The sequence below is a fragment of the Bradyrhizobium sp. GW821-FHT12B03 genome (genome assembly GCF_058807535.1).
This window is the reverse complement of the sequence record NZ_JBXAQU010000023.1, coordinates 56,275-113,945: the sequence shown is the minus strand read 5'-3', so window position 1 is coordinate 113,945 and position 57,671 is coordinate 56,275. Positions and strand designations below refer to the sequence as shown.

Sequence of the window (57,671 nt, the reverse complement as noted above, 5' to 3'; positions counted from 1 at the left end):
AGGAGCAAGCTTTCCGCATGGCTCCGCACAGCCGCTGTCTTACGCCGTCGTGCCGTCGATCGAGCGGCGGATCACCCGCTGCACCTCCGCATTCGACAGGAACAGATCGTGGTTGATGATGCCCCAGCCTTCCGCTGACGCATCGACCACGCGCACGCCGAGGCGGGCGATGACGGCTTTCTCGGCGGCGCCGACCCTGGTCATGCCGCCTGCGAGTTGGCCGGATAGCGCGAGTGCGCGATCGTTCGTCGCGGCGATCACGGTGATCTTGCCGGCCAGCGGACCGATGCGCTGGATCGCCGAAGAGAACACGTCCATGTCGATATCGGGCGCGGCAAACACGACGGCGCCGATCTTGCCCGTGACCGTGTCGCCATATCGCGCATAGAGCTGGCGCAGGCTTTCGAGCGTCAGCATGGTTCCCATGCTGTGCGCCACGATGTGGACGCGGCCGGCGCTGGGTGACGACACGAGTGCAGAAAGCACGCGTTCGAAATCGTCGCGGGACCACATCGCGCTGTCGCGGTCATAGGCATAGTCGAACAGTCCTGCCTTGGAGGGCCAGGAGAACGCGATGGTCTGGCCGCGGAACTTGATCGCATCGGAGAGGTGGGCGGCATCCAGCACCGCCGTCTCGAATGTCTGCTTGAAGCCGTGCACATAGATCAGCACGTCTCCTGCGCCGACTTGCGCGGCGAGATCGCCGGTGTTGGCCGACACCGGTTCGAGTCGATCAAGCCGCCAATCGCCAAGTCCGACCGAGGCGAGAGACAGGCGGCTCTCGTCCGGGGCCACCAGCTTGGCCCGTGCGAGCGTCATGGTCGCCCGCTCCGGCCCGAACCAGGGTTTGGTGCGACCTCCGTTCACAGGCTTGCGCGTGGTCGCGACAAGCAACGTAGGATCGGCGGACAGCGACGATGCGTCGAAGCGCGCGCCGGTCGCGCCTAAGCCGGCGCATCCGCCGAGCGCAAGCGCACTCCCCGCCGACGCAAGTCCGCCAAGGAAGGCGCGGCGCGAATTAGAATGACGCGAGTCGCGTTGCAGAGGACGTCGGTTAATCACATGGAACCTTTGGGAACTTTGCCCACCGTAACGCGCCCCGTCTAGCTCCCTGAATGACAATGGGGGCGAGAAGACGGCGAAGCAGCTGCGCGGTCGGCCACACGGGCTCGAGACCGATCCGTCGTTCAGGGCCTGCGTATCTTGATGAGATAACTTGGCGATACGCGGTGCCGGCGAGCCACCGAACGGATCTCAGGACGGGAATTGGCCGAATGGCTCAAGATGATGGAGAACAGCACGGCCGGCGCCGGCGAGCAGAACAGCGCAATGGCCAGCTACAGCTTCGTTTGGCTGTGGGAGGAGCTGGGCCTCGGCAAGCTGAGGCGGTGAACGAAACGGCTATGGCAGAGCGACTGATAAAATCGCGAGCTCGCGCATGATCGAAACGCCGCTTCGACTTTGGGGCTCGCCAATCGGCGCAAGGCTCATGACCGAAGAGCAGCGAATGCCAACTGCCCGCCATCAGCGATCTCCGACGTCGCTCACCTCGAAGAGGCTAATCGTCGAATGTCGCAGCGCCGCCATGTAGGTGCGGACCGACGCAGTCTCCTTCCAGCCGCGCCGTTTCAGATAGTCGTCGATCGCGTTCTCGCCGTCGTCGAATTCGCGGGTCAGGAAGTCCTCGAACGCACAGGTCCACACCGTGCTCATGAACAGGTCTTCGCCGATGGTCGAGACGATCTCATCGATATCGAGGCCGGTTTCGTCGCAGGCGGGCAACACATGCTCTTCGAGGACCTCTTCGAAGCAATCGGCCCAGTATTCGCGCGCCGTCCATTTGATCAGGTCTTCAAGGATGTGTTGCCGGCCATGTTCCCGCCCGCGTCGTGATGGTCATTCGTCGTGTCCCTACAAGGCAGTCTATCAAAAAGGCAGTCTATCAAACCTTCGCTCCCGGTTCGATCCGGGACCGGGGCGCCTGCGAGAATTCAACGGTTTTCACACCAGCCTTCGATCTCACCTGCTGGTCAAATTACGTAGCGCGGGCCTGTTTGCAGCGATCGCCGGCATGATCTTGGTGAACGTCGTCACCGCTGCGCCGGCGTGCCGTGACGCTGGCCATGGGGTCGAATTCGATGTCGATCGGGGGCTGTGGCAGCACGAAATCGTCAAGTCGTCTCGTAAGACGCGATCTTCCTGATCTGGGGAGCGAGCACGTCTTCGGCTGTTTCGAGGTCGAAGCGCGTCTGGATGTTCATCCAGAACGCAGCGCCAGTCTTGAAGAACTTGCCGAGCCGCAGCGCGGTATCGGCTGTCACGGGCTTTTCTTCCCGCGCAATGCGCTCGATCCGGGTGCGCGGCACGTTCAGGGCGGCCGCGACCGCGTAGGGCGTCAGCTTGAGCGGAACGAGAAATTCCTCACGCAGGATTTCGCCGGGATGAATCGGCGGAAGTTTTCTTGCCATCTGCGAACTCCTCTATCGGTGGGCCGCGGGCCGCCGGCCCGATTAGTGACAGTCCACGATTTCGACGTCTTCGGGACCCCCATCGGTCCACCTGAACACGATGCGCCATTGATCGTTGATACGGATCGAGTGCCTTCCCGCCAAACCGCCCTTGAGCGCCTCAAGGCGGTTGCCGGGTGGTGATCTCAGGGCATCGAGGAAGTCGGCTGCGTCCATCATGATGAGCTTGCGGCGCGCGACCTTTGCGAGGTCCGCCGGAAAACCCTTCGGGATCGTGCGGTCACGAAGGATCGGCTCGGTGAACTTCCCCCTGAAGCTCTTGATCATGGCTATACGTATCTCATCGAGATACGTATTTCAAGATTTTCGTATCTCAACGAGATACCATTATGCTGCCCCTGTTTGCGTGGAAAGTCCAAGGGGCGGGCTTCAGCCCGTCGAGACAAAACAGCCCAATCCGCCGTCAACCCCTCTCCGCAAAAATATTCCACTTTACCGAAATTCGGATTTGTCGTATGTGTCGCCCATCCCAGCCCACCAAGGGGCGGTCGTACGTCGTTTCGAGCGCGGGCAGGGATTGCGGTGGACGTGGGCGGCGTTAAAGGCGGGCTTGTAGCGTGCAGGGCGAGATGAACCTCGTGAGCATGCCGCGAACCGCGATCGACGGACGGCGCCCAATGTCTTGCGAAGCCTCGGGCTGACAAGCCCTGGGGTGACGCAGGAAAGCCTGCGTACGGCGAAACCGTGTGGTCCTGGCCGTCGTTGCTACGGTCAAGCCTTTGCGAAGGCGTCATCGCGTCAACCGGCGCGGTACCGTGCATTTCGCGGGGGTGACGGAGGCAAGAAGGAACTCGTCTCCGGGGAGAGCGCGGCATAGGCCGTCAGACCATCGCGCAGGGAAGGCCTGGTCTCGGCTGCCCTGTGTCTCCCCTGTGCATTGCGTGTGCATCTGTTCAGCACGGGGGTCTTATGGGTGCCAGCCGGCGCCCGGTCTTCCCTGCGCCCTTTCTTTCGAGAGGGTGTGAAGCGAGGCATAGCTCGGGCCAATCATGCCGCGAGGACGCGAACGCATGTCGATGGCGCTGGCAAAATGACGCAGCGGTGTCGTGCTGCGGTCCGACCCCTGCTTTGACTGGCCTCCCATGCAAGCATGCCGCATCGGCGTCCGCGGTGGTGGCCGTTCTTCCCAAAATCTGCACTATGCGCCCCGCGCCTCCGGAGTTGCTGTCGGACCTTCGGAGGTTTTGGCCTTTTGCTTTTCGGAGTGACGATATGAGCGGTTTGGTGATCTCTGGCGGCCGGGTGGTGGATCCCGCGAGCGGGATGGATGCCATCGGCGACGTGGCGGTGGTGGACGGCAAGATCGTCGCCGTCGGTACCTCGCTCGGCGGCGCCGAGCGGGTGATCGACGCCGCCGGCCTCGTGGTCGCGCCAGGCTTCATCGATTTGCATGCCCATGGCCAGTCGATCCCGGCGGACCGCATGCAGGCGTTCGACGGGGTGACGACGACGCTCGATCTCGAGGCCGGCGTGCTTCCGGTGGGGTCCTGGTATGAGCGCCAGGCCAGGAAGGGCCGCGTGCTGAACTACGGCGCCGCCACCAACTGGGCCTTTGCGCGGATCGGCGCCATGACGGGCTCGAATGCGGAGAGCTCGCTGGAGGCATTCGGCAACGCCATGCGCGATCGCCGCTGGATGGACAATGTCGCGAGCGATGCGGAGGTCGCCGGCGTTCTCGAACGCCTGGCGCGCGGCCTCAACGAGGGCGGCATCGGCATCGGCATTCTGAACGCCTACGCGCCGGGTGCCGGCGTGCAGGAGCTGACCGCGGTCTGCCAGCTTGCGGCAAAGCAGGACGTGCCGACCTTCACCCACGTCGCCTACATGTCGCGCATCGACCCTGAAAGTGCGGCGGAAGCCTATATCCGCCTGATCGGCTATGCCGGCGCCACCGGCGCGCACATGCACATCTGCCATTTCAACTCGTCGAGCAAGACCGACATCGAGCGCTGCCGCGTGCTGGTCGAGAAGGCGCAGGCGCAGGGCCTGCCGATCACGGTCGAGGCCTACCCGTACGGCACCGGTTCGACCGTGCTGGCCGCCGCCTTCTTCAGCGATCCGGAGTTCGTCGAGCGCAACGGCACCGGCTACGACTCGGTGCAGCGCGTGACCGACGGCTACCGCTTCCACGACCGCGAGGAGCTCTTGAAGGCGCAGGCCGAAGAGCCGTCCTCGCTGGTGCTGTGGCACATCCTCGACACCGAGAACAATGCGCATCACCGCGATCTGCTCGACATGTCGGTGCTGTATCCCGGCGGCGCGATCGCCTCCGACGCGATGCCGTGGACGACGTCGGACGGCAAGACCTACACCGGCGACGCCTGGCCGCTGCCCGATGACGCCACCTCGCATCCGCGCTCGGCCGGCTGCTTCACGAAGTTCATCCGCGAATGGGTGCGCGAGCGCAAGACGGTGTCGCTGCTCGAAGGCGTACGCAAATGCGCACTGATCCCCGCGGAGATTTTGTCGCAGAGCACGCCCGCGATGCGCGCCAAGGGCAGGCTCGCGAAGGACGCGGATGCCGACATCGTCGTGTTCGATTATGAGAAGCTCAGCGACCGCGCGACCTTCACGGCGATGAACCGTCCGTCGGAAGGTGTGCGGCATCTGGTCGTCAGCGGCCAGCCGCTGATCAGCGACGGCGTGCTGGACGTGACTGCGCGGCCGGGCAAACCCGTGCGCCGCGCCGTCGTCGAGAGCTGAGCCATGCCGGTCCCCGTTCTCCTGGTCACGGGCTTTCTGGGGGCGGGCAAGACCACGGTCGTCAACCATCTGCTGGCGCATGCGGAGGGGCGACGCATCGCCGCCGTGGTCAACGATTTCGGTGCGATCAACATCGACGCGGAGCTGATCGCGGGCGCCAGCGACGGCGTGGTCAGCCTTGCCAACGGCTGCATCTGCTGCTCGCTCGAAGGCGATCTGCTCCGCACGCTCTCCACGCTGCTGCGGCGCGATCCGAAGCCGGACACCATCGTCATCGAGACCAGCGGCGTCGCCGATCCCTCCGACATCGTGCGCAATCTGATGGACCCGGTGATCCTGCGCGAGGCGCCGCTTGAAACCGTGCTCTGCGTGATGGATGCGGGAGCGCCGCCGTCCGCCTTCGATGATGCGCTGGTGCGCGCGCAGCTGCGCGTCGCCGATATCGTGGCGCTCAGCAAGCTGGACCTGGCGGACGAGGGCGCAGGCTCCCGGATCCGCGAGGCCATCCGCGCGCTGCGCGTTCCTGCCGTGGTGGTCGACGCGCAGCACGGCGAGATTCCTGCCGCGCTGTTGTTTCCCGCGACCATTGATCGCGCGCCCACGCCGCGCGAGGTGGGGCCGCGACGGCCGGCAGAAGAACGCTTCGAGACGCTGAGCTGGACCTCGGACCACCCGATCTCGCTGCCGCGCCTGCAGCAGGCGATCGGCCAGCTGGCGCCAAAGCTCGCGCGCGCCAAGGGCCTGTTCGAGACCGTCGAGCAGCCGGGACGCCAGATGGTATTTCAATTCGCCGGCGGCCGCGCCACGCTGGCGCCGGGCGAAGCGTCGACGCCAGGCGTGCCGCGGGTGCGGATCGTCTTCATCGCCGAGCTCGGCATGCTCTCACGCGCCGAGCTCGACGGGATCATGGAGGCGTGCGTTGCGAGTCGGTGAGATGAGGCGATAGGATGGATTCCAGTCACAGGGGGCAGCCTGGCATGTCGCCCATAATCGCACCCGCAGACGCCGCTTCGCGCCGCGCCGCCAAGCCGACGATCGTCTATCCGGCCAGCACGATGCCCGGGCCCGATCTGGCCGCGCTCGGGCAAGCTCGCCGCACGATGGTCAAGACGCACGAGCTCACCGTACCGCCGCGCGACGCCAGAACATTTCGCGTGGCGCGCGGCCAGTTTGTCCGCATCGTCAGCATCGAGGGTCCTCAGGTCGGCGATCTCAATCTCTGGAATGCGGGGGATCTCTCCGAGCGCTTCTTCAGCGGCAAGACGCGGGCGCTCCATGGCACGCATGTCGGCGTCGGCGACCGGCTCTGGAGCAATATGCCCTACCTTCGGCCGATGGCGACCATCAGTCACGACACGCTCGGCTGGTACGGCTTCGACGAGGACGGCGCCGGCATTCATGATGTCATCGGCACACGCTGCGATCCCTATACCAATCTCCTGTTGAACGGCACGGCTTACGATTTCTGCTGCCATTCCAACCTGTCGCGCGCGCTTGCCGCTGAGCTGAAGATGGAGCCACGCGCGGTCGAGCATCACGTCCACGACGTGCTCAATGTCTTCATGTGCACCGGCTTCACCAGGGACACGCACCAGTATTTCATGAAGGCAAGTCCCGTCCGTCCCGGCGACTTCATCGAGCTCTTCGCGGAGATCGATCTGCTCGGCGCGTTGTCGGCCTGTCCCGGTGGAGACTGTAGCGCAACCCATTCCAGCGATGCTGCGGCCTGCCATCCGCTCAAGATCGAAATCTTTGAGCCGGATCGAACGACACTGAAGGGCTGGAGCTGGCCGTCGCCAAGCGCGTATCACCGCCACCACGGTGGTCATGCAGGAAGCTGAGTCTCACAGGCAGTTTCCCCGGAATGCGGCCATGTCACTCCCCTTCGGGCTCGGCCGGCTTCTCGGTCGCCTCCTCGGCGTGAACCGGCGGAGCGCCGTGCGCGCCGCGCAGCCGGATCATGGTGTCGATCACGTCGACCTCGATCTTCAGCATGTCGAGATCGCGCGTCATCTCGCGCACCTCCTGGCCCTTGCGCGCCAGTTCCTCGGAGACGTCGACCGCCGTCTTGCGCTCGGTGACGTTGCCTTGCGTGTTGACGAACAGCTTTGCGCGCACCCATTCGAGCCGCGCCCGATGGGTGTCGCGCTCGAATTTCTTCTCGGCGTAGCGACGCCGCGCCTCTGCGTAAGCGCCCACCAGCGCGGTTTCCGGCAGGCTCCACAATTGCTCGACCGACATGGTCATGCGGCTCAGGTCCCGGGTTCGGCTCGGCGGAGGCTTGCTCCGCGCCCTATCAGACCCTTCCGGCCGGCAATTCTCAAGGGGGCCCCGGCAACTCGGCGCCCGGCAAGCTCACGCGAACTGCGCGATTCCGTTCCCGACGGACCAGTTTGCCGCGGGGGAATCGAGCACGTTCACGAACACATCCTCGGGCCGGATGCCCGGGTTGTCGCCGAGCAGCTCCGCGATCCGCCGGTACAGCGCCTTCTTCTGTTCCGCGGTGCGCGTCGCGAACACGGTGATCTGGATCAGCACGGCGTCCTCGCCTCGGTTGACGCCATAGGCGTTGCCGCAGCGGAAGTTCGCGGGTTCATGCTCGGTGATGGTCATGAACTCGTCGCCCTCGGGCACGTTCAGCGCCTCGCGCATGGCGCGATAGAGGCCGTCGAGGATCGCCTGCCGGTAGGCGTCCGGCTTTCCGGCGCGCATCGAGACATGGAGGAGCGGCATGAGCTGGTCCCTTTGCATGCGGGCGCGACCGGCCGAGGCGCGTTCATGCGCCGGTCGTTCGACCCATTGACGAAACGGGCTATCAATCCCAATTAGTTTTTGACACGATGTTTAGAAAGCATGTTCTTGACGTCGTGTCAAATATCTCGGGAGGAGTAGAATTTGAGACCGCGCGAGTTCGATCACGACGACGTCCTGCGCATCGCGTTCGACCAGTTCTGGCGCAAGGGCGTCCGCGGCGCCTCGCTGTCGGACATCGCGCGCGACGCCGGTGTGCAGCGCGGCAGCCTCTACAATGCCTTCGGCAGCAAGGAGGCGTTGTTCCTCCAGGCCTATGAGCGCTATGCGGGCGACTATCTCCTCGGCCTGCAAAAGGCGCTCGGCGCGGGCAGCTTGCGAAAGCGCCTCACCGCGTTCTTCGACCTGACCATCACGAATTTCCGCTCGGGCTCACCGCCGCGCGGATGTCCGACCACGCGCGGCCTGATGGAGCTCGGCGCGGCCGAAGGCGAAGGGCTCGACGAGGAGGCGCGGCAGGCCTTTGCGAACCTCATCTCGCGCATCACCGCTCTGGTTCAGGACAATTTGTCCGCGGGCGCGGAACGCGGCGAGTTCAACGGCAATCCGGCGGCCGCAGCGCTGCACATCATCACGGTGACGCGCGGCCTCGCCGTGCTCGAACGGGCCTTCGGCGACGAGGCGCAACTGCGCAAGATCGCCTCCCACACGATCGATCTCGTGCTCGGCAGGAAGGGCGGCTAGGCGCGGATGCGAGAACGACGACCCCGGCGGTTGACGTCGCCGGGGCCGTCTGGAGGTTTCATGGAGAGCATCGAGCACTGCGTCTCCATGGCGATGTCGATACCGCAGGACGGCTCTCGTTGCGAGTAGAACCCATCAAAGCATCAGCAGAAGGCAAGCGCGTTGACGGCCCGCGTCGTCGCAATTTCGTTCTCGTTGCCGACGAACTGGCAGACGGCCGACTCGAGTTCACCAGGCTGCCTGCGGCGCGCGGCTGCCAGCAGCCGCATCAATTCCGCCTCGTCCTTCGACAGGCGCCGGCACGAGGGCGGCATGAAGCACAGCTCGCATGGCCGGCCGCTGCGCAGGATCCTGACGAGCGCCGCAGCCCGCGCGACCAGCAGCGGACTGTCGTTGATGCCGGGCGCCTCGTCGGCAAAGCGATAGGCCGCCTCCCAGCAATCGGACGCGCCGGTCGCATAGGCAGCTCCGATGAAGCGGAACAGCGAAAGCGCGACGCGAGAAAAGTCATCGTAGCTCTCGACGCTCGGACGGATCGCCAGCGCGGCCTGGAGCGGGCAGAGCCGCGACTGGCCGGTCTCCGCGGACGAGGTCGAGCCGCACACATCCTGGATCATGAACGATCTCGTCAATGCAACGTGGGACTTCCCACCAGCCAGCTCTTCATCGCCATCATCCGATCGTGGTCGGGTGACTGGACGTGCCGGTCAGGCAGGATGAGGCCGGCCATGCGGAAGATCGTCGCAAGTCCCCGGACCGGCGCCAGAGCCCAATCCGCGCCGACCGGCGGCAGCCAGCACTCGAACTGCTCGCGCGCGACGTCGTCGCGCTCCTTCTGCGCCGCGGCGATCGCCCGCAGAATTCCGTGCTCGCTCTCCGACATGCGCGGACAGGTGGGGCAGTGCACTTCGATGGCCGTATGCGCCGTGCAGGCAAAGATCTCGATGATCGATTCCAGCGAAGGCACGGCATCGCCGACGCGAAAGTGGTCATACACCTGCTGGATGTCGGCCGCCGTCGGAACGGCGCCTCCGCTGCGTGCCTTTGCCCGAAAACCCCAGACGAAGAGCCGCTCCGCCGCAGTCAGCGCCGGAAGGTCGAGGGGCTTGGCATATGTCGATTGATGCATTGAGGCTCTGGCCTTTCGCTGCGCGCACGCCGCGACTGATACTGACGATCTGTACCGATGGTTCCGCCAGAGCCTCTCGCAAGTCAACGCGTCGAGGGTCGATATCGAGGTCTTCTAGATTTGAAGAGTTCGGATCTCGGATCCGGTCGGCCCCGCAAACCGGCCTGGTCGCACGCGGCATGCCGGCCGCCGGCCCGCGTGATTTTGCGCGGATTTGGAGAACCCGAATGCTTAAAGCTTTGCTAAGGGATGCGGGATAAATTGGCATATCTGTACCGCCAATTCTTGCGAGCTCCGATGATTTTCTCCCGTATCAGTTTCAAGCTGGTCCTGATTGTCGGCATCAGCCTCCTCGGTATGGTCGCGCTGGCGCCGATCGCGCTTTCGACCCTGCGCACGCAGATGGTCACCGACCGGCAGGCCAAGACGCAGCAGATGGTGGATGTCGGCTACGGCATCCTGGCGCATTATCAGAAGCTCGAGAGCGAAGGAAAATTGTCGCGCGAGCAGGCGCAAGCCGCCGCGATAGCGCAAATCAAGAGCCTGCGTTACGACAAGGTCGAGTATTTCTGGATCAACGACATGACCCCCAAGATGGTCATGCACCCGATCAAGCCTGAGCTCGACGGCAAGGATCTCGCCGGAATGAAGGATCCCGCCGGCAACGCGCTGTTCCAGGGTTTCGTTGACGTCGTCAACAAGCAGGGCGCCGGCTTCTACAGTTACCTCTGGCCGAAGCCCGGCTTCGACCAGCCGGTCGGGAAAATCTCCTATGTGAAGGGTTTTGCCCCCTGGGGCTGGATCATCGGCACCGGCATCTATCTCGATGACGTCGATGCGGTGTTCCGCCAGAACGCGACGACGTTCGCGCTGGTGTGTCTCGTCGTGCTCGTGCTGGTGCTCGGTGCCTCCTTCGTGATCGGCCGCAGCGTCACCAAGCCGCTGGCAACGATTACGGCGCTGACCGAGCGCCTTGCCGCCGGCGACAGCGCGTTCGATGTGCCCTACACCGATCGGCGCGACGAGGTCGGCGGGCTTGCCAAGGCGCTCGCCGTGTTCAAGGACAATGCGTCGGCCGTGGACCGGATGCATGCCGAGCAGCAGGAGGCGAAGCAGAGAGCCGACGGCGAGAAGCGCAAGACGATGGCCGATCTCGCCGGCAAATTCGAGGCGAGTGTGCAGGCCGTGGTCCGCGACGTGTTCGACGAGGCACGCGCGATGCAGCAGGCCGCCCAGGGCATGTCGGAGACCGCAAACAAGGCGACCGATCGTGCCAGCTTCGTTGCGACCGCCTGTCAGCAGGCCTCCAGCAACGTGCAGACGGTGGCCTCCGCCGCCGGTCAGCTGTCGTCCTCGATCACCGAGATCAGCCAGCGCGTCGCGCAGGCCGCGACGGTCGCCGACAAGGCCGCCGCCGACGGCCAGCGCACCAACGACACCGTGCAGGGGCTCGCCGCGGCCGCGCACAAGATCGGCGAGGTCATCGACCTCATCAACCAGATCGCCTCGCAGACCAACCTGCTCGCGCTCAATGCCACCATCGAAGCGGCGCGCGCGGGCGAGGCCGGCAAGGGCTTTGCCGTGGTCGCGAGCGAGGTGAAGTCGCTCGCGAGCCAGACCGCAAAGGCGACCGACGAGATCGGCGCGCAGATCAATGCGATCCAGGCCGAGACCAACCAGGTCGTCGGCAACATCGAGAGCATCCGCGCCACCATCATGGAGGTCAACGAGATCTCCTCGTCGATCGCAGCCGCCGTCGAGGAACAGGGTGCCGCGACGCAAGCCATCGCGCACAGCGTGCAGGAGGCGGCGTCCGGCACGGATCAGGTCTCGCAGAACATCTCCGGCGTGACCGACGCGACCGCCGAGACCGGCCAGGCCGCCGGCCTCGTGCTGCAATCCAGCGGCCGGCTGACGCAGAAGCTGCAATCGCTCCAGGACGAGGTCAGCACCTTCGTTGCCGGCGTACGCGCGGCCTAGTATAGCGGCAGGATGCACCAAAACTCCGATCGGCCCGCCCGCATCCTGCTGATCAATCCGAACAGTCTTGAGGCGACCACTGCGATGATGGTCGCCATCGCGACATCGGCCGCCGCTGACGCTGTCGACATCGTCGGCGCCACGGCGACGCGCGCGCCGTCGATGATCGTGTCGGCGGAGGCGCTCGACGCGGCCGCGCCCGAGGTCGAGGAGATCGCGCGCGCGCATCAATATTCCTGCGACGGCATCATCGTCTCCGCGTTCGGCGATCCCGGTCTCGCCGGAATCAGGGCCGCGATGAAGCTGCCTGCGGTGGGCATCGGCGAGTCGTCGATGCTGGAGGCCACCGAAGGAGGCCGCCGCTTCGGCGTGGCAACCACGACGCCGCTATTGGAAGCGAAGATCGACGCATTGCCGGCCGCGTTGGGATTGCGGTCGCGCTACACCGGCACGCGCTTTGCCGCGGGCGACCCGCACGAGCTGATGCGCGACCCGGCGCGGCTGCGCGCGGCTCTCGCCGGCGCGGTCGAGGCCTGCATCACGCAGGACGGGGCGGAAGCTGTCATCATCGGCGGCGGGCCGCTGGGCGAGGCCGCGCGCGCGCTTCAGCCGATGTTCGCTGTCCCCGTCATCGCGCCGATCCCGTCCGCCGTGCGGCGGATCATTCGCCTCGTCACGGCGTAACGCCTGTTTTTTCCGCGCCGCGGCATCGGCCGTGATATGGAAAACTGTTTTCCTTGACATGACCTCTGCCGTGCTCGACGTGTAACGACGTCGAGTGAGGGCACGCGCGCGTGTCCTCACGAAAAGAAAAGCAGCACGGGAACGACGCCATGAGCGCAGGCCTCAACGAGAAGGACTACCTCGCCACCCTGCGCGGGTTGTGGGACAAGGCTTGGCCGAGCGGCCTGCCGCGCTCGCCGAACTATCTGCATGGCGAAGTTCCCCTGACGGAATATCTGCGCGCCTGGGCGCAACGAAGCCCGGAGCGCCCCGCGGTGATCTTCTACGGGCACGTCACCACGTACGCCGATCTCGATCAGCAGAGCGACCGTTTCGCGGCGCTGTTGCAGGCGAAGGGCGTGCGCAAGGGCGATCGCGTCGCCGTTTTCCTGCCGAACTGTCCGCAATTTCACATCGTGTTCTTCGGTATCTTGAAGCTCGGCGCGGTCCATGTCCCCGTCAGCCCGCTGTCGCGTGCGTTCGAGCTGTCCTACGAGCTCAACGACACACAGGCGGAGGTGATTGTGGCGCTGGACCAGCTCATCCCCGTCGTCGAGCAGGTGAGGGGCGAGGTGCAGTTGCGCGAGATCATCGTCACGAGCTTCGCCGATGTCGTGCCGGCATCGCCCGCATTTCCCGCACCCGACTCGATCCGCACGCCGCGCATCGCGGTCGCAGGAGCGACCGATCTGCTGCCGGCGCTTGCCGCGCTACCCGCACCCACGCCGCTGCCGCCGCCCGGCCTCGACGACGTCGCCGCGCTCAACTACACAGGCGGCACCACGGGCATGCCGAAGGGCTGCGTCCACACCCATCGCGACATGGTGTATACGGCCGCCGCCAATTATGGCATCTCGGTCGTGTCGGACGAGAGCAGCGTGTTCCTGTCGTTCTTCCCGGAGTTTTGGATTGCGGGCGAGAATTTGGGCCTGATCTTCCCGCTGTTCTCCGGCGCGACGCTGGTCCTGCTGGCGCGCTGGGATGCGGTCGGCGCGATGGCCGCGATCGACAAGTACAAGGTCACGATCACGGCGATGCCGGTCGACGGCGCGGTCGAGATGATGGACCATCCGCGCTGGAGCGAGTTCGATCTGTCGTCGTTGAAGCAGGTGCGCGTCGTCTCCTTCGTCAAGAAGCTCAACGCCGATTATCGCAGGCGCTGGAAGGATCTCACCGGCACGATCCTGATGGAGGCGGCCTGGGGCATGACGGAGACCCACACTTCCAACACCTTCACATCAGGCTTCCAGGACGACGATTTCGATCTCAACAACCAGCCGATCTTCGTCGGCCTGCCGGTCCCCGGCGCCGAGTTCAAGATCACCGATTTCGAGACCGGCGCGTTGCTGCCGCTCGGCGCGGAAGGCGAGATCCGCGTACGCACGCCGTCGTTGCTCAAGAGCTACTGGAACAAGCCGGAGGCGACCGCAGAGTCTCTTATTGATGGCTGGCTGCGCACCGGCGATATCGGCAACATCGACAAGGACGGCTTTCTGCACTTCCTTGGTCGCCGCAAGGAGATGCTGAAGGTCAAGGGCATGAGCGTGTTTCCGCCGGAGATCGAGGCGCTGCTCGGGCAGCATCCGAAGGTGCTGGGCTCCGGCGTGGTCGGGCGCGACGATCCCGACAAGGGGCAGGTGCCGGTGGCCTATATCCAGCTCAAGCCGGAGGCGATCGGCACGATCTCGGCCGAGAGCCTGCGCGCCTGGTGCGCCGAGCGCATGGCCGTCTATAAGGTTCCGGAGATCCGCATCATCGAAGCCCTGCCCCTCACGGCGACGGGCAAGGTGAAGAAGCAGGACCTCGATCCAAACCTGCCCGCCGCAGTCTGAGTGAGAGCCATCATGTCGTTCAAAAAGCTCCTGATCGCCAATCGCGGCGAGATCGCCATCCGTATCGCACGCGCGGCAGCCGACGCCGGCATTGCGACGGTCGCGATCCATCCCGCGGACGATGCGCTGTCGCTGCATGTGCGCGTTGCCGATGAGGCGGTCGAAATTCCCGGCCGCGGCGCGCGGGCCTATCTCGACATCGAGGCCGTGGTCAAGGCGGCGAAGACGGCCTCCTGCGATGCCGTGCATCCCGGCTACGGCTTTCTGAGCGAGAACGCGGCGTTCGCGAAAGCCTGCGCCGATGCAGGCATCACATTCGTCGGGCCGAAGGTGACGGCGCTCGAGCTGTTCGGCGACAAGGTTGCGGCACGGCAACTGGCAAAACGCTGCGGCGTGCCGATCATCGCCGGCACCAGCGGGCCGTCGAGCCTTGAGGAGATCACGGCGTTCTTCACGTCGCTCGGCAGCAGTGCGGCGATCGTGATCAAGGCGATGGCCGGCGGCGGCGGCCGCGGCATGCGCGTGGTCGAGCATGCGGCCGATCTGGCGGAAGCCTATGCGCGCTGCCAGTCCGAGGCCAAGGCGGCATTCGGCTTCGACGGCGTCTATGCCGAGCGGCTGATCCGGCAGGCGCGCCATATCGAGGTGCAGATCATCGGCGACCGCCATGGCGCGATCTCCCATCTCTGGGAACGTGAATGCACCATCCAGCGCCGGCATCAGAAGCTGGTCGAGGTGGCGCCGAGCCCGTCGCTGAGCGAGCCCTTGCGTGGTCGCATCATCGAGGCGGCGAGGCAGCTTGCGGCGGCCGCGGCTTACGACAATCTCGGCACGTTCGAATTCCTCGTCGATGGCAGCGCCGATGACACTTTCGCGTTCATCGAGGCCAATCCACGGCTCCAGGTCGAGCACACCGTGACGGAGGAGGTGCTCGGCCTCGACCTCGTCCGCGCCCAGCTTGCGGTCGCCGCGGGCAGCTCGCTGGCTTCGCTCGGCCTTGCGCAAGGCGCGATCCCGAAGCCGCGCGGCTATGCCATGCAGCTCCGCGTCAACATGGAGACGCTGGACGAGACGGGCGCGACGCATCCGACCGGCGGCGTTCTTGCCGTGTTCGAGCCGCCGTCGGGGCCCGGCGTCCGGGTCGATAGTTTTGGCTATGCCGGCTACAAGACCAGCGCGGCCTTCGACTCGCTGCTCGCAAAAGTCATCGTGCATACGCCGGGCGAGGCCTGGCACGACGTGGTCGCCAAGGCATCGCGCGCCCTGCGCGAATTCCGGATCGACGGTGTCGTCACCAACATCGCCTTCCTTCAAGCGGTGCTCGCGCATCCCGACTTCAGGACCAACCGCATCGCGACCGATTTCATCGACCGCAACATAGCCAAGCTGGTCGAGGCCGCCGACGGTGCGGCCAAGCCGCTCTATTTTGCGGCGACCGAGCGAAGCGGCGTTCACGGCATCGAGGTGCAAGTCGCGCAGGTCGTGCCCGAAGGTGCCGTGATGGTCGCCGCGCCCTTGCAGGGAACCATCGTCACCATCCAGGTAAGGGAAGGCGAGATCGTGCGCCCCGGCCAGCAGCTCGCCGTGATCGAGTCCATGAAGATGGAGCATCTCGTCATGGCCGAGCAGGGTGGCCGGGTCATGAAGCTCGTCGCCGGCGACGGCGTCACGTTGATGCATGGCGAGCCGATTCTTTATATCGAGCCGCTCGATGTTGCGGCTGATAGCACCGCGGCGGAGGCTGACATCGATCTCGACCACATCCGCCCTGATCTTGCCGAGCTGATCGCGCGCCAGGCCGATACGCTCGATGCGAACCGCCCGGCCTCGGTCGAGCGCCGTCGCAACACCAATCAGCGCACGGCGCGCGAGAACGTCGCGCAGCTCGTCGATGACGGCTCCTTCATGGAGTATGGCAGCCTCGCGATTGCGGCGCAGCGCCGCCGGCGCAAGCTCGACGACCTCATCAAGAATACGCCGGCCGATGGTCTCGTGATGGGCGTTGCCACCGTCAATGCGGAGCATTTCGGCGGAGAGGACGCACGCTGCATCGTCGTGGCCTATGACTACACCGTGCTCGCGGGCACGCAGGGCCATATGAACCACAAGAAGATCGACCGCATGCTGACGCTTGCGGAAGACTGGCGCGTGCCGCTGGTGTTCTACGGCGAAGGCGGCGGCGGCCGGCCCGGCGACACCGACCGGCTCGGCATGACCGGTCTCGATGGGCCGTCCTTCGTGCAGTTCGCGAGGCTCTCCGGGCTCGTGCCCGTGATCGGCGTCGTGTCCGGCTATTGCTTCGCCGGCAATGCCGCGATGCTCGGCTGCTGCGACGTCATCATCGCCACCAAGAACGCCTCGATCGGGATGGGCGGCCCCGCGATGATCGAGGGCGGCGGGCTCGGCGTCTACCATCCGGCCGAGGTCGGCCCTGTCTTGTTCCAGTCGCCGAACGGTGTCATCGACATCCTCGTCGAGGACGAGGAGGAGGCCACATCCGTCGCGCAAAAATACCTGTCCTATTTCCAGGGCGCGGTGACGCAGTGGCAGGCCGCCGACCAGCGCCTGCTTCGTCGCGCGATCCCCGAGAACCGCCTGCGCGTCTACGACATCCGCAGCGTCATCGATCTCGTCGCCGACAAGGACAGCGTGCTGGAGCTGCGCCGCGACTACGGCGTCGGCATGATCACCGCGCTGATCCGCATCGAGGGCAAGCCGTTCGGCCTGATCGCCAACAATCCGCGTCATCTTGGCGGCGCGATCGATGCCGATGCCGGCGACAAGGCCGCGCGCTTCCTCCAGCTCTGCGACGCCTTCGACCTGCCGATCGTCTCGCTCTGCGACACGCCCGGCTTCATGGTCGGTCCCGAGGCCGAGAAGACCGCGATCGTGCGCCACGTCTCACGCATGTTCGTGACCGGCGCGAGCCTCACCGTGCCGCTGTTCGGCATTGTGCTGCGCAAGGGTTATGGGCTGGGCGCGCAGTCGATGATCGGCGGCGGCTTCCACGCCTCGTTCTTCACCGCGGCCTGGCCGACCGGCGAGTTCGGCGGCATGGGCCTGGAAGGTTATGTCCGCCTCGGCTTCCGCAAGGAGATGGAGGCGATCGCCGACCCCGAAGAGCGCGAGACCTATTATCGCAACAAGGTCGCCGAGCTCTACGCCAACGGCAAGGCGGTCTCGATCGCCTCGGTGTTCGAGATCGACAACGTCATCGACCCCGCGGAGACGCGGCGCTGGATCATGGCGGGCCTGCGTTCGGTGCCGAAGCCGGCGCCGAGGACGGGGAAGAAGCGGCCGTGTATCGATACGTGGTGAGGGCGGTGCAGCAAAACCAGAGTCGCTTGAGGCAATCCGCGTCCACACCGTCATGCCCGGGCCTGTCCCGGGCATCCACGTTCTTTTCGCGTTCGCGGTAACACGTGGATGGCCGGGACAAGCCCGGCCATGACGACGCGGAAGCAGCGTGCCGGGCGTCTGTTCCCGGTTCCCGATTGACATCCCCGCCTGTGGTGCCAGACTTTGCACAATAATACAGGGTGGAGACGTCCGCGATGGCCAGCCTTTCGGCCTCGAACCATGTCGCCCGTGTCTTGTCCGTCGCCAATCATGTGGCCGACGTCGATGCCTCTTCGCGGATTGCCAACTCCTGGCGGCGCTGCCTGATCAGCCACAAGCTCGACCCCGCCCGCCAGGGCCCGCCGCAGACGCTCACCGAGGCCGAGATCCGGCATGTCGCCGAGCCGATGGAGGAGACGATCCGGCTCGCAACGCCCGAACTCGACGATCTCGCCCGCGTGCTGCGCGATGCCGGCTATTGCGTCAATCTCGCTGACGCCAACGCGACCATGCTGTTCAGCCGGCTGCCGGGCGAAGCCGATGCAAGGATGTTCCTGGACTGGAAGATCTACACCGGCTCGAACTTCGCCGAGACGTTCGAGGGCACCAACGGGCTCGGCACCGCGCTCGCCGAGCAGAAGCCGATCCTGGTGCATCGCGACGAGCATTTTCGTGCGCAATGGCACATGTTCTCCTGCGCCGTGGCGCCGCTGTTCGATCAGGCCGGCCGGCTCGCCGGCGCCGTCAACATCACCTCCTGCCGGGAGGATCTCGAGCGCGCCGCGCATCAGCTTGCACTTTCGGTGACGATGGAGGCGACGCGGCGGATGGAGGGGGCGATCTTCCGCGGCCATTTCCACAACGCCTGGATCGCCACGGTGCCGGGTGACGGCGGCAGCGGCCTGCTCGCCTATGACGACGACCGCCGCATCGTCGGCGCCTGCCGTTCCGCGCGTGCGCTGCTCGGCCTCACCGACGGCATGATCGCATCCGGCATCGATCTGTCGCGCTACGTCAAGTTCGATCATCGCGCCGCGCGCGGTGCTGACGATGTCGTCGAGTTGCGCCGCGCCGATGGCAGTCCGCTCGGCCAGGGGCATGTTGCGCCGCCGCTGCGGACAAGGCCGTCCACGCAGCGTCGTGACGTCCCTGTTGACCGTTTCGATGCCCTGCATCGGCTCGCCGGCCGCGATCCCGGCCTGATCAAAAGCGTGAAGCGTTTGAGAAGCATCGGCGATCACAATCTGCCGGTGTTGCTGCACGGCGAGACCGGCGTCGGCAAGGACGTGTTCGCCCGCGCCATTCACGCCGCGAGCAACCGTGCGCGCAACAGCTACGTCGCGCTGAACTGCGCGGCGATGCCGGAGAGCCTGATCGATGCCGAGCTGTTCGGCTACGAGGCCGGTGCCTTCACCGGCGCGCGGCGCGACGGCTCGAAGGGTCTGATCGTGCAGGCCGACGGCGGCACGCTGTTCCTAGACGAGATCGGCGACATGCCGATCGCGCTGCAGACGCGGCTGTTGCGCGTGCTGGAGAACCGCGAGGTCTGGCCGCTCGGCGCGCTCAAGCCCGTGCCGGTTGATATCCGCCTGATCAGCGCCACCCATCGCGATCTCGGCCGCATGGCCGAAGAGGGCGCCTTCCGCGCCGATCTCTACTTTCGCCTGCGCGGCATGGAGGTGCGTTTGCCGGCCCTGCGTGAACGCGCCGACCGCGACGACATCATTCGCCAGATCGCGCGCGAGGAGGCGCCGGATTGCCGCCTGTCCGATGAGGCCTGGGTGTTGCTCGCGGCCTATCCGTATCCCGGCAACATGCGCCAGCTCCGCCACGTGCTGCGGCTCGCCGGCTGCACGGCGGAGGATGGGGTGATCAGCGATGCCGATCTCGATCTGCCGCCGTTTGGTGGACGTGCCGCGGAGCCCGATCTCGCCGCGGCCGAGCGCGCGACGATCGTCGAGGCGCTGCGCAAGCACGGCGGCCGGGTGACCGAGGCGGCGCGTGCGTTGAAGCTGAGCCGTGCAACGCTGTATCGCAAGATCAAGCAGCTGAAGATCGAGACGGGATTGTCCTAGACGCGGGCCCGGGTATCCTCCTGCTGAAACAAGCTGGTATTCTGCGCGCAGGCCGCATCTTCGGGCGCGATGCGCAACATCCGATTTCCCAATAGCGAGCAAAGGAGAGGATTCGATGGAGGAGATCGAAGTCCTTCTGGCTGTCATCGAAACCGGCAGTCAGACCGCAGCCGCGCGACGGTTGGGACGATCGCTGCAGTCTGTCAATCGGCTCCTTTCCACGCTGGAACGCAGTGTCGGTATTGAGCTGGTGCGACGAACCACCCGGCAGTCGCTGGCGACCGAAGCGGGGCTGGCGTTCTATCGTCGTGTCAAGCCAGCCTATACGGAGATCAGCGAGGCGCGGCTCGAAGCCGCAAATCGACGGGTCGAGCCGTCGGGTCTGTTGAGGATAGCCGCGCCCGTCCTTTTCGGATCGACCTATGTTGTGCCAACCATCGCCGATTTCATGGCGCGCTATCCGCAGATCGAGGCTGATCTGCATGCCTCCGATCGACCCATCGACGTCATCGGAGACGGGTTCGACCTTGCCGTGCGGATAAGGGAGTTGCCGGACTCGTCGCTGAAGGTCCGGCGGCTCGGCGAATTGCGCACCGTCGTTTACGGGGCGCCCGCCTATTTCGTTCGTCACGGTCGTCCGCGTCATCCCAACGATCTGGCCGGCCACCAATGCATCATTCGCAAGTCCGATCACGGCGAGACCGACACATGGCGGTTCCGGATCGGCGGCGACATCAAGATGGTGCAAGTCAGCGGCCGCTTTCGAACGGACCACACGACGGCCCTGCATCGAGCCGCCTGCGATGGCATCGGTGTCGGATATGGCCCTTTCTGGCAGATCCGCGATCTTGTCGACCACGGTGCACTGGAGATCGTGCTGAAGAATTTCGAGGCGCCGCGCATGCCGGTGCAGGCCGTATTTCCACCGAGCGCGATACCGCCGGCCAAGACGCGCCTCTTCGTGGATCTGCTCGCAAAGAGGTTGAAGCGCGAGCGTCTGTGAGGCGCGCGCTTCGCGTGGTTCCGGCAGACACCTCCTCACGACTCTTCCGGTTTGCGGGAATGTCTATCTCGGGGCGCGCCGGTTGTCTGCGAGCGCGCTCGGCGGCAGCTTGGGAGCACGGGCACTTGGCCCGCTTCGGCGCGAAGGATTGTACCATGACTCCCAATCGACGGACTTTATTGCATGCGGGCATTCGTTTCTCGGCAGGTCTGGCGTCTGCGGGCTTTGCCGGACAGTCGTCAGGCCTGTGCGAGGGATCGCCGGCCGGTGCCGTGTCAACCTGTGATGCGGGCAGCCGCGCAGCCGCTGCGAAGGATTTCGGCCATATCATTTGCCGCAGGCCGCGAGCCGTGTTCAAGCCGACAACGCGTGCAGAGATCGCGGACCTGTTGCAATGGGCGAGGCAGCAAGGACTGCCGGTCGCAGCGCGCGGGCAGGGGCATGCAACCTTCGGCCGTGCCATGGCCGAGGACGGCATCGTGATCGATCTGACGGCGATGGCTGCTGTTCATCGGATCGAGCCGGACCGTATTGTGGTCGATGCCGGCGCGACCTGGCAGACGGTTCTGGAAGCGGCCTTGACCGAAGGACTCGTTCCGCCGGTGCTCACCAACTATCTCGGATTGTCTGTCGGCGGCACCCTCGCCGTCGGGGGGATCGGCGGATCATCGTCGCGTCACGGAATGCAGACGGACCACGTCCTGGAACTCGATGTCGTTACCGGCGGGGGGCGACTGGTGACGTGTTCGCCAACAACCAACCCGGATCTGTTCGATGCTGTCCGGGCGGGGCTTGCCCAATGTGCCCTCATCACGAGAACGACGCTTCGCCTGATGCGTGCTCCCGAACGGGTTCGCCGCTATCAACTCTTCTATCCGGATTTGCCTTCGTTGACGGCTGACCAATTGCGTCTGCTGGCTGCGGAACGCTTCGATCAGTTGCAGGGGGCCATCGTGCCCGGCGCCGGCGGCTGGCGATACCTGTTGGAAGGAGGAGTGTTCTACGACGGCGATTCTCTCCCCGACGACAGGGCGCTTCTGCCAGGCCTGTTGGATCACCGCGAGAGCGCCGTCGTCACCGACCTGACCTTTCGCGACGACGCCAATGCGTTTGCAAAGCTCGAGACGGTTCTGAGGTCGAACGGCCAATGGTTCAATCCGCATCCCTGGCTTCTCACCTTTCTGCGCGGCAGCAACGCGATGGAGGTCGTGAGTGAGATCGTAGCCGGGATGAGCAGTGAAGATATCGGCCCATTCGGACGCATGACCTACTATCCCATGGTCTCGGATGCATGCCGCACGCCCCTGGTCCGATTGCCTGATGAAAAGATCGTGTTTCCGTTCAATCTCATCCGGATCCCGGTATCGTCCGACAAGACAAACGCGGAAAGACTGGTTGCGCGAAACCGCGAGCTTTACGAGCGCATTCGCGGCGCAGGCGGTGTCTTGTATCCGGTGAGCGCGTTTCCGATGTCGCCCGGAGATTGGGCGGATCATTTCGGCGCGCGATGGCCGCTGCTGCGCGAAGCCAGGGGATTGCATGACCCCGGCAACCTTCTCACTCCAGGCTATGAGCTGTTCTAGATGGCCGCAGTCCGGCGTAAGGGCAGTCTCGTCAGGAAAAATCGCTCCAGCTCAGATGCCGCGAATCGAGGTCGCCGACTGTCACGGTGCCGCGGATTTCGCGAGGAACGTGGAAGCTGCTGCGCAGATACACCAGCGGCGCGGCTCCGTCGGAATGCGACACGCCACGCACCTCGCCGATGAAGATCGAATGCGTCTTCGTTTCGAACTCCTGCGCCAGTTCGCAGTCGAACGCGGCGACCGCATCGGTCAGCACCGGTGCGCCGGTTGCGCCGCGCGTCCATTGCCCGAAGGCAAAACGGTCGTCGCCATTGACGCCCTTCTGACCGCTGAAGGTCAGCGCCAGCGCCGCGTGATCCTCGTGCAAAAAGTTGATCGCAAACGCGCCTTCCTCGCGGATGCGCGCATGGGCACTGGCGTTGCGGTTGACGCAGACGATCAGCGACGGTGGATTGTCCGACAATGAGCAGGCCGAGGTCACCGTGAGCCCCGTGCGCTTGCCGTGCTCGGCGCCGACCGTCACCAGCGCGACGGCGCCGGCGCATTGGCGCATCGCCTGCTTGAAATTGCTGGCGTCGAAAGGATTGGCGTCCACGCTCACGCGGAAATCTCCGAAACAGGTGCGGATGCGGCACGTTTGCGCCGCATCCGCGTCGGGTCAAGCTGCCTTCTTCGCGGAGCCGAGATGCTTCAGGCGCGGCATCACCTCGTTGCTGAGCAGCGAGAGCGAGTGGTGCCAGGCCTCGGCCTTGTGCTTGTAGTCGAAGCCGAACACCAAAAGCACGCCGAAGCCGCCGACCTCGTCGTAGATCTTCTCGATCTTCTCGGCGACGGTCGCGGGCGAGCCGACGATCCAGTTCCGCTTGGCGCAATATTCGACGGTGACGTCGCTGTCGGGTACGTCGGGTGCGTGCTTCAGATAGTCCTTGAAGCCGAAATGGCCGAGCAGGGGCAGGAAGTACTCGCTCATCATCCGGCCCATCATGTCGCCGGTCGAGAGCTTCCAGGCCTCCGCGTCGGTGTCGGCGACGAACACCTCGCGCACCAGCCGCCAGTCCTGGCGGTTCGGTTTGCGGCCGGTCTTGGCGGCACCGATCTCGACCGAATCCCAATGGCTGCCGACATAGGCCGGATTGAGATTGAGGCTCATCGGGATGAAGCCGCGCTCGCCGGCAAGCTTGAGCGTGTCGGAGTTCTTCGACAGCCCCGCGACGCCGATCGGCGGATGCGGCGCCTGCAACGGCTTGATGTGCGGCTTGAGGAAGTCGAACATCGTGTCTGGCTTGGTCACCGTCCAGAACTTGCCCTTGTAGGTCCAGGGCGCGGGATCGGTCCACATCTTCAGGATGATCTCCAGCGCCTCGCGGGTCATGTCGCGGTTCTGTCCGCTCATGCCGTCGACGTTGAACATCGCCCAGTCGCTCGGCAGGCCGCTCGCCGCGACGCCGAAATTGAGCCGACCCTCGGACAGATGGTCGAGCATGGCGACGCGGTTGGCGAGTTCGGCCGGATGGTGATAGGGCAGCAGGAATCCGCCGGGTCCGATCCGCAACCGCTTGGTCTGCATCAAGGCTTGCGCGATCAGAAGGTCCGGCGTGGGATTGGGTTCCCACGGCGCGGTGTGGTGCTCGCCGACCCAGGCCTCCTGATAGCCGAGCTCGTCGAGCCAGCGCATGACTTGCAGGTCCCAGTCGTGTCCTTCCTTCAGGCCGCACTCCGGCGGGTGCGAAGGCATCGTGAAATAGCCGATTTCCATGGGTGTCCTCTCCACAATTGACGCGTCTTGTTGCGCGGTTCACGGATGTGAGTGCGGACACATGAGCAAGCGATGTGCCAGCGCCTCTCGGCCGTATCCTGGGGAATTGAGACGTTCTGGCGCGCGAATTTCGCCGAAATCGGGGAACTTCGGCCGGAACGGCGTCTCACTGTCGCAAGACACGGTCTCGTTGCTGAAACACGGACTTTGCCCGGATGCGCATCGTCGCTTGCGTGCTCGCGTGATGGTTGCACCCATTGCAGCGCGGGATGTCACGGCGGTTGCTGTTCCCGCCATCGCGCGGAACGGAATGAGCCTTTGAAGCAACACTGTCGACCCGGGTTGCGCCATTCGGCAATACGCGCACAGAGCGCGTCTTGCCAAAGTAGCAATCGTCTGATCTGCTACCGCTCGGTTTGACGCTGCCTTTGGGGGGCGGCTTATGTTTAGATTATTGGTTCTCGTGCTCGCCTTGTGGGTGGGCGGTTGTAGCATTGTGCGTCAGGAGTTGGATAATCGCGGCGGATACGTCGATTATCTGGCGGATAAATATTGGTGGAAGGCCGACTCCAAGAAGATGCGCGCGCTGCGCGCTTACGCGTTGCACGCGGCGATCGCGCGCATCGCGATGATCAGCCCGAAGGGTGCAGTCGAGCGAAACCAGCTTGCATATCAGGTCGGAATCGCGGGCGCCTACGCGCAGCAGCTCGTCAAGTGCGCCTATGATAGCCCGGGCGAGCCGTGTTTCTACTTCGACAGCATCATGGTCGACTACGTCAACGCGCTCTATACGGCTGCCGTTGCCGCGTTGCCGCTTGAGGATGCGCAGAAGCTCATCAGCAACATCACCGGCGGCATCGTGGGCACGGCCGGCGCCGTCGATATTCTTCATGCGCTGATCCAGCTCGGCGCCGACGCGGTGCGCTATGGTACCGTCACGGCGGCATTGTATCGCGACTCCCTCGAGCTCGAAGTGCAGGTCTGGATCAATTCGCCCAACGAGCCCGGCAGCATGGTGGGCCCGCAGGACGTCGCGGAGCTGGCGGCGATCTATGCGACGGGGCGAGATAATATCCCGGCATGGAAGGCCCAGATCGAGGCGCTGCTCGCCAGGGGATTGGAGCCGACGCCGAACCGCCGCTATCTGGCGCGGCTGTTCCAGCTCTTGTCCTACGCGTGCAACCAGATCACGACGGACGAGACGTTCCGGAGCAAGTGTATCGTCAATCCGGGTGTCACTGCGGCCCAATTGGCCGACAATGGGCCGGTTATCGTGCCGTCGTCGAGCGGGGGGGCTCGAAGCTCATCGGGCAGGAAGACCGGCGGGGAGAGCACTGGAGATGTCAAGGTCGATCCGGCAAAGGCAACTGCGATCGCCGAGGCGAAGAAGGATTGGCAAGACAAGCTGGCAGAGGCCGTCAAGGCTGAGAAAAATCGTCTGAAAGTTCAGAGCGAAGTTGACGAATTTGACAAGGCCAAGGAGCCAAACCCGGCGCCGGAGAAGGTCCAGAAGATAGAAGGTCTCAGGGCCCAGCTCGCGACTTTGAAGATGTTGAGCGACAACGCAAAGGCCGAGTCCAAGGCCGCGAAGGACAAGTACGATGCGGCGAAGAAGCCGTAGCTCTGAATATTTGCCTTGAACTGTTGTTTTGAATTTTTGGCTCAACACGCGCCTTTGACGATCAGTTGGGGAGAAGCACAGTGAGCGATGTACAGAATTCCGCGAGCCCACCCCAGGAAGAAGACACGGCCGTTGTGGCTCGAACGGACAGCCCGTTCAGCGCCATCACCCCGCTTGCCGCCGGCTGGTTCAGTGCGGGGCTGATCGTCCTCGCCCTCGCCTGTTTTGCTTTCGTCAACGCGAATACATCGTCGTCCTCGCTCGGCTCGGCGGCGCTTGCCGGCACGGCGATCCTGGCGATCGGGCTCGTCGCGCTCATCGTGCTCTCGCGCGCCGTCGGCATTGTCGCTCCCGCGGCCGCGCTCGGATTGCCTCCAGGATCAATCCGGGCCTTGCTGGCGCTCGGACTTGCGATCGTGTTCGTCTCGGTGGCGTCCTGGGTGCTCGGTGGATTGTTCGATCCCATGGGCCGCGTCATCACGGAGGTCCAGGTCTCCAAGACCGATGTCGACACCTACCGCAAGAATTACCCCGACAAGGACTACATCGTAGGCGAGACCACCGTTCCGGGCGCCCCGGCCGGGTCTTCCGATGTGATCGTGAAGGTCTATTTGAAGAAGGGAATACAGGATCCCGGCCTCCTCGATATGGCAAAGCAGATCCTGACCATTTCGGCGACGGTGCTGGTCACCGTGGTCGGCTTCTACTTCGGCAGCAACTCTTCGTCGGAAGCCCTGAAATCCGCATTGGCCGGGTTCCAGGGCGGAGCGGGTCCGGCGACACCCGAGGCGGTCCTCGGCATCGCGCGTGAGATTGCCGGGACTTCCACCGACGTCGGAAAGAAGATGACGGGGCTCGGTTCCGATCCTATGGGACAGCTCGCGGCGGCAGTGAAGGCTGCGAGCCCCGATGTCCAGACCAGCATGGCAAGACCGCTCGTCGACGCGCAGCAGAACTTCGACAGTCTGAAAGCGGCTCAAGCCGATCTCATCGCCAAGGCCGATCGCGCCAAGGAGGTGGCCGCGACGGTGAAGGCGGATTCCCTGAGTGCTGATCTCATGCAGACCCGGGATCAGCTGGTTGCCCTGCGTACCGGAGTCAGCGAGGCCAGCCGGAAGTTCGAGCAGAGCCTGGCCGCTTTCATCGCCGCTCGGGACGCGATCCTGCAGGGCTCGGCCAAAGGATAGATCAAGGAAAGACACCCTCGGTTACCTCGATCAGGCATGGACGACGCGACATGACAACCGGCATCGTGACGACCGGCAACCTCACGCTTCGAAAGACACCCGATCCGGGCGGGATAGCGATGGGCATCCTGCAAAAGGGTGCGGTATTCGACGCCATCGTCGACGCGCGGGTCAGCAATGTGCGCTGGTGGCTGGTCGCGGCCAAGTTCGACACCGAGACCCGCGTCGGCTGGCTCCAGGCCGAGTTCGTCCAGTTCGACGAGCCGGTGGTGGGCCAGCTCGACTGGAGCAAGACGCCGCAGCTCGGCTCTTCCGGTTTTCACAACTTCCAGGGCGGCCAGAGCTGGAAGTACGATGGCAACGGCGTCTATCTCGAGGACAATCCGGACAAGCCGCGCCGATCGGGCGGCGAGCCGACGACCTGCGCGGCCATTCTGGACATCTACGAACAGCAGATTTTCGATGCCTCGATGAAGCACGGCATCCCGCCGGAGCTGATCGTGATGACGATCGCGACCGAAAGCGGGGCCGATCGCAAGGCGAAGTTCACGGGAGCTCGGACCTTTCGCTGGGAATCGGCGCACACGACTTATAGCGCCGGACCGATGCAGACTCTTGCGACGACGGCGCAAGAGGTCATCACGCTGCTGCAGCTCAACTACAACAAGAACGAAGTTGCGCCGGCCTTCGCGACCAAGCCGGTTCCGACGCCCGACGATCTCAAACTGTATGATGGCGCGATCAACATCGACATCGGCACCGGCGAGATCAAGCTCAACAACAAGCGCCACAGCACCGGCTTCGACCCGATCAAGGTCGCTGCCTGCTACAATGCCGGAAGTCTTCGCCCGACCGACGCGAATCCGTGGAGGCTCTTCACCTTCGGCGACCACCTCAATCGGTCTGCGGAGTGGTTCGGGGATGCTTGCTTCCTGCTGAACAAGCTGCGCGCCGGCGGCCTGCTCGATCCGCAGGTCGCGAGGTCCGACCCGCAGAACGTCGTCAATGACAACGATCCGGACAACTTCCAGATCACCGGCTTGTTGAGTGACGCCGCCGACGAGGAGGTCGCGTACTTCCGCGACGCCGGCGCCGAGGCACAAAAGCTCCAGACGCCCGACGGCTTTTTCAGCGTCCTGGTCCGCTTCCCCAAGGACCTGACCACGCCGGCCGCGCCGCCGGCGCAGCAGGCCGATCTTCCTCCCGTTGCGTTCGCCGATCCGACCGACACCAAGAACTACGTGCTCTGCATCGACCGGATCCGGACCGAGAAGAGGACAGGGATGGGTTATGCCAGGACCGTCGGCTTTTATCAGGCTTATTTCCAGGGCAAGAAGATTCCGGAAATCTCAGGCATGGTCTGCGAGCGCCAGGGGCCGGGCGACAATACGACGGTCGGCCAGACCCAGCATCAGCGCCTCAAGGCGGGCACCTACCGGCTGTTCACGCATGCCGGTGCAAGCGGAAAATACAGCACGCACCACTACACCAGCTCGACCGTTCCCGGTGCTACCGCGCGGCCGTGCTTGCGCGTCGCCGACACGGGTATCCGGGAAGGCGTTCTGATTCATCCGGCCCAGGGATATCTGTGGAGTATCGGTTGCCTCAACCTGACCGCGCCGCTGAGCAACGCGCAGGACAATATCAACTACGCCGAGAGCCGGCGGCGGGTGATCGCGCTGATCGACAACATTTCCAAGACCGTGCCCGATTTTCCGAGTTCGAGTAACCGGGACACCGGGGCCATCCTCTTGATCCGCGATCACGACGCCTGATTTGCGGAGCCCGCGCCCGTCCCAAAGGGTGGTCCCGTCGCCGATCGACGTGCTAATGAGCAGGCGATCGCAAGCGAAGTTCGGGAACATCGATGGATACGGGTGAGGCCGCCTATGTGGCCGTGGATTGGGGCACCAGCAGCTTTCGGCTCTGGCTCGTTGATCGCGCCGGTCGCGTGGTCGGCGAACGCCGCAGCGGCGAGGGCATGACGGTCGCGGCGAAGACCGGCTTTGCGCCAGTTTTGCAATCGCATCTGGACGCTGTCGGCGCCGACCACGCTTTGCCAGTCCTGATCTGCGGCATGGCCGGCGCCAAAACCGGCTGGGTCGAGGCCGGCTATGTCGACACGCCGGCGCCGCTCGCCGCCATTCTGCAGCAGGCCGTGCGCGTGCCGGGCGAGGCGCGCGACATCCGCATCCTGCCCGGTATTGCGCAACGCGACGCGGGCGCGCCGGACGTGATGCGCGGCGAGGAGACGCAATTGCTCGGTGCGCTCGGCCTCGAGGCCGCCGGCGAGGCGCTGGTCTGCATGCCCGGCACGCATTCGAAATGGGTGCGGGTGAAAGACGGCACGGTCGCGCATTTCTCCACCTTCATGACCGGCGAGCTTTTCAGCGTCGTGTCGCGCGAGACGATCCTGTCGCTCGCGGTCGCCGGCGCCGATGACGCCGAGGATGTCGCGAGCTTCAAGACGGCGGTGAAGGCCGCGTTCGAGGCGCCGGCTTTTGCAGCCAATCTCCTGTTCGGTGCGCGATCGCGGCAATTGCTGTTCGGCGGTACGCCGGCTGCGGCGCGCGAGACGCTGTCGGGCACCTTGATCGGTGTCGAGCTGGCGGCTGGTCTCTCCGGCGCGGTGCCGAAAGCCGGCATCACGCTGATTGCCTCGGGGCGGCTCGCGATGCTGTACAGGCTCGCCTTCGACGCGCTGTCGGTGACCGTGAAGCCGATCGATGCGGATGAAGCCGTCCGCCGTGGCCTGTCGATGGCGGCCGCGGCCATCTGGACGAGTTGAGAAGGATTTTTGAGATGAGCGTTCCCTTTCCGCCGATGCAGCGGCCGTTGGTCGCGATCCTCCGTGGCGTAAAGCCTGAGGAGGCCGAGGCCGTCGTCGGCGTGCTGATCGAAGCCGGCATGACCGCGATCGAGATCCCCTTGAACTCGCCCGACCCGTTTCGCTCGATCGCCACCGCCGCGAAGCTTGCGCCGGCCGGCGTGCTGATCGGTGCCGGCACGGTGCTGACCGCCGCGGATGTCGATCGTCTCAATGACGTCGGCGGCAAGCTGATGGTCTCGCCGAATGTCGACACGCAGGTGCTCGCGCGTGCGCATCAGTATGCCATGGTGACGATGCCCGGCGTGTTCTCGCCGACCGAGGCGCTGCTTGCGGCGCGCTCCGGCGCATCGAGCCTGAAATTCTTTCCGGCGAGCGTGCTCGGTGCATCCGGCATCGCCGCGATTCGCGCGGTGCTGCCGGCCGGCGTGATGATTGCGGCCGTCGGCGGCGTCTCCGACCAGAATTTCGCGGAGTATATCAAGGGCGGCGTGACCGCGTTCGGGCTCGGCTCCAGCCTTTACAAGCCCGGCATGAATGCGGCGGATGTCGCAGCTCGCGCAAAGGTGACGATCGCGGCCTACGATCGGGCGATTGCGAAAGACTGACGCGGCAATAAACAAGCCGTGATCACGTCACGGCCGTGCGTTATCCTATCTTTCTGCACAAGCGAGATCAGGAGACCGACATGGCGATCAACAACGTGGCCGATTTGTTCGTGGCAACGCTCGAACAGGCCGGCGTCAAGCGGATCTACGGCATCGTCGGCGACAGCCTGAACGCTTTTACGGAGGCGCTGCGCCGCCGCGGCACCATCGAATGGATTCATGTCCGGCATGAGGAGGTTGCGGCGTTCGCGGCCGCCGGCGAAGCCGAGATGACCGGCAGCCTTGCGGTCTGCGCGGGTTCCTGCGGGCCGGGCAATCTGCATCTGATCAACGGCCTGTTCGACGCGCACCGCAGCCGGGTTCCGGTGCTTGCGATCGCGGCGCAGATCCCCTCGGCCGAAATCGGCGGCGGCTATTTTCAGGAAACCCATCCGCAAAACCTGTTCCGGGAATGTAGCCATTATTGCGAGCTGGTCTCGGATGCGAGCCAGCTTCCTTTCGTGATCGAGAACGCGATCCGCGCGGCCGTGGGCCTGCGCGGTGTTGCCGTCGTCGCGATGCCCGGCGACGTCGCCTTCCGCAGCCCGCCGAAGCGCGCGCTGTCGACGGTGCGCGGGCTCGCGCTGTCGGCGCCGAAGGTTGTGCCGCAAGCCGATGAGCTGAAGGCGCTGGCGGACCTCCTCAACGGGGCCGAGCGTATCACCCTGTTCTGCGGCCGTGGCTGCGCCGGCGCGCATGCGCCGCTGATGCAGCTTGCCGAGGCCTTGAAGAGCCCGATCGTGCACGCGCTCGGCGGCAAGGAGCATGTCGAATACGACAATCCCTACGACGTCGGCATGACCGGCTTTATCGGCTTCTCCTCGGGCTATGCCGCCATGCATGCCTGCGACGCGCTGGTGATGCTGGGGACCGACTTTCCCTACAAGCAGTTCTTCCCGACCGACTGCCAGGTCGCGCAGATCGACATCCGTCCGGAAAATCTGGGACGGCGCTGCAGGATCGATCTCGGCCTCGTCGGCGACGTCAAGCTGACCATCGAGGCGCTTCTGCCGCTGCTCAAGACGAAGACGCAGCGCAAGCATCTCGACGAGGCGATGGCGCATTACAAGAAGGCGCGCGAGGGACTGGATTCGCTGGCCAGGGGCACCCCCGGCAGCAGACCGATCCATCCGCAATATCTGGCAAAGGTCATCAGCGACCACGCCTCCGACGACGCCGTGTTCACCGCCGATGTAGGCACGCCGACGGTGTGGGCCGCGCGCTATCTCCAGATGAACGGCCGCCGCCGGCTGATCGGCTCCTTCGTGCACGGCTCGATGGCCAACGCCATGCCGCAGGCGATCGGCGCGCAGGCCGCCCAGCCCGGCCGCCAGATCATCTCGCTGTCGGGCGACGGCGGCTTCACCATGCTGATGGGCGATCTGATCACGCTGACGCAGATGAAGCTGCCGGTGAAGGTCATCGTCTTCAACAATGGCGTGCTCGGCTTCGTCGCGCTGGAGATGAAGGCGGCCGGTTTCGTCGACACCAATGTCGACCTGCAAAACCCCGATTTCGCCGCGATGGCGCGCGCGATGGGGATCTTTGCGAAGCGCGTCGAGGACCCCGGCGAGCTTCCCGGCGCGGTGAAGGAGATGCTGGTCCATAACGGCCCCGCGCTGCTCGACGTCGTCACCGCCAAGCAGGAGCTGTCGATGCCGCCGACCATCACGACCGAGCAGGTCAAGGGTTTCAGTCTCTGGGTCTTGCGCGCGGTGATGAATGGCCGCGGCGACGAGGTGCTCGATCTCGCGAAGACGAACCTGCTGCCGCGCTGACTTCGCCGACGGTTCGCTTCACCTCTCCCGAAGGGAGAGGTCGGATCGCATTGAAAATGCGATCCGGGTGAGGGGTTACATTCTCACCGTATGCAGCGGCCCCTCACCCGGATTGCTTTGCAATCCCACCTCTCCCCGTTGGGGAGAGGTGGGCACCGTCCGCCTTAGCCGCGCTTCGCCGATGGCACCGGCAGCCGCTCGTGGCGGCGCTGGAAGCGCTGCCAGTGCAGCACGACGCCGATCAGCAGGGCGGGCAGGAAGCCGAGCGCGATCAGCCAGTGCGGCAGCTGCTTCGGCGAGATGAAGGCGATGGCGATGTCGGAGATCAGCCAGAGGGCGGCAAACATCACCGCGAAATCGGTGCGTGGGCAGCGCAGGTAATAGAAGATCGCGGTGATGATGATGGCAGGCCCGATCGCAATGCCGATCATCACCGCCGTCAGCTCCTTGGGCGTCACCGCATCGAGCACCATTGCCGCCAACAGCCAGATGGCGGCGAACATGGCGACGATGTCGATCGGATGCCGCAACCCAATACCTCTCGCGGAGAACGCGCTATCGTTGTGACCCGCCCCCCGGCCGTCAAGTCAAATCGGCCTATTCCTCGTCGTTTCCGGGCGTCGGCCGCAGCATGAAATGGCCGAAGGCGGTGGCGATCGGCTTGTCCGCATCGTCCTGCCAGGCCCGCGCCTCGAAGGCAACGATGCGGCGGCCCTGCTTCACGATCGAGACGTTGGCAAAGGTATCGAGCGCGCGTCCGGAGCGTAGGTAGTTGACAGTGAGTCCGATCGGTTTCGGCGGCGCGGCGGCGCCGAGCTCGCGCGCCACCCCGATGATCGCCGTGGTCTCGAGGAACGCGCCGGTCATGCCGCCATGGATCGCGGGCAGGATCGGATTGCCGACGATCTTCGGCGAGAACGGCATCGTCAGCGTGCCGTCGTCATTGACGCGGATGCCGAGCGCGCGCGCGAACGGGCTGTTCGCGAACGGGCCATCCGGATCCTCCGGCGCTTCCAGGGTCGGGATGCTGCGCGAATCCATCCTGCGGTCGGCGAGCATGTTGGTGCGGTTGGCGCCGATCATGAAACAGGCGGTCGCGGTTGCGACCGGATCGTCCTCGGACTCCTGATAGGCGGTGGAGCGCACGAAGGCGATCGAGCGCGTGGTGCGATAGCAGACCGAATGCGCCTTGATGTCGAGGCCCGGCGTCGCCGGCTTCTGATAGTCGATCCGCAGGTCGAGGGTCGCGATCGCGCGCGTGCCGTCGAGCGCGAGTTGCACCGCCATGCCGCAGCTTTCGTCCAGCATCGCGGTGACGACGCCGCCATGCAGCACCCCGGTCTCGGTGTCGCCGACGAAGACGGGACGGTAGGGCAGGCTGGACCAGGCCTCGGCGGGTGCGAAGCGGTCGAGCTGGAGCCCGCTGATATGGCCGTAGTCGGAACGGCGGCCCTTGATGGCCTCGGCGAGTTCCTCGAACGGGAGCGTGGCAGGAAGGCTGGACGTCGATGAGCTGGACATGACGATGTTCTAGACCAGTGCCGGGCGCCGCGCAAAACCCGAATACGCGTCGCACGGCGGTTGGGCCTCGACAGGGCGGGCCGAAGCGCCGATGGTGGGCGCTTCGTTCGTTCGTTCGACTAGCCGCAAGGAGCGCTCATGGCCGACCCCGAAACGCCCGGCACCAATCAGGGGCCCGTCACCATTTCGAGCTCCAGCTCCGAGCGGGCGCCGATCATCTATTTCGACGGCGCATCCTGCTTCGGCCACCACAACGGCGCGATCCAGATCGAGCTCGCGGCGAACCTCCTGATGCCGGTCGGCGCCGCCGTCAGGGTCGACGTGGTCCAGACCGCGCACTTGCGTTGCAGCGTGGCCGCGGCACTGGCCTTGCGCGAAGCGCTCGACAAGGCGCTGGCGATGTACCAGCAGGGGCAGCAGCAGCCCGTGGAGGTGATCCCGACGGTGAAGAATTGAGATCGCAATTGACAGCCAACCGTCTTTGCGCCAATTTTTGCGCAGGTTGATACGACCTGCCGGTTGCCCCCTCCGTGGAATGGTGAACGTATCGAGCCCTTGATCGGCCCCCTTTGCCCGAGCGACCGGGTCAGCAACGCAACCAACTGACACACCTGGATCGCTCATGCAGAGGACGAACCGATGCGCGATTTTCGCGATGCCAAGGCTATGGCGCAGACGCTGCGCCAAACTCTGACCACCAAGGATGTCACCATCAGTCACAGCGAGAGCCTCGAACTGGTGTCGAGGATGCTCGGCGTTGCCGACTGGAACACGTTGTCGGCGATGCTTCACGCCGAGCGGCGTGACACGGCCGCGCCGATTGCGAAGCTCAAGACGACAACAGCGCTTTATCCCGCCGTTCCGCTCCGCGATCTCGTTCCGTTTCCAAATGCGATATACCCGATGTTTGTGGGCCGGGAGAGTTCCTTCCAGGCCTTGAACCAGGCATTTGAGGGCGCACGCCAGGTCGTGCTGGCGGTCCAGCGGGAGGCGGGCGTCGATGATCCCCGATTTGCCGATGTCTACGAAATCGGCATCGTGGCCCAGCTGCTCGAACTCGAACCGCTCGCCGATGGCACGTTCAGGGTGCTGACGCGAGGACTACGGCGTGTCGAGCTACACAGCTTCGCTACCGAATCGGCCGCCTATTGGGCTGAGGCGGTCGACGTCAGCGAGGGAGTTGCCCGCAATGCAAGGGATCTCATCCGAAGGATCTATCAGCGCTTCCAGGATTACACGGCGGTTCACGGAATTATAGTGCCCGATATCTGGCTGTTCTTCGATCAAACCCGTGATCCCGGGCAGATCGCCGATACCGTCGCGACGCGGATGAGGTTGCCGATCAAGGACAAGTACGAGCTGTTGGCAACACTCGATCCCGTGAAGCGGCTCGAGCGCATCGAGGCACTGCTTGACCTGCCGCAGCGCCCGGTTTCAGCACATTACGCGGCCACGCGACGGAAGGCGCTCAATCACGCCGACCGCCGTCACCATCAATACGCGACGCTTGAGCATTTGCTACTCGCGCTGATCGATGATGCAGAAGCATCCGCCGTGATGCGGGCCTGCGACGCCGATCTCGCCGGCCTGAGGCAGGGACTCGTGCAATATCTCGACGACGATCTCAAACATATCGTGACAGAGGTCGGGAGCGCCGAGCCCACGGCGGCATTCAATCGCGTCGATCAGCGCGCCGCACTCCACGCCCAGGAGATGGGTTACGCTGCCGTGACCGGCGCCAACGCCCTAATTGCCCTGTTTCCGGAAACGCGAAGTCCCGCCGCGCGCCTGCTTGCAGAGCACGGTGTCTCGCGCGGGCGTGTCGACAAGGCGATCGCGCGAGGTGTTGGCAGGGAGACGGGCTAAGCAATCCCTGGCGACAGCTTACGCCTTCGCGACATGCACCTTCGCGGTCTTCCCGCCGTTCCACTTGCCATCGAGCGCGCGCTCGATCTGGGCGGCGAGTTGCAGCAGCAGGCCGTCATTGGCCTGCTTGGCGATCGCCTGGATGCCGAGCGGCAGGCCGTGATCCTGCGCTGCCATCGGCATCGAGATCGCCGGCATGCCGCAGAGATTGGCGAGCGGCGTGAAGGCGAAGAAGCGCCAGAGATTGCCGAACCAGTCGAGCACATCAGGGTTGTCGGAGATGGTGAGATATTCCTTCGTGCCGACCTTGGGGGTCGGCAGCGCGGTGATCGGCGTCAGGATCACGTCCCACTGCTCGAAGAACGCGCCGAAGCCGCGTGACGTCGTGTTGAACACGCCTTGCATCTTCGCACGCTCGGCAAAAGTCGTGTGCCGGCCGGCTTCCCAGATCCTGATGTTCATGGGCTCGATGAGATCTTCCGGCGGCTTTTCCAGTCCGCGCGCGGCGAGCATGTTCGAGATCACCACGGCAAAATTGCTGATGTAGCAGGTGGTCTGCGCCGCGAACGCCGCACGGAAGTCGAGCTCGGGCAGCGCATAGTCGACGTGGTGACCGAGCCCTTCGAGGAAACGGCCGGTCTTCGCCAGCTCGGCGGCGATCTCGGGCGTCGCGGTGTAATCGCCCCATGTGTGCGACAGCGCGATGCGAAGCTTGCCCGGATCGCGCTTGATCATCTCCGAATACGGCTGCGCCGTGGTCCAGAACGGCATGAACTCGCCGGGCGCAGGCCCGCGGGCGTGGTCGACGAAGGCGGCGGTATCGCGCACCGAGCGCGACTGGCAGCCCTGGATCGACACGAGCCCGGTGAGGTCGGACATGTGCGGGGCCAGCGAGAACACGCCACGCGAGACCTTCAGCCCGATATTGCCGTTGACGCCTGCGGGAATGCGGATCGAGCCGCCGCCGTCGGTCGCATGCGCGATCGGCACCACGCCGGCGGCGACCATCGCGGCGCTGCCTGCCGACGAGCCGCAGGTGGTGTAATCGGTGTTCCACGGATTGCGGGTGACATAGACGGCGGGATTGTCGGCCGAGCTGCACACGCCGAACTCCGGCGTCGTGGTGCGCCCGATCAGGTTGAGCCCCGCCTGGCGGAATTTACCGGTCAGGAACGTGTCGGCGGCAGCGCGATTGCCGCGCATCAGCAGCGAGCCCATCTCCTGGAGCCGGCCCTTCATGGTCGGTCCCAGGTCTTTCATCAGGAACGGCAGGCCGGCGAAGGGACCTGCGAGGTTGGCGCCGTCCTTGGCCGGATCGGCGATCACGTCCTCGAACAGCTCGACCACACCCGACAGCGCCGGATTGACCTTGGCGACGGCAGCAGCGGCCTGGCGAGCCAATTCCTTGGGCGTCAGCTCACCCTTGCGGACGCGCGCCGCGAGGCCCACGCCATCGTGCTGCGCCCATTCGTTCCAGCTCATCGGCAAAGTCATGAAGTCAAAATCCCCTTGGGTAGCGGCGTCACCTTTTTCGCAAGGGCGCGCGTGAATCAACTGAGCCGGCGCGAGGGGCAGGGTTGCGCCGGGCGGAGAGGTCGCAAGACCTGGGATGCCGGCCTTATCAATCCGACAGTCGCGCGATCACCGCAACCGGTCCGCCGCCGGCCGGGCCCTGATGCTCGGCGCCGCCGGAGACGTAGACCGCGCCGGTGCCGGCAAGGCCCGCGATCAGGCCGCCGACCGCGGCGCGGGCGTGCCGGGTGGCGCTGATGTCGGTATCTTCGAGCATGGTGTGACGAAAGCCGCGCACGCTGCCGTCAGGCGAGGCCTCCGCCTTGGCGAAGATGTTGACGAGCGCGCGGCCCTTGGTTGCCTGCGGTGCGACGCCAAGCCCGACACTCTGCAGCGCCGACGTCACGGCGGTGGCGTCGATGGCATCGTTCATCACGGCGTGGCCGATCTCGAACTCGCTGGCCGACGATGCCGAATTGCCGAGCACGATGACGACGTTGTGCATCAGCTCGATTCCGGCCGAGGTGGATGCCACTTTCGAGAACAGATCGTAGCGGCGCAGCACGTCCTCGTCGTCGATGTCGGAGCCGATCTCGCCGAGCGCGACTGCAACGCCGAGTGCGGAGGCGCCGCGCGAATAGGCCATCGAGCTGTACGAGCTTGTCGTCGCCGTCTTGTTGCCCCGTGCGCTTGCCGCCTCGACGCGATCGCTGGTGAGCAGCGGGCACTTGATCTGCACGAAATGGACGTCGGCGGGGTCGGTGATGCCGGCATCCGCCATCGCGGCCTTCACGGCCGCGGCCGTCTCCGTGATCTGCGCGACGCGCCCGAGCTCCTCGGGCAGGAAGTCCCGCGTGTGCGTCATGCCGATGCTCAGGCGCTTGCCCGCCAGGCCCGCTGGCTGCCGCTCGACCTCGCGCCGCGTGAACACGGTGATGTGCGGGCTGAGCACGCCTTCGGTGCCGCCGGACATCACGAAGGCGATGCGCTGTTCGACCTGCTCCGGCGACAGCCCGAGCTTTGGCGCCAGCGCCATGCACAACGCGGCGACGGCATATTCCCGGGTGAAGTCGTTGACGCCGCCATTGCCCTCGGTCTTGCCGAGGATCGCCAGGATCTGCTTCGGATCGACCGCGCCCGAGCCGATCATGGCCATGAGGCCGGAGACGTCGCCGGGGCCCTTGGTGGCGATCCTGACGACTCCGACCGATGAGGTACGCATTTCAATCCCCGCTTGTCTCCGCGCGCTCAAGCCGTCCGTGACGATCCAGGCTCATCATCGTCCGATCCGGGAAAGTGCGGAGATTCGCCGCGTCCGCGCACGGTATTCGGCAACGCATTGATCTGGATCAATTACACCGACCGTACTCGTCCGGGTTCCAATGTTCAAGGCGGGTTAAGCCAGCACAAGGGATAGTCCGGCGCGCAGGCGCAGCGCGATTTCAAGGGCATCCATATGCGGAAGAATCTTCCCGTCACCGACAAGGAATACGAGATCGACGATAACGTCTTCATCGTCTCGAAGACCGACGTCAAGGGACGACTGACCTATTTCAATGATGAATTCGTAGCCGCCTCCGGCTTCACCGAGGACGAGCTGAGGATGCAGCCGCACAATATCGTGCGCCATCCCGACATGCCGCCCGAGGCCTTCGAGGATCTCTGGAGCACCATCAAGGAGGGAAAGCCGTGGGCCGGCGCGGTGAAGAACCGCCGCAAGAACGGCGACTATTACTGGGTCATGGCGAGTGCGACGCCGATCTGGGAAGACGGCAAGATCAACGGCTACATGTCGATCCGCTCCAGGCTTCCGGTCGAGCAGCGCCGGGCGGCCGAGCAGATCTATGCCCTGTACCGGGCGGGCAAGGCGCAGGGCTATCGTCTTCAAGCCGGCGTTGCCCGGCGTCGCTCGGTGTTCGACGTCTTCAAGGTCTTCAGCGGCACGCTGAAGGCACGCCTCGCGAGCCTCGTCGCCCTGCAATCGGTCTTCCTGGTCGTCATGGGCCTGGTCGGCCTGATGACGGCCTATGACAGCAACAAGCGGCTGACGACCATTTACGAGGATCGGGCCGTGCCGCTCGCCCAGCTGTTCGAGATCAACGACCGCATGAAGGAAGCGTCCATCATGCTGTATCAGGCCGCCGTCGACGGCCGCGCGGGCAGGCCGGTGGGCGAGGTCGAGAGCAGAATCCGCAAGAATTCCGATGCGATCAACAAGGTATGGGCCGACTACATGGCGACCTACCTGACGCCGGAGGAGCAGCGCGCCGCACAGGCCTTCACCGAAAGGCGCAAGGATTATCGTGACGCCGGCATCGATGCCGGCTTGCCGTTGCTCGCAGCCGGAAAGTTCGACGAGTTGGCGACCCTCCAGGCCGGAAAGACCAGCGAGCTGTTCGCGCGCGCCAAGGTCGAGCTGGACAAGCTGGTCGCGATTCAGATCGACGTGGCGAAGTCCGAGTATGAGGCCGCCGAACGCGGCTATCACCTGATGCTCGGGGTGGCGCTCGGTCTCGTCGTGCTGGCGCTGGTCGTCTGCGCCTGGGTCGGCCTGCGCGCGATGCGGGCGATTACCGTGCCGCTGAAGCAGCTCAACGCGACCATGGACGGCATCGCGCAGGGCAAGTTCCTCAATCGTATCGAGATCGAGAGCGACGACGAGCTCGGCGCCGCGCTGCGCAACGTCCAGGCGATGCAGGCCAAGCTCGGCTTCGAGCTCGTGGAGCGGATCGACCGGGCGAGGCTCGCCGACCAGGAGAAGTTCGCCGCCCTCAACGACATGGCCAATACGGTGGAGCGCGAGACGCTGGTGGCCGTCGACGCGGTGTCGAGCCAGATGGAGAAAATGTCCGAAAACGCCGCGCTCATGAACGAAAGCGCGAACACGGTCGGGTCCAACAGCAGCAACGTCGCCGCGGCGGCCGAGCAGTCGCTCGCCAATGCGCAGACATTGAGCCACGCTGCCTCGCAGTTGAACGGCTCGATCGCCGAGATCGCCAAGCAGATCAGTTCGTCCCGCAAGCTGACGACGGACGCGGTCGAGAGCTCGGCGAAGGCCCAGACGCTGGTCGGAGCGCTGTCGGATGCCGCCAACCGGGTCGGGTCCGTCACCAGCCTGATCAGCGAAATCGCGGAGCAGACCAATCTGCTCGCGCTCAATGCCACGATCGAGGCGGCGCGGGCCGGGGAGGCCGGCCGAGGCTTTGCCGTCGTCGCCTCGGAGGTGAAGTCGCTCGCCGAGCAGACCACCAAGGCGACCAGCGAGATCGCGCAGCAGATCAGCGAGATCCAGAACGTGACGCGCGATTCCGCCGACTCCATCGCCGCAATCGGCGAGGTGATCCGGGGCGTCGATGCCGTTTCCGCCGAGATATCGCTGTCCATGGACAAGCAGAGCCAGATGACCGCAGAGATCTCGCGCACCGTGGCGGAGTCCTCGGAGGCCGCGCGTGAAGTGGCCTCGCAGATCGTGGGCGTCTCCAGCGAGGCGGTGGAAACGGGGCGCAGGGCGGCGGAGATTTCGCAGGGATCGCACGACATCGCCAGCAAGGTGAATGATCTGCGGGAAACGCTGGTGCGCGTCGTCCGGACCTCGACGTCCGAGGTCAACCGCAGAATTGCCGCGCGTGCGCCCATTGACCGCAGCGGCACCGTCGAAGCGGGCGGGCATGTGCACCGGATCCATGTCCGCGATCTCTCCGAGAACGGCGCCATTCTCGTCGAGGACATCGCCGGCATCGACCTGCATCAGAACGTCGTCGTCGCCATCGAGGGCCTTTCCGCGCGGCTGAAGGGAGTCGTGGTCCGCAAGAACGGCCGCGGCACGCTGGTGCGGTTCGAGCTCGACGAAGCCGCCCACGAGCTGATCCGAACGCTGATGAGCGCAAAGCGCGCCGCGGCTTGAGGGATCGCGGGAAATGTGGACTGCATGGAGGGGGCTCGCTCCTTGCTCCGTCAACGCGAGCGTAGCGACGCAAATCCCGAGTCTTTCCGCGCAGGGGGGCCGGATTGCTTCGCTGCGCTCGCAATGATGGTGTTGAAGCAGCGAATTCTCACCTCTGACCGTCACCCTGAGGTGCGCGCGCCGCGGCGCGACGGCGCCACAGCGCAAGCCTCGAAGGGCGACGGCCCGGCTGTATCCGGGCCGTGCATCCTTCGAGGCTCTCCATGCGGCGCGTTGCGCCCATGGTTCGCACCTCAGGATGACGGGGTCAGTATCCCGGTTGGGGCAAGAGATCGTCTTCATCCCCACGATTGTGGCGAGAACGCATCGGTTCGCCAAAAAAATCCTCTGTCGACGGTTGCGCGCCGCACCTTGATGAATCAACCTCGGTTGGTCCATAAGCGGCGTCCCGCTACCGGTGGTTCGCCGCCGCGTCGCGTGCTTGGATAGAGGGATTCTCGCGTGGCAAATATCAACCAGAAAATTGCGCAGGAGCTTGGGGTTCGGGCCGAGCAAGTCGAGGCCACGGTGGCGCTGCTCGACGGCGGTGCCACGGTTCCCTTCATCGCCCGCTACCGCAAGGAAGCGACCGGTGCGCTCGACGACGCGCAATTGCGCACCCTGGAGGAGCGCCTGGGCTATCTGCGCGAGCTCGAAGACCGCCGCAAGGCCATCCTCGAATCGGTCCGCGAGCAGGGCAAGCTCGACGCCGCACTGGAAGCCACGATCATGGCTGCCGACAGCAAGGCGCGCCTGGAAGACATCTATCTGCCGTTCAAGCCGAAGCGCCGCACCAAGGCCGAGATCGCCAAGGAAGCCGGCCTCGAGCCGCTCGCCAATCAGTTGATGGCAGAACCCGGCAGCGATCCGAAGGTCGTGGCGGAAGGCTTCATCAACGCCGAGAAGGGGGTGGCGGATGCCGCCGCCGCGCTCGACGGCGCCCGCGCCATCCTGGTCGAACGCTTCGACGAGGACGCCGACCTGATCGGCGCGCTGCGCGAGGAGATGTGGACCAATGCGCGCATGGCTTCCAAGGTGCGCGACGGCAAGAAGACCGAGGGCGAAAAGTTCGCCGACTATTTCGATTTCTCGGAGCCGCTGACCAGGCTGCCGTCGCATAGAATCTTGGCGATGTTCCGCGGCGAGAAGGAAGAAATCCTCGACCTCCAGATTCAGGCAGAAGCCGAAGCACCGCCGCCGGGCGTGCCCAGCGCCTACGAACTGAAGATCATGAAGCGGTTCGGCATCGCCGACCTCAAGCGCGCCGGCGACCGCTGGCTGATCGACACGGTGCGCTGGGCCTGGCGCACCAAGATCCAGGTGCATCTCAACATCGATCTGCGCATGCGGTTGTGGAATGCGGCCGAGACTGAGGCCGTGCGCGTGTTCGCCTCCAATCTGCGCGACTTGCTGCTGGCCGCACCCGCCGGCACCCGTGTCACCATGGGGCTCGATCCCGGCTACCGCACCGGCGTCAAGGTCGCCGTCACCGATGCGACCGGCAAGGTCGTCGATACCGCCGTGATCTATCCGCACGAGCCGCAGCGGCAGTGGAACGAGTCGCTGGCGATCCTCGGCAAGCTTGCGCTGAAGCACCGTGTCGAGCTGATCGCGATCGGCAACGGCACGGCCTCACGCGAGACCGACAAGCTCGCAGGCGATCTCGTCAAGGGCCTGGCCGAGCTGAAGATGAACAAGATCGTGGTGTCGGAAGCCGGCGCGTCGGTCTATTCGGCCTCGGCCTTTGCCTCGGAGGAGCTGCCCGGTCTCGACGTCACCCTGCGCGGCGCGGTCTCGATCGCGCGGCGGCTCCAGGATCCGCTCGCCGAACTCGTCAAGATCGAGCCGAAGGCGATCGGCGTCGGCCAATATCAGCACGACCTCGGCCAGGCCAAGCTCGCCAAGTCGCTCGATGCGGTGGTCGAAGACTGCGTGAACGCCGTCGGCGTGGACGTCAACACCGCCTCGGCGCCGCTCCTCGCGCGCGTGTCGGGCGTCGGCTCGGGCCTTGCGCAGAGCATCGTGGCGCATCGTGACGCCAACGGCCCGTTCAAGTCACGCAAGGCGCTCAAGGATGTGCCGCGGCTTGGGCCGAAGGCGTTCGAGCAGTGCGCGGGCTTCTTGCGCATCCTCGGCGGCGAAGATCCGCTCGATGCTTCCGGCGTGCATCCGGAAGCCTATCCCGTGGTGCGCCGGATTCTCGAGGCCACCAAGAGCGACATCAAGGCGCTGATCGGCAGCAGCGAGATCGTGCGCACGCTGAAGCCGAAGGACTTCGTCGACGAGACCTTCGGTCTGCCGACCGTCACCGACATTCTGCGCGAATTGGAAAAGCCCGGCCGCGACCCGCGCCCGGCGTTCAAGGCCGCGGTGTTCAAGGAAGGCGTCGAGGAGATCAAGGACCTCAAGAAGGGCATGATCCTCGAGGGGACCGTGACCAACGTCGCCGCCTTCGGCGCCTTCGTGGACATCGGCGTGCACCAGGACGGCCTCGTGCACATCTCGGCGATGTCGAAGACCTTCATCAAGGACCCGCGCGAGGTGGTGAAGCCCGGCGACATCGTGAAGGTGAAGGTGCTGGACTTCGAGGTCGCCCGCAAGCGCATCTCGCTGACGCTGCGCCTCGATGACGAGGTCGGCGCCAAGAAAGACGCCCCCGGCATGCAGCGCGACAACAGCCAGCGCAATGCCAGTCGCATGACCTCGTCGGCGCCGCGCAAGCAGGAGTCTTCAGGTGGCGGCGCTCTCGCAGAAGCCATGCGCCGCGCGGCCGAGAAGAACAACGGCAAGCGGGCGTGAGTTCTAAACCTCTCCCCCGCTCCTAACCTCTCCCCCGCTCTTTGGCGGGGAGAGGTCGGAATTCGCGCGTAGCGCGGATTCCGGGTGAGGGGCAGGGCTTCCGCGGATCGCGCTGGTTGATGCATGGAGAGCTCCATCCACGTCATTGCGAGCGCAGCGAAGCAATCCAGACTGCCTCCACCGAGACAGTCTGGATTGCTTCGTCGCAAGGGCTCCTCGCAATGACGAGGAGAGAGCAGTGCCCTCCCTGACACCCGCGTCAGAATCTGGCGCGTTTGTAAGTTGAAGGGGCCGATCCCTTGCTTTCATCTGATCGTCCTCGTGCGGCGCGGAGACCGCCGCACTGCAAGGAGGATGGTTCGATGAACAGCAGGCTTCTCAAAGGCCTCGCCGCGGCGACGCTCGCTGCGACGATGGCGTTCGCTTCACCAGTGCTCGCCCGTGGCGGCGGCGGCCATGGCGGTGGCGGCGGGCATTTCAGCGGCGGCATGCATGCGGGTGGCTTCGGCGGCATGCGTGCTGGCGGCATGGGCGGCGCGCGTTTCGCCCATGTCGGCGGGCCGGCCCTCGGCGGCGCACGATTCGCGCATGCGGCGATCGGGCCGCGCTTCGCCGGCCCCGGCTGGCACGGCCACCACGGCGTCTTCCGCCACCATCATTTCCGTCGTTTCGCCGTCTTCGGCGCGCCCTATTACTACGCCGGCTACAACGACGGCTGCTGGCGAAGGAGCTGGACGCCCTATGGGTGGCAATGGGTCAATGTGTGCGGAGACTATTGGTAGTCGCATCGCCGTACCGCACCATTGTCGCGATCGCCACCGGGCGGTTCCGCTCAGCCCCGGAACGGGATAGTCTGGTGGCGATCGTCGCGCGGAGTTTTGCATGACCGGAGGTCACCGCCGTATCCTGGTCGTCGAGGACGATCCGGAGACCGCAGGCCAGCTCGTCGAAGAGTTGACGACCTCTGGCTATGAGGTCGATCTTGCCGCCACGGGGCGCGAAGCCCTGAGCCATGGCGCCGCGCGCGACTATGCCGTGATCACCATCGACCGCATGCTGCCCGACATCGACGGCATCGCCGTGATGCGGCAATTGCGCGACGACGGCGTCGCTGCGCCCTTCCTGATCATCTCGGCGCTCGGCGAGGTCGACGACCGCGTCCGGGGCCTGCGCGCCGGCGGGGACGACTATCTCGTCAAGCCGTTCTCCTTCGTCGAACTGCTTGCGCGGCTCGAGGCGCTCGGCCGCCGCAGCGAGACCATCGCCAAGGAGACGCTGCTGCGCGTCGGCGATCTCGCGATCGACCTGATCGCGCGCAACGCCAGCCGCCGCGGCCGCAAAATTCCGCTGCTGCCGCGCGAGTTCCAGCTGCTCGAATATCTCGTGCGCAACGAGGGCCGCGTGGTCTCACGTGCGATGCTGCTCCAGCACGTCTGGGACCTGCATTTCGATCCCTCCACCAACATCATCGACGTCTATGTCGGGCGCGTCCGGCGCAAGGTCGACGATGCCCAGGCCTATCCGCTGATCCACACCATTCGCGGCATCGGATATTGCCTCCGTGCTCCTGGTTAAGACGCTCCGCTCCTCGACCTTTCGCCTGGCGCTGATCGCGATCGCGGCATTCGGGCTGATCGTCGCGGCGATCATGGCCTATGTCTATTTCGGCACGCTCGCCTATGTCGAGAGCCGGCTCGGCACCGCCGGCGATCACGACGGCTTCACCGGCACGATCGAACTCGCCATGATCGCGGTCGCCGTGCTGCTCCTGGTGCTCGCCGGACTCGCTGCCGTGCTGGTGACCCGGCGCACGGTGGGACGCATCGAGGAGATCAACGCCATCAGCCGTGCCATCATGCTGTCCGGTCTCGACCGCCGCATTCCCCTGCGCGGCAGCCACGACGAGTGGGACCGCGTCGCCGAAAACCTCAACCAGATGCTCGATCGCATCGAGACCCTGATGGGCGAGGTCAAGCAGGTCAGCGACAACGTCGCCCATGATCTGCGCACGCCGCTGACGCGCATGCGCGGCCGGCTGGAGAAAGCCTATCACCACGAGCGCAATGGCGAGGCCGATGCGGCGCTGATCGGCGACACCATCGCCGATCTCGACGCCGTGCTCGGCATGTTCGCCTCCATCACGCGCATCTCGGAGATCGAGACCCGCGCCCGCAGGAGCGCCTTCCGCGCACTCGACCTCGCCGAGATCGCCGGCGAGGTCGTCGAGCTCTACGACGCCGCCGCCGAGCAGGTTTCAACTCGCCTCAGCCTCGGCGGCGACCGAGAGGTCGCGATCACGGGCGACCGCGACCTGCTGTTCGACGCCGTCGCCAATCTCGTCGACAACGCGATCAAGCACGGCTGCAAGGGCGGGCAGGTGACGGTGACCTGCCGCAGCGCCGATGGCGGCGCGATGATCGCGATCGCCGACGATGGTCCGGGCATTCCCACTGAGGCGCGCGATCACGTCTTCAAGCGGTTCTACCGGCTCGAACAGAGCCGCTACACACCGGGCAACGGTCTCGGTCTCAGCCTCGTCGCCGCGGTCGCGCGCCTTCATGGCGCCGAGATTGCGCTGCATGACAATGTTCCGGGCCTGACGGTCCAGCTCCGGTTTCCGCCGCCTGCGCAGCCCGGCACCCAAATTGCATGATCTTGCGCGTACCGAGTGGAAGTCCTGCAATGTCCCGCCTGCCAGACCTCGTCATCACCAACGCACGCACGCGTAGCCGCGAGATCGTCGACATAGGGATCACTGATGGCGTGATCACCGCGATCGGCAACCGGCTCGATCCCGGTGCACAGGCCTTTGTCGATGCCGAAGGCGGTCTGGTGACGCCGGCCTTTGTCAATCCGCACCTGCATCTCTGCAAGGTCTGGACCCTGCCGATGATGTCGGAGGCAGCGCTAGAGGCCTATCAGGGCGGCGGCATGAGCGAGGCGGCCAAGGCGGTCGATCTCGCCGCAGCCGTGAAGAGCAATTACGACGCGTCCTGGATCATTCCGAACGCGCGGCGCGCGGTGGCGCTCGCCGCGCTCCACGGCAATCTCCACATCCGCGCCTTCGCCGACGTCGACACCAAGGCCCGGCTGGAGGGTGTCAAGGCGCTGCTCGCGATCCGCGAGGAGTTTCGCGGCATCGTCGACATCCAGGTCGTGGCGTTCCCGCAGGACGGCCTGTTTCGCGAGCCCGGCGCCGACGGCCTGATGCGCAAGGCGATGGCGCTCGGGGCCGACGTCGTCGGCGGCATTCCCTGGATCGAAGCCGATGAAGAGGACATGCGCCGCCATGTCGCGTTCTGCTTCGACCTCGCGGCCGAGCACGGCGCCGAAATCTCGATGCTGCTGGACGACGTCGGCGACGCCAACATGCGCACGCTCGACATGATGGCGCGCGCGGTGATCGCGCGCGGCGTCGAGGGCCGGGCGCTCGCCCATCATTGCCGGGCGATGGCGCTCTATCCCGAGAACTATCTCCGCGAGCTGATGGTGCTGCTCGGAAAGGCCCGTATCAGCGTCGTCAGCAATCCGCACAACGGTCCGCTGCACGCGCGGGTGAAGGAGCTGCTCGCGGCCGGCATCAATGTCTGCCTCGGCCAGGACGACATTTCCGACGCCTATTATCCGTTCGGCCGCAACAACATGCTGGAGGTGGCGTTCCTCGCCTCGCATCTGCTGTGGATGACGAAGAAAAGCGAGTTCGAGACGCTCTACGACATGATCACCACGCGCGCAGCTACGGCGATGAACCTGGAGCGCTACGGCCTCGGGCTCGGCTGCGCGGCGAATCTCGTCATCCTCGACCAGGCCGATGTCACCGAAGCCCTGCGCTTTCACACTCCGCCGAGGATCGTCATCAGCCATGGCCGCGTCGTCGATACCGATCGCATGCGCGAGCTGGCGCAGACCGCAATCGGCAGTTGATCCGCGCCGTCTCGAGCGTTTTCGAGCGAAGTGGACACCGGTTCGCGTCAGGAAAACGCGTCAAAACAAGAATCTAGAGCCCCGTTCCGATCTCATCGGAACGGAAATGGCTCTAGAGCTCGATCACGCCGCGGCGCGCCGCATGCGCCACCGCATCGGTGCGGCCGGTCGCATCGAGCTTGTCGAGCAGCGAGCCGACATGGAATTTCACCGTGTGCACGGAAATGCCGAGCCGGCGCGCGATCATCTTGTTCGAGGCGCCCTCGGCCATCAGGGCGAGCACGTCGAGCTCGCGCTGCGTCAGTGCGATGTCGTCGGGCATGCTGCGCGGATCGCGAGCGACGATCGTCGCGGCGGCCGGCTCGCCGGGTCCGGCAAGGCGCAGCCCGGCGACATTGCCGAGCAGCGCCGCCAGGCGATCGGCGAGGGCGGGTTCGTCGATCTCCAGGGACAGCACGATCTCGGCCGTCTTGTCCTCGCTCACGCCTCCGGCCTCTCGCCGACCGTGACCTTGAAGCTGACCGGCTCGCCGCCGCGGCGCGCCGCGACATCGACCACAGCGCCGACGCTCGCCGGCCCCAACGTTCGCGACAGCGCGCGCACGCCGGAGAGTTTCTGGTCGTTGACCGCGACGATCACGTCGCCCTGGCGAATCCCGGCCGCCGCCGCAGGCCCGGCCCTGTCGAGATTCATCACCATCGCGCCGACACCGTCGTCGAGCCGCACCGGCTGGAGCCCGAGCCCGAGATACCCGCGCGCGATGCGGCCGTGCGCCTCTAACAGCGGCGCGATGCGCTCGATCGTCGCCGTCGGGATCACCAGCACGCGCCGCGGTCCGAGCACCGCCATGCCGAAGGCCTCGCCCGACGCATCCAGCGCAAGGCCGCCTTCCTGGCTGGGACGCAGGCGCACGTCGAGCTCGATCCGCGCATCGATGTCGCCGCCGCGCAAGGAGCGCCAGCTCTGGCCGGACGCCGATACCATCCCGAGCGCCGCGCTCGGCGTCTCCCGATTGGTGGCGACCACCACCGACAACGCGCCGAGGGGAGGGACCGCAGCGGTCAGCTTGACCGGCGCGACCGCGGCATCCGTACGCAGCAGCGCGATGTCGGTGGTGTGGTCGCGACCGGCGATCGTGGCGGCCACCTGGCTGCCGTCGGGAAGGCCGATCTCCACCTCGCCCTCGTCGGCCAGCGCCTCGTCGGCGGTGACGATCAGGCCGGGCTTCCAGGCGAACCCGGTTGAGCGAGAGCGATGCGAATGCACGGAGACGACGGACAGCGCGGCGCGCGCCACGACATCCGCAAGCGCGGACGACAGTGAAGACAGAGGAGTTGGGGCGGTCATGGCGGTCTCCTGTAAGCTGTCCCCAATCTGGGATGTCGCGGGCGATTGCGAAACTGGCCGGGTGGCCAGGACAGAGCCGGCGCCAGCCGACGAACATGTGATTGGGAGCCGCTCACGGGAACGTGTAGCAACAGCGAAATTGCGCCGTACGGCCTTAAACGTTTCCAGCGAGCCCTGACCGATGACCATTGATCTCACCCGCCGCACCCTGCTTCAACTCGCCGGTGCCACCTCGCTCGCGATGGCGGCCGCGGCCGCTGCGCGCGCCGAGGGCAATCCGCAAGGTGGCGGTCCGACCTATGCCAGCCGCACGCCGATGCGGGTCGGCATGGTGACGCTCCGGGTCAAGAACCTCGACAAGGTTGCAGACTACTACCGCGACGTGATCGGGCTGACCGTGATGGAGCGCTCCGCCAGCGCTGCGAAGCTCGGCACATCAGGCATCACGCTGCTCGTGCTCGAGGCGCGCCCCGATGCCGCGATCGAGCCGCGCAACGCCGCCGGCCTCTACCACACCGCCTTCCTGATGCCGACGCGAAAAGACCTCGCGCGCTGGCTGGTCGCAGCCGCCTCGCACCGCGTGAAGCTGTCGGGCTTTGCCGATCACCTCGTCAGCGAATCCGTCTATCTCGACGATCCCGAAGGCAACGGCATCGAGGTCTATGCCGACCGCGATCCCTCGCAATGGCAGTGGAGCGAGGGCAGCGTGAAGATGGCGACCGACGAGCTCAACATCCCCGACCTGCTGTCGCTGACCAACACGCGCGTGCCCGACTATGCCAAGGCGCCGGACGGACTGCGCATCGGCCACATGCATTTGCGCGTCGGCGATCTCGCGCAGGCGGAAAGCTTCTACCACGGCACGGTCGGCCTCGACCCGACCCGCAAGCGCAATGGTGCCGCGTTCCTGTCGTCGGGCCGCTATCACCATCACCTCGGCATGAATGTCTGGCAGAGCCAGGGCGCCGGCCAGCGTGACGATCAGACCACGGGTCTTGCGTGGTTCTCGCTGGTGATGGCGAAGCCGGACGTTCTCGCCGCCCAGGTGGAGCGCCTGCGCAAGGGCGGCACGCAGGTCACGGCGCTCGCGGACGGCGTGGAGGCGGTCGACCCCTGGGGCACGCGGGTGCGGTTGCTCAGGGTTTGATCGCCGGGGCGGGCATTGCTAATACCTCCGGGGTGCCAGCTTGCGGAGCCCCCGACATGTCCGAATTCCACGGCGTCTTCCCCTATCTCGTCTCGCCCGTCGATGCCGCTGGTGCGGTACGCACCAACGTGCTCGCAAAGCTCTGCGACGACCTGATCGGCGCCGGCGTGCATGGGCTGACGCCGCTCGGCTCGACCGGCGAATTCGCCTATCTCAACGCCGCGCAGCGGATGGCGGTCGTGCAGACCACCATCGAGGCGGCGAAGGGCCGCGTGCCCGTGGTGGCCGGCGTGGCCTCCACCTCCACCGCGGATGCGGTGGCGCAGGCGAAGGCCTATCAGAAGTGTGGGGCCAACGGCATTCTGGCGATCCTGGAGGCCTATTTCCCGCTCGCGGATGCTCAGGTCGAATCCTATTTCCGCGCCATCGCGGATGCCGTGGACATTCCCGTCGTCATCTACACCAATCCGCAATTCCAGCGCTCCGACCTCACCCTCGACGTCATCGCGCGCCTCGCCGAGCATCCGCGCATCGGCTACATCAAGGATGCCTCGACCAACACCGGCCGGCTGCTCTCGATCATGAACCGCTGCGGCGATTCCTTGCGGGTGTTCTCGGCCTCGGCCCATATCCCGGCCGCGGTGATGCTGATCGGCGGGTTCGGCTGGATGGCGGGGCCGGCCTGCATCATCCCGCGCCAGAGTGTCGCGCTCTATGAGCTCTGCAAGGCCGGCCGCTGGGACGAGGCCATGGCGCTCCAGCGCCGGATGTGGCGCATCAACGAGGCCTTCGCCCGCTTCAATCTCGCCGTCTGCATCAAGGCCGGCCTTTCGATCCAGGGCTACGACGTTGGCGACCCCATCCCGCCGCAGGCGGCGCTGACCGCCGAGGCCCGCAAGGTCGTGGAAGCGGCGCTGCGGGAGCTGGCCTAGCTGTCCCCTCTGTCGTCATGGCCGGGCTTGACCCGGCCATCCACGCGCCTCCACACGAAGAGAACGTGGATGCCCGGGTCAAGCCCGGGCATGACGAAATTGGGGGGATCGCCGCCCAAAACCGCGGCTGGTATGCCTCCGGTCGATCCGCTAAAAGGCTGCCCGCAGTTTCGAAAAGACCCTGAGGACCCAGCGGAATGAACATTCTTCCCGGCAATTTGCGTTTCGGAGCGGGCCAGCCCGTCAAGCGTTTGGAAGACCAGCGGCTGCTGACCGGGAAGGGGCAATTCATCGACGACAAGCCGCAGGACGGCGCGCTGTGGTTGCACGTGCTGCGCTCGCCGCATGCGCACGCCAGGATAGTCTCGATCGACACCAGCGCAGCGGCTGGCATGCCCGGCGTCACCGCGATCTACACCGGTGCTGACCTCGTCAAGGACGACATCGGCACCATCCCGACCTTGAGCATCTTCAAGCGTCCCGACGGCAAGCCGATGACGGTGCCGCCGCGCCGGCTGCTCGCCCATGAGATCGTGCGTTACACCGGCGAGGCGGTCGCGGCGGTGGTCGCGTCCTCGCGCGCAGAGGCCCAGAGCGCGGCCGAGGCGATCATCGTCGAATACGACGTGCAGCCCGCAGTGGTCGATCCCGTCGAGGCGGTGAAGCCCGGCGCGCCCGTGGTCTGGCCGGAGGCGCCGGACAATATCGTCGGCGCGATGAGTTATGGCGACGCGGCCAAGGTGGACGAGGCTTTTGCAAAGGCCGCGCACACGGTCGAGCTCGACATCGTCAGCCAGCGCCTGGTGCCCTCCGCGATGGAGCCGCGCTCGACCATTGCCGAGATCGACAAGGCCACCGGCCGTCTTCTGCTGCATGTGCAGTCGCAGACCCCGGCCTCGACCCGCGACGTGCTGGCCGAAGCCGTGCTGAAGCGTCCCAAGGACAGCGTGCGCGTGCTGGTCGGCGACATCGGCGGCGGCTTTGGCCAGAAGACCAACCTCTACCCGGAAGACGGCATCGTCGCCTATGCCGCGACCAAGCTGAACAAGAAGATCCGCTGGCGCGGCGACCGCACCGACGAATTCGTCGGCGGCACCCACGGCCGCGATCTCACCTCGACGGCGTCCTTCGCGCTGGATGAGAAAGGCAAGGTGCTGGCCTATCGCGTCACCTCGATCGGCTGCACCGGCGCTTACTCTTCGGGCGCGGCGAACATCATTCCGCTGGTGCTCGGGCCGTTCGTGCAGACCGGCGTCTACGACCTGCCGCTGGTGCATTTCGAGGTGAAGTCGGTGATGACCCACACCGCGCCGGTCGGTGCCTATCGCGGCGCGGGTCGCCCGGAGGCGGTCTTCATCGTGGAGCGCCTGTTCGACGCTGCTGCGCGAAAAATCGGCATGGACCCGCGTGCGATCCGGAAAGCGAACTACATCAAGCCGGCACAGCTGCCCTACACCAACGCTGCGGGTCAGGTGTACGATTCCGGCGCCTTCGCGCACATGCTCGATCGCGCCGTGAAGCTCGCCGATTGGGACGGTTTTGCCGCGCGCAAGAAGGCGGCGAAGAAGAAGGGCCTGCTCTACGGCCGCGGGCTCACCTCCTACATCGAATGGACCGGCGGCCGCGCCCACACCGAGAAGGTCAGCCTGCACGCGACCTCGCAGGGCCGCGTCGTCCTGCATTCCGGCACCATGGCGATGGGGCAGGGGCTGCAGACCACCTACACCCAGATGATCTCCGACACGCTCGGCATTGCCATGGACAAGATCGATGTCGTCCAGGGCGACACCGATCTCGCCATGGGTTTTGGCAGCGTCGGCTCGCGCTCGCTGTTCGTCGGCGGCACGGCGGTGGCGGTGTCCTCCAACGATTTGATTCAGAAGGCGCGCGAGAAGGCGGCGAACGTGCTGGAGACCTCGATCGAGGACATCGAATATCAGGGCGGCATGCTCACGGTGGTCGGCACCGACCGTCGCATCAGCCTGTTTGATCTCGCCGAGAAGGAAGGCGGCGCAAAACTCAGCGTCGATTCCGAAGGCGAGGTCGACGGTCCGAGCTGGCCGAACGGCACGCATATCTGCGAGGTCGAGATCGATCCGGAGACCGGCGTGTCCAAGGTCGTGCGCTACACCACGGTTGACGACGTCGGCGTTGCCGTGAACCCGATGCTGGTGACGGGGCAGATTCATGGCGGCGTCGCGCAGGGTATCGGCCAGGCGCTCTATGAGGGCGTCTCCTACGATGCCGACGGCCAGCTCCTCACCGCGAGCTACCAGGATTACTGCATCCCGCGCGCCGACGACGTGCCACCGATCGTGGTCACGCTGGACGATTCCGCGCCCTGCCGCACCAATCCGCTCGGCGCCAAGGGCTGCGGCGAATCCGGCGCCATCGGCGGCCCGCCCTGCGTCACCAACGGCGTGATGGACGCGCTCGCCGAGCTCGGCATCACCCAACTGAATACGCCGCTGACGCCGCAGAAGATCTGGCAGGCGATCAGGGACGCGAAGGTGGGTTAGGCCCGCGTCGTCGCGGCAATCTCAACTGTCGTCCCGGCGAAGGCCGGGACCCATAACCACCGAGTCCAGTTTGGCGAAGGCTGGCAGTTACCAGTCTCGCAGTACAGCTCCTCTCCGGAGTATGGGTCCCGGCCTTCGCCGGGACGACAGCGGCATTTGCCGCGCCATTGCGGGCTACACGCCCTCAAATCCCCAGCATCATCTTCGCGATGATGTCGCGCTGGATCTCGGAGGTGCCGCCGAAGATCGTGTAGGCGCGGCCGTTGAGATATTCCGGTACCACCGTCAGCATCTCCTCGGGTGTTACCGGCTCGCGGTTGAGCTTGTAGAGCGGGCGCATCGGCTCGACGGCGAGGGCGTCGTGGCCGATCACGTCGGCGCCGAGCCGCGTCACGGCCTGGCGGATCTCGCTGTTGCGCAGCTTCAGGATCGACGACACCGCACCGGGATTCTGCCCGGTCTGGAGCGCTGAGAGCACGCGCAGCTCGGTCATCTCCAGCGCGTCGATGTCGACTTCGACCTCCGAGAGGCGCGCGGCGATATCAGGACTGTCGATCGCGCGTCCGGTCAGGTCCGATTCGGCGAGGTCCGCGATCGCCTTCAGCCCCTCGCGCAGCTTGGCTGACGCGATGCCCGAGCCGCGCTCGAATTCGAGCAGGTACTTGCCGTAGGTCCAGCCCTTGCCCTCCTCGCCGACGCGATTGGCCACAGGCACCCGCACGTCGTCGAAGAACACCTGGTTGACCTCGTGGTCGCCGCCGATGGTGAGAATGGGCCGCGTCGTGATGCCCGGCGTCTTCATATCGATCAGGATGAAGCTGATGCCGTCCTGCTGCCGCGGTCCGTCGCTGGTGCGCACCAGCGCAAACATGCGGTTGGCGTGGTGGGCATGTGTGGTCCAGATCTTGGTGCCGTTGATGATGTAGTCGTCGCCGTCGCGTACCGCGCGCGTCTTCAGCGAGGACAGGTCGGAGCCCGAGCCCGGCTCGGAGTAACCCTGGCACCAATAATCCTCGCCGGAGAGAATCTGCGGCAGGTAAAAGTTCTTCTGCTCCGCCGAGCCAAAGCCGATGATGACGGGCCCGACCATCTTCACGCCCATCACGTTGACGTTCGGCACCCCGGCCCGAGCAGACTCGGTCTCGAAAATCCAGCGCTGCGCCGGCGTCCAGTCCGGCCCGCCATATTCGACCGGCCAGCCCGGCGCGCCCCAGCCCTGCTTGTGCAGCGCGCGCTGCCAGGCCATGCCGATATCGGGGTCGGAGAACACCGACGGCGTCAGCGCGGTCGCACGCTTCATCTCCTCGGTGAGGTTTTTGGCGATGAAGCCACGCACCTCGTCCTGGAAGGCGCGCTCCTCGGCATTGAACGACAGGTCCATGATGCGCTCCCTTCGGTTCAGGCCGGCACGCCGGCGCGGCCAAGCCGGGCGTGGCGGGCATAGTGGTGCGCGCTGCCGCCGAACAGCGTGTCGAAGGCGACGAGCCGCTTGAAATAGGCGCCGACCTCGAGCTCTTCGGTGACGCCCATGCCGCCATGGAGCTGGATCGACTGCTCGCCGACGAAGCGCGCGCATTTGCCGATCTTCGCCTTTGCCCCGGATGCGGCTCGCGCGCGCTCGACCGGCGCGGCATCGACTTTGAGCGCGGCGCGCAGCGCGATCGAGCGCGCCTCGTCGACCTGCATCGCCATGTCGGCGAGGCGATGGCGGATTACCTGGTTGGCGGACAACGGCCGGCCGAACTGCTTCCGGATCCTGGTGTATTCGAGCGTGGTCTCCAGCAGCGTCTGCATGATGCCAACGGCCTCGGCGCCGAGCGCAGCCATGGCGCGATCGATCGCCCATTCGATCGCCGGGAGCGCGTCGTGGCCGTCGCCGAGCAGGGCGTCGTCAGGAAGATGCACGTCGCAGAATTCGATATTGCAGGCGCGGCCGCCGCCGAGCCGCGGATAGTCGGAGATCGAGAGGCCTGGCGCCGTGGCCGGCACCAGGAACAGGCCGATTCGCCCCGATGGTCCCCGATGATCGTGAATATGAGCGGACACGATGATCTCGTCGGCGGCGTGGCCGTCGAGCACGGTGATCTTGCTGCCGGCAAGGCGCCAGCCCTGCGCGGTCTTGTTGGCGGCGGTTGCGACCTGTGCGAGATCGAACCGCGCTGCGCGTTCGGAATGCGCAAGCGCCAGCTTCAACGATCCGTCGGCGATCTTTGGCAAGCTCGCCTGCTTCTGCGCGGTGCTGCCGCATCTGTCGATCAGGGCGGCTCCGAGCACGATGGTCGCGACATAGGGCTCCGACACCAGCCCGCGGCCAAACGCTTCCATCAGGATGCCGATCTCGACCGCACCACCGCCGAGCCCATCAAACTCCTCCGGGATCGGCAGCGCCAGCCAGCCGAGCTCGGCAAACTGCGTCCACACCGCAGGGCTGAAGCCGAGCGGATCGTTCGCCATCTTGCGGCGATGATCGGCATTGTAGCTTTCGGCCACGAAGCGTTCCGCGCTCTCGCGCAGCAGCCGTTGCTCGTCGCTCGGGTTGAGGTCCATGTCGTTACTCCGCAGCCGCCGGCGGCTTGCGCACCGAGGGATGCAGGCCGGATGGATCGACGATCATGCCGAACTCCTGGAGGTTATGGGCGTGACAGAGCTGATGCAGCGCAAAAGCCTGGTCGATCGCGGCGGGCTGGCCCATCACGTCGACGGAGCGATTCACCGCCTCCTTGGTCAGCTTCAGTGCGAAGGCTGGCTTTGCCGCGATCCGGCGCGCCAGCTCCATCACGGACGCCGAGAGTTCGGCGCGCGGCACGACCCGGTTGACCATACCGAGCTGATGCGCCTCTTGCGCGCTCCAGCTGTCAGCGGTGAACAGAAACTCCTTGGCCTTGCGCGGCCCAAGCTCCCAGGGATGCACGAACCATTCGACGCCGCAGACGCCCATGGTGACCACGGGGTCGCAGAATTGCGCGTCGTCGCTGGCGACGATGAGGTCGCAGGCCCAGGCCAGCATCAGGCCGCCGGCGATACATCTGCCGTGCACCTCGGCAATGGTTGGCTTGGCGAGATTGCGCCAGCGCCGCGTGATCTGGAGATATATTTCCTGCTCGCGTGCGAAGCGGCCATGCGCGTTTGCCTCCGCAAAGCCGCCCCAATTTCCGATTGGCGGGAAATCAACGCCCGCGACATTCTTGCCGCCGGGACGGAGATCATGGCCCGAAGAGAAATGCGGCCCGTTGCCGGCGAGGATGATCACCTTGACCGCGTCGTCCTGCACCGCTTCGTCGAAGGCGGCGTTGAGATCGTAGGTCATTTGCAGGTTCTGCGCGTTGCGCGCCTCGGGCCGGTTCATCACGATCCGGACAATCGCCGGCTCCGGCCTCTCCACGAGGATGGTCTCGAACGAGGACATCGCGTTCCCCCTGGCGTTTCCGTTTGGTCTTGTTGTTTCGTTGAGTTGACTATGTTGGCCAGTGATAGGCAAGGGGCTTGCGTCAATCGGCTGCTTTTCGCGCCGCCGGCACAAGATCTCTGGCACCGCGCGCGTTCATTCTGGTAGTTTGCACCCGATTCCACCGGGAGAAATTTGATGCGCAAGATCCTGACCGTGCTGGCGGCGCTGGCCTCGCTCAGCCTCACCAATTGCGGCTACAACGCGATCCAGAGCGAAGACGAGCAGATTAAGGCCAACTGGTCCGAAGTCGTGAACCAGTATCAGCGCCGTGCCGATCTCGTGCCCAATCTGGTCAACTCGGTGAAAGGCTTTGCCCAGCAGGAGAAGGACGTGCTGCTCGGCGTGACCAATGCGCGCGCCAAGGTCGGCAGCATCCAGGCGACGCCGGAGGTGCTGAACGACCCCGCCGCCTTCCAGAAGTTCCAGGCCGCCCAGGGCGAGCTCTCGAGCGCGCTGTCGCGGCTGCTGGTCGTCACCGAAAACTATCCGCAGCTCAAATCGGACGCG

49 protein-coding genes (1 of these 49 running past the window's edge) are annotated in these 57,671 nt (G+C 65.4%); 30 read left to right on the top strand and 19 right to left on the bottom strand.

Translation table 11 applies throughout. The annotated features are described in order from the left end of the window. Positions 1-39 precede the first annotated feature (39 nt). Positions 40-1,062, bottom strand: coding sequence for an alpha/beta hydrolase (locus tag AC1RUR_RS32940; RefSeq protein ID WP_492851850.1), 1,023 nt, complete (start codon positions 1,060-1,062; stop codon positions 40-42). Between the two features lie 204 nt (positions 1,063-1,266). Between AC1RUR_RS32940 and AC1RUR_RS32935 the strand changes: the two genes are divergently transcribed. Continuing rightward, positions 1,267-1,392 carry a hypothetical protein gene (locus tag AC1RUR_RS32935; RefSeq protein ID WP_492851848.1) on the top strand — a complete coding sequence of 42 codons (126 nt, stop codon included), beginning with the start codon at positions 1,267-1,269 and terminating at the stop codon, positions 1,390-1,392. 132 nt (positions 1,393-1,524) lie between these two features. Here AC1RUR_RS32935 and AC1RUR_RS32930 read toward each other — a convergent pair whose 3' ends face one another. From AC1RUR_RS32930 to AC1RUR_RS32920, 3 genes are all read right to left on the bottom strand, one after another. Continuing rightward, positions 1,525-1,782, bottom strand: a complete 258-nt coding sequence (locus AC1RUR_RS32930) for a hypothetical protein (RefSeq protein ID WP_492851846.1) — start codon at positions 1,780-1,782, stop codon at positions 1,525-1,527. 389 nt (positions 1,783-2,171) lie between these two features. Further along, positions 2,172-2,468, bottom strand: a complete 297-nt coding sequence (locus AC1RUR_RS32925) for a HigA family addiction module antitoxin (RefSeq protein WP_492851844.1) — start codon at positions 2,466-2,468, stop codon at positions 2,172-2,174. Between the two features lie 42 nt (positions 2,469-2,510). Then, a complete protein-coding gene (locus AC1RUR_RS32920) occupies positions 2,511-2,795 on the bottom strand; it encodes a type II toxin-antitoxin system RelE/ParE family toxin (protein ID WP_492851842.1) in 285 nt (94 codons plus the stop codon). An 873-nt stretch (positions 2,796-3,668) separates the two neighbouring features. Here AC1RUR_RS32920 and AC1RUR_RS32915 point away from each other — a divergent pair. From AC1RUR_RS32915 to AC1RUR_RS32905, 3 genes are read left to right on the top strand one after another with little or no spacing between them, the layout of a single operon-like run. Further along, the gene (locus AC1RUR_RS32915; protein ID WP_492851840.1) at positions 3,669-5,231 is read left to right on the top strand and encodes an amidohydrolase family protein; all 1,563 of its coding nucleotides are present in this window, start codon (positions 3,669-3,671) and stop codon (positions 5,229-5,231) included. Between the two features lie 3 nt (positions 5,232-5,234). Next, a complete protein-coding gene (locus tag AC1RUR_RS32910) occupies positions 5,235-6,164 on the top strand; it encodes a CobW family GTP-binding protein (protein ID WP_492851838.1) in 930 nt (309 codons plus the stop codon). A 44-nt stretch (positions 6,165-6,208) separates the two neighbouring features. Further along, positions 6,209-7,072, top strand: a complete 864-nt coding sequence (locus AC1RUR_RS32905) for an urea carboxylase-associated family protein (protein ID WP_492851836.1) — start codon at positions 6,209-6,211, stop codon at positions 7,070-7,072. A 34-nt stretch (positions 7,073-7,106) separates the two neighbouring features. Here AC1RUR_RS32905 and AC1RUR_RS32900 read toward each other — a convergent pair whose 3' ends face one another. Together AC1RUR_RS32900 and AC1RUR_RS32895 are read right to left on the bottom strand one after the other, a co-directional pair. Next, positions 7,107-7,478: a hypothetical protein gene (locus AC1RUR_RS32900; RefSeq protein ID WP_492851834.1), complete on the bottom strand. Its 372-nt coding sequence runs from the start codon at positions 7,476-7,478 to the stop codon at positions 7,107-7,109. Positions 7,479-7,586: 108 nt separating this feature from the next. Next, on the bottom strand, positions 7,587-7,964 hold the full coding sequence (locus tag AC1RUR_RS32895; protein ID WP_492851833.1) for a tautomerase family protein: 378 nt from the start codon (positions 7,962-7,964) through the stop codon (positions 7,587-7,589). Between the two features lie 162 nt (positions 7,965-8,126). On the opposite strand from AC1RUR_RS32895, the gene AC1RUR_RS32890 reads away from it, so the two are divergent. Further along, complete coding sequence (locus tag AC1RUR_RS32890) at positions 8,127-8,726, top strand: TetR/AcrR family transcriptional regulator (RefSeq protein WP_492851831.1); 600 nt, start codon at positions 8,127-8,129, stop codon at positions 8,724-8,726. A gap of 143 nt (positions 8,727-8,869) precedes the next feature. On the opposite strand, the gene AC1RUR_RS32885 is transcribed toward AC1RUR_RS32890, so the two are convergent. Next, positions 8,870-9,343 carry a hypothetical protein gene (locus tag AC1RUR_RS32885; protein WP_492851829.1) on the bottom strand — a complete coding sequence of 158 codons (474 nt, stop codon included), beginning with the start codon at positions 9,341-9,343 and terminating at the stop codon, positions 8,870-8,872. Positions 9,344-9,354: 11 nt separating this feature from the next. Further along, positions 9,355-9,855 carry a hypothetical protein gene (locus AC1RUR_RS32880; protein ID WP_492851827.1) on the bottom strand — a complete coding sequence of 167 codons (501 nt, stop codon included), beginning with the start codon at positions 9,853-9,855 and terminating at the stop codon, positions 9,355-9,357. A gap of 297 nt (positions 9,856-10,152) precedes the next feature. Here AC1RUR_RS32880 and AC1RUR_RS32875 point away from each other — a divergent pair, with 297 nt between their 5' ends. From AC1RUR_RS32875 to AC1RUR_RS32845, 7 genes are all read left to right on the top strand, one after another. Then, on the top strand, positions 10,153-11,835 hold the full coding sequence (locus AC1RUR_RS32875) for a methyl-accepting chemotaxis protein (protein ID WP_492851825.1): 1,683 nt from the start codon (positions 10,153-10,155) through the stop codon (positions 11,833-11,835). Between the two features lie 12 nt (positions 11,836-11,847). Then, on the top strand, positions 11,848-12,519 hold the full coding sequence (locus AC1RUR_RS32870; RefSeq protein WP_492851823.1) for an aspartate/glutamate racemase family protein: 672 nt from the start codon (positions 11,848-11,850) through the stop codon (positions 12,517-12,519). Between the two features lie 149 nt (positions 12,520-12,668). Beyond that, entirely contained in the window at positions 12,669-14,390 is a 1,722-nt protein-coding gene (locus tag AC1RUR_RS32865; protein ID WP_492851821.1) for an AMP-binding protein, read from the top strand. Positions 14,391-14,402: 12 nt separating this feature from the next. After that, positions 14,403-17,708: an acetyl-CoA carboxylase family protein gene (locus tag AC1RUR_RS32860; RefSeq protein WP_492851819.1), complete on the top strand. Its 3,306-nt coding sequence runs from the start codon at positions 14,403-14,405 to the stop codon at positions 17,706-17,708. 236 nt (positions 17,709-17,944) lie between these two features. Further along, complete coding sequence (locus AC1RUR_RS32855; RefSeq protein ID WP_492851817.1) at positions 17,945-19,804, top strand: sigma-54-dependent Fis family transcriptional regulator; 1,860 nt, start codon at positions 17,945-17,947, stop codon at positions 19,802-19,804. A gap of 115 nt (positions 19,805-19,919) precedes the next feature. Continuing rightward, positions 19,920-20,807, top strand: a complete 888-nt coding sequence (locus AC1RUR_RS32850) for a LysR family transcriptional regulator (protein WP_492851815.1) — start codon at positions 19,920-19,922, stop codon at positions 20,805-20,807. A gap of 155 nt (positions 20,808-20,962) precedes the next feature. Continuing rightward, complete coding sequence (locus AC1RUR_RS32845) at positions 20,963-22,390, top strand: FAD-binding protein (protein ID WP_492851814.1); 1,428 nt, start codon at positions 20,963-20,965, stop codon at positions 22,388-22,390. A gap of 31 nt (positions 22,391-22,421) precedes the next feature. Here AC1RUR_RS32845 and AC1RUR_RS32840 read toward each other — a convergent pair whose 3' ends face one another. Both AC1RUR_RS32840 and AC1RUR_RS32835 read right to left on the bottom strand, forming a co-directional pair. After that, positions 22,422-22,991: a flavin reductase family protein gene (locus tag AC1RUR_RS32840; RefSeq protein ID WP_492851812.1), complete on the bottom strand. Its 570-nt coding sequence runs from the start codon at positions 22,989-22,991 to the stop codon at positions 22,422-22,424. A gap of 57 nt (positions 22,992-23,048) precedes the next feature. Beyond that, positions 23,049-24,146, bottom strand: a complete 1,098-nt coding sequence (locus AC1RUR_RS32835) for an LLM class flavin-dependent oxidoreductase (protein WP_492851811.1) — start codon at positions 24,144-24,146, stop codon at positions 23,049-23,051. 442 nt (positions 24,147-24,588) lie between these two features. On the opposite strand from AC1RUR_RS32835, the gene AC1RUR_RS32830 reads away from it, so the two are divergent. The 6 genes from AC1RUR_RS32830 (at position 24,589) to poxB (ending at position 32,206) form a co-directional block, all read left to right on the top strand. After that, positions 24,589-25,767 (top strand): hypothetical protein, encoded by a 1,179-nt coding sequence (locus AC1RUR_RS32830; RefSeq protein WP_492851810.1) that lies wholly within the window; start codon positions 24,589-24,591, stop codon positions 25,765-25,767. A 134-nt stretch (positions 25,768-25,901) separates the two neighbouring features. Then, a complete protein-coding gene (locus tag AC1RUR_RS32825; RefSeq protein WP_492851809.1) occupies positions 25,902-26,954 on the top strand; it encodes a hypothetical protein in 1,053 nt (350 codons plus the stop codon). Positions 26,955-27,004: 50 nt separating this feature from the next. Beyond that, positions 27,005-28,729 carry a hypothetical protein gene (locus AC1RUR_RS32820; RefSeq protein WP_492851807.1) on the top strand — a complete coding sequence of 575 codons (1,725 nt, stop codon included), beginning with the start codon at positions 27,005-27,007 and terminating at the stop codon, positions 28,727-28,729. A 92-nt stretch (positions 28,730-28,821) separates the two neighbouring features. Then, complete coding sequence (locus tag AC1RUR_RS32815) at positions 28,822-29,742, top strand: 2-dehydro-3-deoxygalactonokinase (protein ID WP_492851806.1); 921 nt, start codon at positions 28,822-28,824, stop codon at positions 29,740-29,742. A 14-nt stretch (positions 29,743-29,756) separates the two neighbouring features. Further along, positions 29,757-30,389 carry a 2-dehydro-3-deoxy-6-phosphogalactonate aldolase gene (locus AC1RUR_RS32810; RefSeq protein ID WP_492851804.1) on the top strand — a complete coding sequence of 211 codons (633 nt, stop codon included), beginning with the start codon at positions 29,757-29,759 and terminating at the stop codon, positions 30,387-30,389. Between the two features lie 80 nt (positions 30,390-30,469). After that, positions 30,470-32,206, top strand: coding sequence for a ubiquinone-dependent pyruvate dehydrogenase (gene poxB / locus AC1RUR_RS32805; protein WP_492851803.1), 1,737 nt, complete (start codon positions 30,470-30,472; stop codon positions 32,204-32,206). Positions 32,207-32,370: 164 nt separating this feature from the next. On the opposite strand, the gene AC1RUR_RS32800 is transcribed toward poxB, so the two are convergent. Then, the gene (locus AC1RUR_RS32800) at positions 32,371-32,736 is read right to left on the bottom strand and encodes a hypothetical protein (protein WP_492851801.1); all 366 of its coding nucleotides are present in this window, start codon (positions 32,734-32,736) and stop codon (positions 32,371-32,373) included. Positions 32,737-32,803: 67 nt separating this feature from the next. Further along, positions 32,804-33,727, bottom strand: coding sequence for a PaaI family thioesterase (locus AC1RUR_RS32795; RefSeq protein WP_492851799.1), 924 nt, complete (start codon positions 33,725-33,727; stop codon positions 32,804-32,806). 138 nt (positions 33,728-33,865) lie between these two features. On the opposite strand from AC1RUR_RS32795, the gene AC1RUR_RS32790 reads away from it, so the two are divergent. Next, on the top strand, positions 33,866-34,183 hold the full coding sequence (locus tag AC1RUR_RS32790) for a hypothetical protein (protein ID WP_492851797.1): 318 nt from the start codon (positions 33,866-33,868) through the stop codon (positions 34,181-34,183). A 183-nt stretch (positions 34,184-34,366) separates the two neighbouring features. Then, a complete protein-coding gene (locus AC1RUR_RS32785; protein ID WP_492851795.1) occupies positions 34,367-35,593 on the top strand; it encodes an LON peptidase substrate-binding domain-containing protein in 1,227 nt (408 codons plus the stop codon). An 18-nt stretch (positions 35,594-35,611) separates the two neighbouring features. Here the strand turns inward: AC1RUR_RS32785 and AC1RUR_RS32780 are convergent, their stop codons facing one another. Together AC1RUR_RS32780 and atzD are read right to left on the bottom strand one after the other, a co-directional pair. After that, positions 35,612-37,087, bottom strand: a complete 1,476-nt coding sequence (locus tag AC1RUR_RS32780) for an amidase (protein ID WP_492851794.1) — start codon at positions 37,085-37,087, stop codon at positions 35,612-35,614. A 127-nt stretch (positions 37,088-37,214) separates the two neighbouring features. Then, on the bottom strand, positions 37,215-38,327 hold the full coding sequence (atzD, locus tag AC1RUR_RS32775; protein WP_492851792.1) for a cyanuric acid amidohydrolase: 1,113 nt from the start codon (positions 38,325-38,327) through the stop codon (positions 37,215-37,217). A gap of 234 nt (positions 38,328-38,561) precedes the next feature. Between atzD and AC1RUR_RS32770 the strand changes: the two genes are divergently transcribed. The 6 genes from AC1RUR_RS32770 to AC1RUR_RS32745 all read left to right on the top strand — a co-directional run bounded on the left by AC1RUR_RS32770 (position 38,562) and on the right by AC1RUR_RS32745 (position 47,771). After that, on the top strand, positions 38,562-41,009 hold the full coding sequence (locus AC1RUR_RS32770) for a methyl-accepting chemotaxis protein (RefSeq protein WP_492851790.1): 2,448 nt from the start codon (positions 38,562-38,564) through the stop codon (positions 41,007-41,009). 501 nt (positions 41,010-41,510) lie between these two features. Further along, positions 41,511-43,847, top strand: coding sequence for a Tex family protein (locus AC1RUR_RS32765; RefSeq protein WP_492851788.1), 2,337 nt, complete (start codon positions 41,511-41,513; stop codon positions 43,845-43,847). Positions 43,848-44,209: 362 nt separating this feature from the next. Next, positions 44,210-44,629, top strand: a complete 420-nt coding sequence (locus AC1RUR_RS32760) for a hypothetical protein (protein ID WP_492851786.1) — start codon at positions 44,210-44,212, stop codon at positions 44,627-44,629. 100 nt (positions 44,630-44,729) lie between these two features. After that, positions 44,730-45,422 (top strand): response regulator transcription factor, encoded by a 693-nt coding sequence (locus AC1RUR_RS32755; protein WP_492851784.1) that lies wholly within the window; start codon positions 44,730-44,732, stop codon positions 45,420-45,422. Then, positions 45,409-46,500: a sensor histidine kinase gene (locus tag AC1RUR_RS32750; RefSeq protein WP_492851783.1), complete on the top strand. Its 1,092-nt coding sequence runs from the start codon at positions 45,409-45,411 to the stop codon at positions 46,498-46,500. Before AC1RUR_RS32755 ends, AC1RUR_RS32750 begins: the two co-directional genes overlap by 14 nt. Positions 46,501-46,529: 29 nt before the next feature. Further along, complete coding sequence (locus tag AC1RUR_RS32745; RefSeq protein ID WP_492851781.1) at positions 46,530-47,771, top strand: amidohydrolase family protein; 1,242 nt, start codon at positions 46,530-46,532, stop codon at positions 47,769-47,771. A gap of 112 nt (positions 47,772-47,883) precedes the next feature. On the opposite strand, the gene AC1RUR_RS32740 is transcribed toward AC1RUR_RS32745, so the two are convergent. Together AC1RUR_RS32740 and AC1RUR_RS32735 are read right to left on the bottom strand one after the other, a co-directional pair. Next, positions 47,884-48,255: a response regulator transcription factor gene (locus AC1RUR_RS32740; RefSeq protein ID WP_492851779.1), complete on the bottom strand. Its 372-nt coding sequence runs from the start codon at positions 48,253-48,255 to the stop codon at positions 47,884-47,886. Further along, positions 48,252-49,118, bottom strand: coding sequence for a S1C family serine protease (locus AC1RUR_RS32735; RefSeq protein ID WP_492851777.1), 867 nt, complete (start codon positions 49,116-49,118; stop codon positions 48,252-48,254). Before AC1RUR_RS32735 ends, AC1RUR_RS32740 begins: the two co-directional genes overlap by 4 nt. A gap of 181 nt (positions 49,119-49,299) precedes the next feature. Between AC1RUR_RS32735 and AC1RUR_RS32730 the strand changes: the two genes are divergently transcribed. The 3 genes from AC1RUR_RS32730 (at position 49,300) to AC1RUR_RS32720 (ending at position 53,716) form a co-directional block, all read left to right on the top strand. Next, the gene (locus AC1RUR_RS32730) at positions 49,300-50,265 is read left to right on the top strand and encodes a VOC family protein (RefSeq protein ID WP_492851775.1); all 966 of its coding nucleotides are present in this window, start codon (positions 49,300-49,302) and stop codon (positions 50,263-50,265) included. A 56-nt stretch (positions 50,266-50,321) separates the two neighbouring features. Then, entirely contained in the window at positions 50,322-51,197 is an 876-nt protein-coding gene (locus tag AC1RUR_RS32725; RefSeq protein ID WP_492851773.1) for a dihydrodipicolinate synthase family protein, read from the top strand. A 197-nt stretch (positions 51,198-51,394) separates the two neighbouring features. After that, positions 51,395-53,716, top strand: coding sequence for a xanthine dehydrogenase family protein molybdopterin-binding subunit (locus AC1RUR_RS32720; RefSeq protein WP_492851771.1), 2,322 nt, complete (start codon positions 51,395-51,397; stop codon positions 53,714-53,716). Positions 53,717-53,900: 184 nt separating this feature from the next. On the opposite strand, the gene AC1RUR_RS32715 is transcribed toward AC1RUR_RS32720, so the two are convergent. Genes AC1RUR_RS32715 through AC1RUR_RS32705 form a run of 3 tightly spaced genes read right to left on the bottom strand, consistent with a single transcriptional unit; the run spans position 53,901 to position 57,122 of the window. Continuing rightward, the gene (locus AC1RUR_RS32715) at positions 53,901-55,097 is read right to left on the bottom strand and encodes an acyl-CoA dehydrogenase family protein (protein ID WP_492851769.1); all 1,197 of its coding nucleotides are present in this window, start codon (positions 55,095-55,097) and stop codon (positions 53,901-53,903) included. Positions 55,098-55,114: 17 nt separating this feature from the next. After that, positions 55,115-56,263, bottom strand: a complete 1,149-nt coding sequence (locus AC1RUR_RS32710; RefSeq protein ID WP_492851767.1) for an acyl-CoA dehydrogenase family protein — start codon at positions 56,261-56,263, stop codon at positions 55,115-55,117. Between the two features lie 4 nt (positions 56,264-56,267). Then, positions 56,268-57,122: an enoyl-CoA hydratase gene (locus tag AC1RUR_RS32705; RefSeq protein ID WP_492851765.1), complete on the bottom strand. Its 855-nt coding sequence runs from the start codon at positions 57,120-57,122 to the stop codon at positions 56,268-56,270. A 177-nt stretch (positions 57,123-57,299) separates the two neighbouring features. On the opposite strand from AC1RUR_RS32705, the gene AC1RUR_RS32700 reads away from it, so the two are divergent. Beyond that, positions 57,300-57,671 carry the 5' portion of a LemA family protein gene (locus AC1RUR_RS32700; protein ID WP_492851763.1) on the top strand. Its footprint extends 237 nt past the window's final position, so 372 of the gene's 609 nt are visible here — the first part of the coding sequence; it begins with the start codon at positions 57,300-57,302; its stop codon lies beyond the right edge, outside the window.

Coding starts and splice junctions, on each gene's coding strand:
- AC1RUR_RS32795 (WP_492851799.1), bottom strand. CDS start 33,727: ATGTCCAGCTCATCGACGTCCAGCCTTCCTGCCACGCTCCCGTTCGAG.
- AC1RUR_RS32780 (WP_492851794.1), bottom strand. CDS start 37,087: ATGACTTTGCCGATGAGCTGGAACGAATGGGCGCAGCACGATGGCGTG.
- AC1RUR_RS32920 (WP_492851842.1), bottom strand. CDS start 2,795: ATGATCAAGAGCTTCAGGGGGAAGTTCACCGAGCCGATCCTTCGTGAC.
- AC1RUR_RS32820 (WP_492851807.1), top strand. CDS start 27,005: ATGACAACCGGCATCGTGACGACCGGCAACCTCACGCTTCGAAAGACA.
- AC1RUR_RS32810 (WP_492851804.1), top strand. CDS start 29,757: ATGAGCGTTCCCTTTCCGCCGATGCAGCGGCCGTTGGTCGCGATCCTC.
- AC1RUR_RS32850 (WP_492851815.1), top strand. CDS start 19,920: ATGGAGGAGATCGAAGTCCTTCTGGCTGTCATCGAAACCGGCAGTCAG.
- AC1RUR_RS32725 (WP_492851773.1), top strand. CDS start 50,322: ATGTCCGAATTCCACGGCGTCTTCCCCTATCTCGTCTCGCCCGTCGAT.
- AC1RUR_RS32755 (WP_492851784.1), top strand. CDS start 44,730: ATGACCGGAGGTCACCGCCGTATCCTGGTCGTCGAGGACGATCCGGAG.
- AC1RUR_RS32790 (WP_492851797.1), top strand. CDS start 33,866: ATGGCCGACCCCGAAACGCCCGGCACCAATCAGGGGCCCGTCACCATT.
- AC1RUR_RS32830 (WP_492851810.1), top strand. CDS start 24,589: ATGTTTAGATTATTGGTTCTCGTGCTCGCCTTGTGGGTGGGCGGTTGT.
- AC1RUR_RS32815 (WP_492851806.1), top strand. CDS start 28,822: ATGGATACGGGTGAGGCCGCCTATGTGGCCGTGGATTGGGGCACCAGC.
- AC1RUR_RS32900 (WP_492851834.1), bottom strand. CDS start 7,478: ATGACCATGTCGGTCGAGCAATTGTGGAGCCTGCCGGAAACCGCGCTG.
- AC1RUR_RS32710 (WP_492851767.1), bottom strand. CDS start 56,263: ATGGACCTCAACCCGAGCGACGAGCAACGGCTGCTGCGCGAGAGCGCG.
- AC1RUR_RS32705 (WP_492851765.1), bottom strand. CDS start 57,122: ATGTCCTCGTTCGAGACCATCCTCGTGGAGAGGCCGGAGCCGGCGATT.
- AC1RUR_RS32845 (WP_492851814.1), top strand. CDS start 20,963: ATGACTCCCAATCGACGGACTTTATTGCATGCGGGCATTCGTTTCTCG.
- AC1RUR_RS32905 (WP_492851836.1), top strand. CDS start 6,209: ATGTCGCCCATAATCGCACCCGCAGACGCCGCTTCGCGCCGCGCCGCC.
- atzD (WP_492851792.1), bottom strand. CDS start 38,327: ATGCGTACCTCATCGGTCGGAGTCGTCAGGATCGCCACCAAGGGCCCC.
- AC1RUR_RS32715 (WP_492851769.1), bottom strand. CDS start 55,097: ATGGACCTGTCGTTCAATGCCGAGGAGCGCGCCTTCCAGGACGAGGTG.
- AC1RUR_RS32785 (WP_492851795.1), top strand. CDS start 34,367: ATGCGCGATTTTCGCGATGCCAAGGCTATGGCGCAGACGCTGCGCCAA.
- AC1RUR_RS32870 (WP_492851823.1), top strand. CDS start 11,848: ATGCACCAAAACTCCGATCGGCCCGCCCGCATCCTGCTGATCAATCCG.
- poxB (WP_492851803.1), top strand. CDS start 30,470: ATGGCGATCAACAACGTGGCCGATTTGTTCGTGGCAACGCTCGAACAG.
- AC1RUR_RS32720 (WP_492851771.1), top strand. CDS start 51,395: ATGAACATTCTTCCCGGCAATTTGCGTTTCGGAGCGGGCCAGCCCGTC.
- AC1RUR_RS32925 (WP_492851844.1), bottom strand. CDS start 2,468: ATGGCAAGAAAACTTCCGCCGATTCATCCCGGCGAAATCCTGCGTGAG.
- AC1RUR_RS32760 (WP_492851786.1), top strand. CDS start 44,210: ATGAACAGCAGGCTTCTCAAAGGCCTCGCCGCGGCGACGCTCGCTGCG.
- AC1RUR_RS32860 (WP_492851819.1), top strand. CDS start 14,403: ATGTCGTTCAAAAAGCTCCTGATCGCCAATCGCGGCGAGATCGCCATC.
- AC1RUR_RS32915 (WP_492851840.1), top strand. CDS start 3,669: ATGCGCCCCGCGCCTCCGGAGTTGCTGTCGGACCTTCGGAGGTTTTGG.
- AC1RUR_RS32895 (WP_492851833.1), bottom strand. CDS start 7,964: ATGCCGCTCCTCCATGTCTCGATGCGCGCCGGAAAGCCGGACGCCTAC.
- AC1RUR_RS32835 (WP_492851811.1), bottom strand. CDS start 24,146: ATGGAAATCGGCTATTTCACGATGCCTTCGCACCCGCCGGAGTGCGGC.
- AC1RUR_RS32745 (WP_492851781.1), top strand. CDS start 46,530: ATGTCCCGCCTGCCAGACCTCGTCATCACCAACGCACGCACGCGTAGC.
- AC1RUR_RS32735 (WP_492851777.1), bottom strand. CDS start 49,118: ATGACCGCCCCAACTCCTCTGTCTTCACTGTCGTCCGCGCTTGCGGAT.
- AC1RUR_RS32885 (WP_492851829.1), bottom strand. CDS start 9,343: ATGATCCAGGATGTGTGCGGCTCGACCTCGTCCGCGGAGACCGGCCAG.
- AC1RUR_RS32875 (WP_492851825.1), top strand. CDS start 10,153: ATGATTTTCTCCCGTATCAGTTTCAAGCTGGTCCTGATTGTCGGCATC.
- AC1RUR_RS32730 (WP_492851775.1), top strand. CDS start 49,300: ATGACCATTGATCTCACCCGCCGCACCCTGCTTCAACTCGCCGGTGCC.
- AC1RUR_RS32770 (WP_492851790.1), top strand. CDS start 38,562: ATGCGGAAGAATCTTCCCGTCACCGACAAGGAATACGAGATCGACGAT.
- AC1RUR_RS32880 (WP_492851827.1), bottom strand. CDS start 9,855: ATGCATCAATCGACATATGCCAAGCCCCTCGACCTTCCGGCGCTGACT.
- AC1RUR_RS32910 (WP_492851838.1), top strand. CDS start 5,235: ATGCCGGTCCCCGTTCTCCTGGTCACGGGCTTTCTGGGGGCGGGCAAG.
- AC1RUR_RS32855 (WP_492851817.1), top strand. CDS start 17,945: ATGGCCAGCCTTTCGGCCTCGAACCATGTCGCCCGTGTCTTGTCCGTC.
- AC1RUR_RS32865 (WP_492851821.1), top strand. CDS start 12,669: ATGAGCGCAGGCCTCAACGAGAAGGACTACCTCGCCACCCTGCGCGGG.